The organism is Stenotrophomonas sp. 115C5 (assembly GCF_056861055.1).
The window spans coordinates 67,043-115,177 of record NZ_JBSPUQ010000015.1; the positions used below are offsets into that span (position 1 = coordinate 67,043).

Genomic DNA, 48,135 nt, shown 5'->3' on the forward strand with positions numbered 1-48,135 from the left:
GAATTAATTGGTCGTGGATCTGGGGGTTTTTCGGGGCTGTTTGCTGGGGGGCCGCCCCGCGGCCGCCACTACCGTAAAGCACCTGTAGAGCCGAGCCATGCTCGGCTCAATGCGTCCGGGCCCACGACGCCTGACCCGAAGGCAGCCGAGCATGGGCTCGGCTCTACATGCTTGACCCAATGCCCGTCGCTGACCAACATGCGCCATCACCGCTGACGGATCACCGCGATGTACCGCACCCTGGCTGCTGCATTGCTCTGCACGCTGTTTGCGATCCCACCCGTTTCGGCGCTTGAAACTGCCGGCGATCTTTCCAATCAGCTCGACACCCAGCTGAAGGCCAACCGCGAGCGTTACGGCATTGCCGGCCAGGCAGTGCTGGTCGCACACAACGGCCAGGTGCTGTACCAGGGCGCCAGCGGTGAACGTGATCCCGCTACCCACGCGCCTGCCACCGTCGATTCCATCTTCGCCGCGCAATCGATGGCCAAGCTGCTGACCAGCACGCTGGTGATGCAGCTGGTGGACCAGGGTAAGGTGGATCTGGATGCGCCGGCCAGTCGCTATGTGCAGGACCTGCCCACTGCATGGCAGGCGATCCACGTGCGCGATTTCCTCAACCACAGCTCAGGTATCGGCGAGTACTACGACCGCGTGGACAACCGCTGGGTCAGCAAGGGCTACCCCGGTGTAGCCCCTGATCTTGCCGCTGCACTGAAGGTGGCCGGCGCGGCACCGATGCAGTTCGCCACCGGCAGCCGCGTGCAGTACACCCAGGCAAACTACTTGGTGCTGACCGCCTTGCTGGAAGCGCACTACCGCAAGCCCTACCCGGCCATCGCGCGCGAACGCATCCTGCAGCCATTGAAAATGACCAGCACCTCGTGGGGCATCGCCAGCGTGCCCGCCCAGCGCGCGGCCGTGCCCTACATCGGCAAGGACGGCCACCTGCAACCGGCCAATGAAGATCCCTGGCCGGGCTACGGCTGGGGCCATGCCGATCTGCAGACCACCGTAGGCGACATGAACCGTTTCCTGCAGGCGCTGGCGACCGGCAAGCTGCTGCGCACGGCGACCCTGGAAAAACTCTGGCAGCCGCAGAAACTGGCCGGTGGCGGCAACAATTTCTTCTCCACCGGCTGGGATACCGTGCGCAGCGATGGCTACACCCAGGTCGGTCACGATGGCGGTACCCGCGTGCGTGCGCGGTTGGCCTACAAGGGCACGTTGGCGAATGGCTACTGGGTATTCGTGTACCTGACCAATGGCAGTGCGCGCAATGTGTGGTCGAGCACGCTGGTGGAAAGCACGATGGCGGTGGCCGCACCGAAGGAATTTCCGCATGCGGTGTTGTCCGAACGCTTGATTGCCTATGCGCTGGATGATGATGCAGGCGCTGCACCAGCCCTGCGCACACGGTTGCGTGACAGCAGCGGCATTGCGACCGATGAACTGGAGCGTGCGATCAATGCCGATGGCTATGCCATCCGCCAGAGCCTGGGTGCACGCAGGGCATTGAAGGTGTTCGCGCTCAACGCCGAGTTGTATCCGGATTCGGCCAATGTGTGGGACAGCTTGGCGGAGTGCCATGCAGCGTTGGGTGATGCGGAGACTGCCAAGGCGCTGTACGCGAAGGCCAAGGCGCTGGCGAAGCCTTCGCAGTAAACCCTGCTGTAGAGTCGAGCCCATGCTCGGCTCCGTAAAAAAGCAGCCGAGCATGGGCTCGGCTCTACAGGCGCACCAGCCCCCATACGCCGGTGATGGGTGACGTACCGCTCGCAACCTGTTAACTTGCGCGCCACTTTCGTGGTTTACAGCATTCCCGCATGTCGCTCTCGTCGTACCGCCCCACCCCCTCGCTGCTGTTCCTGGCCGTTTCCCTCGGCCTTTCCTCCACCGCCACTGCAGCCCCGCAGGCCACCACGCTGGATGCCGTGCAGGTCACCGCTGCTGCCGATGCCAGCACGCAGGCACGCGAGGCGCTGAAGCGCGTGCCCGGCGCCAGCAACGTCATCGACGTGTCCAAGGCCAACAGCCGACTGTCCAGCAGTGCCGATGTGCTGGCCTACCAGCCGGGCATCAGCGCGCAATCGCCGGGCAACGAAGGCACCAAGATCTCGATCCGTGGCTCGGGCATCAACCGTGGCCCGGGTGCGCACGCCTCGGGCATCGCCGTGTCGATCGACGGCCTGCCACTGACCGGCCCCGGCGGCACGCCCTACGAGCTGCTGGAACCGCTGTGGCTGTCACGCGTGGAAGTGCTGCGCGGCGCCAACGGCTTCGAGCGCGGCGCGCTGGCGCTGGGCGGTGCCATCGACTACGTCAGCCGCAGCGGTCGTGATTCGGCCGGCGTGCAGCTGCACTACGAAGCCGGCAGCCGTGGCTACCAGAAGCGGGGCATCAGCTGGGGCGGCGTCAGTGGTGATGTCGACTACTTCCTGGCCTACAACGATACCGAATTCGACGGTTACCAGCGCCATGCGCGCGGCGACGGCAAGGGCGCGATGGCCAACATCGGCTGGCAGATCACGCCCGACCTGCAGACGCGTTTCTTCGTGCGCTATCGCGAAACGAATCATGAAACGCCCGGCCGCCTGACCCGCGATCAGATCCGCAACGATCCACGCGCCGCGAATGCGGCCAACCTGGCCATCGATGCGCGCCGCCCGCAGCCGGGCAGCACCTGGGTGGGCAACGTCACCACGCTGCAGATCGATGAGGACTCCTCGCTGCAGGCCGGGCTGGTCTATCACGCGTACCCGATGGACTTGAACGAGAGCCTGTACCGGCAGCAGCTGGACTACGCCAACCTCAACGCCACGCTGGACTACCGCCGCCGCCACCAGCTGTTCGGCCTGGACAGCGAAACCACGGTCGGTCTGCGCATCACCCACGATCTGGACGCCGATGTGCGCGAGTCGCTGCGCTTTGCCAGCAACGGCTATGCCGCCGGTACGCGCACGCGTGACTTCCGCCACCACGGCACCGACAGCACGCTGCACGTCGGCAATACCCTCACCTTCAATGACCGCCTGCGCATGCAGACCGGGCTGGCACTGATCAACACCCGCCGCGATGTGCAGGTGACCTGGCCGAGCAGCGGCGGCCGTCTGCGCGACCACGACTGGGACTATGCGCCGCGACTGGGCTTCACCTGGCAGCACAGCGCCCAGACCCAGTGGTTCGGCAACCTCAGCCGCTCGGTGGAAGCGCCGCATCCGTGGTCGATGATCTGGGGCTCGAACCAGTACTTCGGGCCGGGCAATGGCCCGTCTACCGGCCGCCAGCGCGCGCCGGTGCCGATGCAGAACCAGACCGCCACCACGCTGGAACTGGGTGCGCGCGGCGACGCCGTGCTGGGCCGCTGGGAACTGACCGGCTACTACGCGCACGTCAACCACGAGCTGCTGAGCGTGGAGCTGCAGCCGGTACCGAACCTGTTCATCGCAGAGAACAACGCCAGCCCCACCGTGCACCGTGGCATCGAAGCCGGATTGGACAGCACACTGTGGCAGGCCGCGCCGGGGCGCCTGTCGTTGCGCCAGGCGTACACCTTCAGTGATTTCCGTTATCGCCACGATGCACGCTTCGGCAGCAACCGCCTGCCCGGCCTGCCGCGCCACGGCTACCAGGCCGAGCTGCGCTTCGATCACGCGTCCGGCCTGTACGCGGCGCTGAACACCGAATACGCCTCGCGCATCGCGGTGGACTACGCCAACAGCTACTGGGCCGACAGCCATGTGATCTTCGGCAGCCGCATCGGCTACGACGCACCCGGTGGCCGCTGGCAGGCCTGGGCGGAGATGCGCAACATCGGCAACCGCCACTACGCCGCCACGGTCACGCCGGGCTACGACGACGCCGGCAAGGATGTCGCACGCTCGACTCCGGGCGATGGGCGTGGCGTCTATGCGGGCGTGCGCTGGCGCTTTGACTGATTACCGCAGGCGGCGCCGGATGTGAGTCGGCGCCGTCGTTCCAGGGTCAGCCGATACGCCAGGCCGGCAGGCGCTCGCTGCGCTTCCAGATGGAAGGTGCGAAACCAATCAACACCAGCGCCGCCAGCCACTTCGGTGAGGTGTTGAGCAGTGTCGAGGTGAGCGAGCCATCGACAGGGGCGGCCATTTCCTGCCACGGGTTGTAGCCCAGGTAGACGACGCTGCCAGCCCACCACAGCAACGCCACGCCGACACCCACCAGCAGCAGGGCCAGCGTGCGGCAGGTCCAGCGCTGCGACGTGGTGCCCCACTCGCGGGACACCGCTACCAGCAAGCCCACCACCAGCAGCGACACCAGTGCAACCAGTCCGATATCGATCTTGGGCCCGATACGCTCATAGCTGCAGGCGCGGCATTGGGCCTCTTCCGCGGCAGTGGCGGCTTCGGCGCCATCGGCCTGCCCGGCTGCGGGCTGCGCCAGTGCTGCAAACGGCATCAGTACCGCCAACAGCGTCACCATGATCCAACGAAACAACGTCCTGTTCCTGCGTGCAGCGACATCCATGCGCTCTTCCTCGTCAGTGGTTGTACGTCTAGGGCCGCAGTATGCGGCCGTCCCATACGCCGCCCAGACCCCGTTCCGGGGGTTCGGCCATCCAGCGTCCTTGTTCCCGATGCAGCACGACAAGCTCCCGGTAGACGAAATCGCCGGAACACGAATCCCAGGCGACCGCGATCATAGCCCACTGCCCATCGACGCTGAAAACGGGCCGGGTCAGATAGGCGACGTGGTCGTATGTCCGAGTCGGCCCATGCACCGTTGCCCCGCACCCCTGCTCCCGCAGCACTCGAAGCCCCGCGCTGTCCATCCGCTGCGCACCGGCCAATGCGGCCGCAGGCACTGGCGTGGACCGGCGATTGGCGGGAACCAGGTCCGCCTGCAGCTGCAACCGCAGCGCATGGATGTCCGGCGGCCACCAATCGTCCAGCGGCAGGACCAGATCGTCCACCTCCTGGCAGATGGAGGCACTGCTGCCCGGCCAGCAATAGGGCAAGGTCTGCTCCATCCCGTAGATGTCCTCCCCCACCGGGTCGGTCAACTGCGGCTGCTCCTGCGGGCCCCATCGATCAACGCGCGTGGACGGCGTCTGCGGTGCGGTGGGCACCTCGCTCAGCGACGTTGGCAGAACTGGCGTTGGCTGCGGCAATGCGGGTGGAAGGGGGAATGGCGGCATCTGCCGGATCGCCAGCGCCATCGCCTCAGCCTGCATCTGCGCCGTTCCCAGGTTGATCGGTAGCCGACCGATCTCCTGCTGCCACCTCGGGCGCAGGCTGCAGATCCCGGCCATGAGAGCCAAAGCCGACAGCGCCGCCGCCAGCGATGCAATGCGTCGCCAGGCGATCCGTTGTTGGCAGTCACGGTCTGGCTTGAACGAGGTATCTGTCATCACGACTCCGGCAACGCGGGCCACAGGCCGTGTCCAAAGCTCATATGGCGGACAGGCTCCACTCGAATGCGCTCCCATCCGCCATTCCTGCGGTGCAGAAGGTAGAGGCCGCGCATACCCGTTCCGCCGCTGCACAGATCCGAGGCGATCGATGCCATTGCCCAGTTCCCGTCCAGGCTGAACACAGGACGCTGCAGATAGACAACGCCCAGATCGGTATTGCCCGGACCACCCTTGCATCCCTCGATACCGCGCGCGCGTCGGTCCTGAAGTTCGTCCCACGTCATCCGCTGCGCCCGCACATGCGCAAGCTCAAACGCGAGGTCGGGTACCCGTACAGCCCGGCGGTTCACAACCTGCAGCATCGACTCCAGATGCTGCTGCAGTTGAAAGGACGCTGCACTGTCATCATCACGCCATTCCACGACGCTGTGACGAACCTGGCAGACAGGGGCGGGGTCTCCTTCGCCGCAGGTAGGCGCAGTCCATTCCATCACGGCAAATGGCATGTCGGGCTGCCAGCCGCGCGGCTCGAAGTGTGCTGGCGCGACATCTTCCAGCGGCACTGCCGCGGTCGCGGATCCACTGTTACCGGTCAGCATCGGGGAGAAGATTCCCTTGATTGGAATCGGTGGTTCCGGCGGCTTCCCTGGTGGTGTCGGTCGCAGGTCGATGAGCTCTGCCATCACTTCGGCCTGCATCCGTGCCGTTCCCAGATTGATCGGAGGTGGGCCGACTGCCTGCCGCCATTGCGGGCGCACGCTGGCGATCAGCGCTACGACTGCAACCATCGATAGAACGACCGTTGTGCCCAGGACGCGTTTCCCTGCAATGCGCTGTCGCATGAAGTTCCTGGAAGAAATGAAGCAGGTTGGGATATCGGCCGGGAACGTGGCGCTACAGCGCTTGAATGACCTGCAGCAGATGGGTCGCATCTGGCGCGAGTTCCTGCGCGAGCCAGCCCAGCACCACGAAGAACAGCAGCAGGCCGAGCAGCGGCCAGATCGTGTGCGTCACGCATACCCGCCACCACCCCTGCTCGTGCATGCCCTGCATGCGCCGGTACAGGCCACCGGCGATGGCGGCGTCCACCAACAATTCGGCCATCAGCACCGGCGCAGACCACACCACCCACACGCTCGCCAGCAGGACGGTCGCCACCAGCGCGACGATGCCGAGGATCGCCAGCAACGGCAGGCCCGCTTCGTCTTCGGCTAGGCCGGTCAACGGCAGCTCACCGGCATCGCCGCCGCCGGCCTGCGCCGACTCATTCCACGAAGCTGACGCGCCGCCACCTCCAGAACGGCCACCGACGCCGCTCCACGGTGATTCCACGGCACCTCCGCGAGGCGAAGGGCTGCCACTGCCCACATCCGGCGACAGGCCATCAAGCACGTTGTCCCAGCGCCAGCGGATCCAGATCCACATCAGCAGCAGAAACACGCCATAGGCCAGCAATACGGCCATCGGGTAGCGAAGCAGCATCGCGTCGATACCGGCCAGACGCAGCAGGTGCGAGGCAAGGAAACCGGCCGCACCGGTCAGCGCCACGATCAGCGCCATCTGCAGGCGCGGCCAACCGCGTTCCTGCAGGTGTCGCCGCGCGCGCACAAGCTCACCGGCGCGGTTCACCGGCAACTTCAGCGGGCTCCGCGCAAAGAAACGGGTGCGTTTCATCGGCGCCACCGGGTGCCGCGGATCGTGGAGCATGGAAGCTCAAGAACCTGATACAGCATGCGGACATCCTTGCCGGGCACGCGTGGGTGGTGTTGCGCGGATTCTACCGCGGCCGTGGCCACTGTCCAGACGACGGGCCGAGGCCATTGATCATCAGCTGCGGTCGACGATCCGCACGATGCGACCGTCCTCAAAAGCGAACTCGCTGTGTCCCTGCAGGGCCAGTTCCGTGCCCGCGCAGGGACCATCGGGAATGTCCTGCGCGAACACGCCACGCCAGCCGATGCTGGCCAGCGCCACATCATCCTTGAAGGTCAGCTCGAGCAACCGCTGCTCGCGCTCACGGAACAACGGCGCCGATTGCCGTGCCAGTTCGCCGAAGGCATCGATGCCTTCGGTGACCATCGTGAGCTGGTTACCGCTGTGGTTCTCGAAACGCACGTCATGCGCCAGCACCGCCAGCATGGCGTCGATGTCGAAGCGGTTGTAGGCCTGCAGGTAGTGCTCGATCAGATGGCGGCAGTGCGATTCGTCCATGGCGGCGTCCAGTCAGGGCCTGCGCCGAGTCTCCCGCGACCGTGCCGCCGGATCAAGGAGGCGCGGCGGCCTTCAGCAACTGCGCGGCCACCTGGTCGAACGGGGCGATGTCCTGCAGCGCGCGGCACATCGCCACCGCACCTTCCACGCTGGCAATCACCAGATTGGCCAGCCCACCCGCGGCGGCCGGGTCATGGCCGTCGGCGACGAACGCTGCGGCCAGATGGCCCTGCCAGCGCATGAACACCTCGGCAGCTGCCGCGCGCGGTTGGCTGGGCACCGCGTCAACCGGCTCCTCCACGGCAGCAGCCAGCACCGGGCAGCCGGCGCGGAACCCGGAGCGCAACAGGCGCTCGCGCCACATTGCCAGGAACTGCTGCAGGCCCTGCACTGCGCCGCCCTTCAGCAGCTCCACCAGCAGCGCTTCCACCTTGTCGCCAGCCATGTAAGTGGCACGCGCCAGCAACTCCTGCTTGCCGCCGGGAAAGTGGTGATAGGTGGAACCCAGCGGCGCCTCGGCCAGCTTGGTCACCTCACGGATGCTGGTGGCATTGAGACCCACGCGTGCCAGCATCTGTGCCGCAGCATCAATCACGCGTTGTGGCGCATCAGAGGGGCGCGGGCTCATGGCAGGCTCCTTGCCAGGACAGTCGTCATAGATTAGCGTATCGACGATTCTATAACAGTCGTCATAACCATGAATCTCTGGTTCCGCCTGCTCCACTTGCTGCTGTGCAGTCTGTTCCGGCCGAAGCTGGAGGCCCCGTTCGGGGTCTCGCGCCTGCAGTTCCGTGTACTGCCCAATGATCTGGACAGCAACCTGCACATGACCAACGGCCGCTACTGGAACATCTTCGATCTGGGCCGGCTGGACCTGATCCTGCGCATGGGCCTGGGCCGGGTGGCGCTGCGCGAGAAGTGGGCACCGATCGTCGGTGCCGGCACCATCCAGTTCCGCCGCGAACTCAAGCCGTTCCAGCGCTTCACCCTGGAAACGCGCCTGGTGGGCTGGGCCGGCTCGCGCGGCATCATGGAGCAGCGCGTGCTGATCGGGCCCGAGCAGAAGATCGCCACCCGTGCGCTGCTGGTCACCGGCATCTACGACCGCCGCGCGCGCCAGTTCCTGGGCATGCCGAAGATGATGGAAGCGATCGGCGTGGTCGCCCCGCCGTCGCCGCCGCTCAGTGCAGCCGCCGAGGCGCTGCTGGCGGCCGATGCGGCGTTGAAGCAGGACGACGCCTGAGGCAACTCAGCCTACCTTCGGCATGTTCTTGGTCACGCAATGGATGCCGCCACCGCCACCGGCGATCGCATCGATATCCACCTGTTCGATCACGCGGCCGGGATACATGTCTTCCAGCAGTTCACGGCAGTAGCCATCGGCTGCGTCGTCACCGAACTGCGGCGCGACCACCGCGCCGTTGATCGGCAGGTAGTTGATATAGCCCATCGCCAGATCGTCGTTGTCGCGGGTATGCACGTTGTCGCGCCCGTCCAGCGGCGGCGGCAGCGTATGCACCTGCAGGCGACGGCCATCGGCATCGGTGGCCCCGCGCAGAATGTCCAGGTGCTCGCGGGTCAGATCGTAATCGTAGGACTCCGGATCATTGTCCAGGTTGGCGACCACCACGCCCGGCCGCACGAAGCGCGCATAGAAATCCACATGCGCATCGGTGATGTCTTCGCCGGCAATACCGGGCAGCCAGATCACCTTGCGCAGGCCCAGGTGATGCTTCAGCTCAGCCTCGATATCCGCGCGCGACCAGTCTGGATTGCGGTTGCGGTTCACCCAGCAGCTCTCGGTGAGGATCGCGGTGCCATGGCCATCGACTTCGATGCCGCCGCCCTCGCCCACCAGATCGCTTTCCAGCAGCGTCGCGCCGGTCACCTGCGCCAGCCAGGGCGCCACCGCGCCATCGTTGCGTGCGCTCTGCTTGCCGCCCCAGCCGTTGAAGTTGAAGTCGACCAGCCCCAGTCCGCCCCGGCCATTGGTGACGAAGCAACCGCCGTAATCGCGCACCCAGATGTCATCCAGCGGTACTTCGAGAAACTCGATGTTGTCGCGGCCGCAGCGGTCCTGCGCCTGCTTCCGCTGCGCCGGGCGGCACAGCACGCTGACGGGCTGGTGGCGGGCGATGGTGCGGGCCAGCCGTGCCACGGCGGTGTTCACCGCATCGGCCTGCGCGCCCCACACCCGCGGTTGCGCGGCGAAGGCCAGAAAGACACGTTCCTGCGGCCCATGCTCATCCGGCATGCGCCAGATGCCCGCAGTTGGCCCCGCGGCAGATACGCGCGCCGGCAGCCCCGCCAGGCCGAGGGCGGCCAGGCCGCCAAGACCGGCGGCGCCCGCCAGCTGGGTGAGGAAGTGACGACGGCTGCTCATGACTGGCTCCAGGGCCGGTGTGGGATGGAAGCTATGCTGCGCTTGCCCATCCATAAGAACAAACGATAGATTCAGCTATCAATTGAACAGTTTTACTTACCTGAAATGCTCAAGCATTGGCCACCGCTGAACGCGCTGCGTGGTTTCGAGGCCGCCGCCCGCCTGGGTAGTTTCCACAGGGCCGCCGAGGAACTGCACCTGACCCAGTCGGCCATCAGCCAGCAGATCCGGGGCCTGGAAGCCTCGCTGCAGCAGCCGTTGTTCTTCCGGCAGGGCCGCAGCGTCACCCTCACCGACGCCGGCATCGACCTGCTGGAAACCACCCAGTCCCTGCTGCGGCAGCTGGCCAGCGGCATCCGCCGGCTCGATCAGTACCGCAAGCCGAATCAATTGATCGTCAACACCAGCCCAGCCTTTGCCCGGCATTGGCTGGTGCCGCGCCTGGCCAGCTTCCACCGCCTGCATCCCGACGCCGACCTGTGGCTGCTGACCAGCGAGGACGCGCCGGATATGAGCACGCAGACGCTGGACGTGGCGGTACGCGATGACCTCGACTCACAGGCGCAGTGCCAGCATCGCGTGCTGCTGCAGGATCGCCTCTTTCCGGCCTGCCATCCCGACCTTCTGGCCACGCCCGCGCACGAACGCCTCACCCTGCATGGCGAGCGCGAGATGGACTGGAGCCAGTGGCAGGTACAGGGTGGCGCCGATGTCGGCCAGCGCCGCGAAGGCATGAATTTCTCCGAGCCCGGGCAGCTGCTGGATGCCGCCTGCCAAGGGCTGGGCATCGCGCTGGTCAGTGAGCTGCTGGCGGCCCGCGCCTGCGATCAAGGCCTGCTGCATCCGCTGGATGAGGCACGGGTGCGCGGCCCGCGCTGGAGCTGGCTGGTGCATGAGGACAGCGCGGCCGATCCGCTGGTGATCAGTTTCTGCGAGTGGTTGCTGGCGAGTCTGCCCGCGGGAGCTACTTCTGCTGCAGCGCGCGCTTGACCGCCGCTTCGGCCAACGGCGCCATCACCGCATAGCCCTTCGCCGTGGGATGCACGCCGTCCTCGGCCAGCTGCGGATCCAGTCCACCGGCGGCATTGGCCATCGGCGTGTAGTAGTCCAGATAGACCACATGCTTCGCGTCGGCATAGCGCTTCAATGACGTATTCAATGCGCGCACCTTCGGCGCTGGCGTTGTGCCCGGCAGCCACGGATAGTCGCTGACCGGCAGCACCGACGACAGCACCACGGCGATGCCATGTGCACGGGCCAGGTCCACCATCGCATGCAGGTTGTCTTCAATCATCGCCTGCGTGGACAGGCCGGTGTTTCCGGCAATGTCATTGGTGCCGGCCAGGATCACCACCACCTGTGGCTTCAGTGCCAGCACGTCCTGCGGGAAGCGCACCAGCATCTGCGCCGTGGTCTGGCCGCTGATGCCACGATTGAACCAGCCCTTGCCGGGGAAAAATCCTGCACTGCCTTCCGCACCCCAGCCCTCGGTGATCGAGTCACCGTAGAAGACCACGCGTGGCTGGCCCGGTACCGCCGCAGGCAGTCGCACGTTCGCGTCACGATAGCGTTGCAGCTGCGGCCAATCCGCCAGGCGCTGCTGCATGAAACGAACCTCGTCGGGGCGCAGCTGGTCGATCGGCGTCTGCAGCAACGGATTGACTGCGACGGCTTCTGCAGCGCCCAGCGGAGAAGCCAACGCGAGGCACAGCGTCACGACGGTGGCAGCGGCAAGCTCAACAGATCCACGCATGCGGGTACTCCTGAAATCATCTTCCGCAGTCTAACGCCCCGCCCTGTGCTCAGCGTGCAGCCGTACGCGCCGCCACACCCGTGACTTTTGCCGGCATCCACATGCCCGGCGTCCAGCCGCTGGCGGCCAGGATCGCCTTCGGGTTGTCCTGCTGGATCAGCGCTCGCACCGCATCACGCTTGTCCTTGGCCTGCAGGTAATAGGCCTTGGCGATGCGGTATCCCGCCCAGTACCCCAGGTCGTAAGGTTCCTGCGAGCCGGGCTTGTAGTTGTACAGCCACGGCGACAGATCGGTGCTGTCCAGATCCAGCGCGAACGCGCTTTCGATATGCACTTCCCGGCCACGGGTCCAGGCCGCGTGGCGCCCGTTGCCGACGTTGCCGGAAATCAGTTCGGCGATGAACTCGGCGATGCCCTCCCCCAGCGAAACACGCAGCACCGTCGCATGCGGGTCGCCCGGCTCGAAGTCGGTCAGGCCGGTCTGCTGGATGTGCACGTACTCGTGCGCGATCACGTGCACGAAGCGGTCCTGCACATTGGGATTCATGAAATCGGCTGCGCACAGCGCTTCCAGGCCGATGATCACCCCGCTTTTCGAGGTCAGCCCGACCGGACGGCCACGGCCGACTGCGATGGTCACCGGCGGAAACGCAGCCTGCGGGTAGATGGCCTGCAGGTTGGAAAACACCTGCGTCAGGCGTTGTTTCACCGCCGGCAGTTCGGCCAGGCAGCTTCGTCCCTGCGCATACAGTTCCGGCTGGTTGGCGATGGACTCGGCAATGCGTTCGGGGGTGACCCGGCGCGCCTTCGCCAGCTCGGCCAGGCCCGCCGAACCCTCGGCCATGTATCCACGCAACTGCGCAACGCTGGGTTTGCCACCTGCGTTGTCGTACAGCGCGTAGAAGCGACTGACATCGTCAGTGACAATCTGAGGCCCGGCCGGTACCGCCGCCGTGGCCATGCCAACTGCCCCGGCACAGGCCAGGGCCGACAGGCCGCGCAGGATCATGGACATCGCTCCGTCCTTGGTGGAGTGCAGGCGAAGCGCGCAATCTATCACCCCGGCCCGGCCGCCGCAGCAAGCAGATGCAGGCACCCCGGCGCTGTGCCAGACTCGATTCGGCACCTGCCACGGAAGATGGAGCACCCCGCGATGATGATCGTTCCCGCGTACTGGGCTGAAGCCCGCCTGCAGGCCCGCTTCCGTGGCCGGCCGGTGGTGGTGCGCCGCTTCGGCTGGTCCGACGAAGGCCCTGCAGAGGCGCAGGTGCACGCCGACCGCCGCGCCAACGAAGCCCTCAATGCCATCCTCGCCGGGCAGGCGCTGCCGCGCCGCGAAGTGCGCAGCAACTACGGCGTGGAGGGCGTGCCGATCCGCGAGCAGATCGTGCAGCGCGACGGCGACGTCGTCATCACCCGCAACAGCTATGGCGCACTGTGCCTCAACAGCCCGGACGTGCTGTTCGCCGACATCGACCATGCGCAGCCGCCAGCCGGCTGCGTGATGCCGGCCATCGTTGCGGCGATCGTGCTGCTTGCCGGCGCCGTCACCGGCACGCTGCTGTGGCACTGGCTGGTGGGGCTGGTGCTGGGCGTAGCGGCGGTGGTTCTGGTCAATGCCGCATTGCTGTTGCGCCGCAGGCAGCGTCTGGCGGCCGCAGGGGGTGCCGAAGGGCTTGCGCTGCGGCGCGTGGAAGTCTTCAGCGAACAACACCCCGACTGGCATCTGCGCGCTTACCGCACGCCTGCGGGACTGCGCGTGCTGGCGATGCATGCCACCTTCTCGCCCGAGGACGAGCAGCTGCAGGCGTTCTTCAAGGCACTGGGCACCGATACCCTGTACGCGCGCATGTGCCGACTGCAGCACTGCTTCCGTGCGCGGCTGACACCGAAGCCGTGGCGCGTCGGCCTGCGTTATCGCATCCGCCCGCCGGTGGCCGCGTGGTCAGCCGAACAGGCCAACAATCCGGATCGGCTGGCCTGGATTGCGGAGTACGAAAAGAAGAGCGCCGGCTTCGCGGCCTGCGCTTATCTACGCAGTTTCGGCGATACCACCCGGGTGCATGCCAAGGCAGAACATGTGTGCGACCTGCATGACCGGCTGTCGCACGCGCAGGACCGCCTACCGCTGGCGTGAGGGCGGGTACTCAGTCAGCGCTCTGCACGAACGGCTGCCCTGCCAGGGTAGTGCCCAGCCGCACCGCGATCTGTTGACCGTCCTTTTCGAAGGTCGTCGCACACTGCTTTCCGTCCTTCCGGCATCCGACTTCCGGAAAGCCGTCCAGCGATTCCGGCGCGCCCTGCGCAGGTTTTGCCCGCCAGCCTGCAGCATCCAGCAGGCGCTTGGCCTTGGCGTAGGGCATGCCGGCGATGATCCCCAGCTGCGCCAGCTCGGTGGGCATTGGCTGCGCACCTGCAGCTGAGACCAGGACCAAGGACAACGTTGCAGCAAGGAGAATGGCTTTCATTGCACCGACCTGGAACGAGCTATCAGGTTCAGCCTAGACCATTTGCGCGGCGTGCGAATGTGCCGGTAACACGTCGTTACCGAGTCTCCACAGTTGATTGCAGAGTACTTGCAGCTGTTTACGGGCGAACGGATAGCCGAGCGTGGGCTCGGCTCTACAGCAGGATGCAGGAAGGCCGCCCGAAGGCGGCCTTCTGCAAAGCGGTCGAGCAGGCTCGACGCTACTTGGCGTTCTTCACGTAGGTGTCGAACCAGTTCAACATTTCCGCCACCAGCTGCTCGTTCGACTCCAGCGCGGTGTACCAGTGCGGCTCGTTCGGCAGCATCACCAGGCGGGTGGTGCCGCCGTTGCCGCGGATCGCCTGGTACAGCTTGCGCGACTGGAACGGCTCGGTGCCCGGGTTGGCGTCGTCTTCGCCATGGACCAGCAGCAGCGGCAGCTTGATCTTGTCGGCATAGAAGAACGGCGAGGCCTTCAGGTACACGTCCTGCGCCTGCCAGACCGAGCGGCGTTCGTTCTGGAAGCCGAACGGGGTGAAGGTCTTGTTGTACGAACCACTGGTCGCCACGCCGGCCTTGAACAGGTTGGTGTGCGCAATCAGGTTGGCGGTCATCAGGCCACCATGGCTGTGACCGGTCACACCGATGCGGTTGCGGTCGACCACGCCCATGTCCACGGCCTTGTCCACGGCCGCCTTGGCGTCGGCTTCCAGCTGCTCCAGGTAGGTGTCGTAGGCGTTCTTCGGGTCGCCCACGATCGGGAACGACGCGTTGTCGATGATCGCGTAGCCGGCCAGCAGCATCAGGCGGTACGGCTGCAGGCGGGTGAAGGTCTGCTGCGAACCGGACACCTGGCCGGCCTGCGCGGCGTTGGCGAAGTCGGCCGGGTACGCATACAGGATCGCCGGCACACGCTGGCCTTCCTTGTAGCCCGGCGGCGTGTACAGGGTGAACGACAGGTCCACGCCGTCGGCACGCTTGTAGGTCACCAGCTGCTTCTTGATCTGGCGCACTTCCGGGGTCGGATCGACCAGCCTGGTCAACGCGGTCGTGGTGGAGGCGAACTGTGCCTCGCCAGCCTTCGCATCGGCCACCGCCTCACCCTGCTGGCGGATGAAGGCATTCGGCGGATCGATCACCGACTGGTGCCAGGTCAGGTAGCGCCCCGGCGCGTTGCTGAAACCGAGGAACTGTTCGTAGGCGTCGGCACTGCTCCGGAACAGGCGCTCGCTCTTCAGCGTGCCCAGGTCCAGGCGGTCCAGGAACGGACGGTCGCCCTGCGGCGAGGCGCCACGGCCGCTGAGGAACACATGGTTGCCCTCACGGCGCACGACCTGCGCGCCATTCGGCAGGCGGGTAAAGACCAGGTTGCCGGGGTTGCCGTACAGCTCATCGCTGGACATGTCCCACAGCAGGCGGCCTTCCTTCTTCGGCTGGTCCACATCGACGATGCGGGTCTGCATCCAGTGGCGGTTCTCGTCGTTCTCGAACTGGAACGCCACGGACGGATCGGCGGACCACGCGAAGCCTTCAAAACGCTGCGCGGTACGGGTGACTTCGGTCGGCTTGCCGTTGAACGGCGCCTTCAGCATCAGCACGCGGTCACGATGCGGCACGCTGACCTTCCAGTCGCCCTTGTCCAGTGCCTCGGCATAGACCAGGGTGGCCGGATCGGTGGCACGCCAGTCGAAACCACGCGGGCCTTCCGGCACGCCGTGCACCGGCACGCGATCGGCCAGCGGCAGGCTGGCGATCGGCGTGGACTTGCCGCTGGCGATATCCAGCACGGCCACGTCGTTGGCGAAGCGCTGGTAGGTCACCGCATGCGAATACGGTGCCTTGATGGATTCGGTCAGCACATGCACGCCATCGGGCGCGGCACTGACTTCATTGAACAGCGCCGGTTGCCCGACCGGGCGCACGCTGTTGGCGGCGGTATCGACCACGGCCAGCTGCGAAGCGCCGTAATAGGCGAACAGCTTCTCGTCATGGACGCTGGTCAGCGTGTCGCGGGCTTCGTAGGTGCTGCTCTCGCCACTGCTGCCCAGCGACTCCTGCGCATCCGGACCGGTCGGCACGCCACCGTTGGACGGCGCCGGGCCCTGGTTGGCCGGCACCAGCTTCACCAGCAGGTTCTGGCTGCCACCCAGCCACTGCACGGTGTTGCCGAAGATCGGGTTCAGCTGCACGTTCGGAATCTGCTTCACCTGCCCGGTGGCCGCATCACCCACCCACAGCTGCACGCTGGTATCGACCGCATTCTGGAAGGCGAAGTGGCTGCCATCGGCCGACCACAGCGCGCCGGTCGCGCAGCCCTGCGGCAGGTTGACCTTGGTCTCCTTGCCGCTGGCGATATCGACCAGGGTGAAGTCGGCCACGCAGGCCGGAATGCCGTAGCCACCGGGGGTGTCATGGCGGCTGCGGTTCTTCGGCTCCAGGCGCACACCCGCCAGCTTCAGGTACGGCTGGGCGACGCGGCTGATCGACGGGTAGGTCTGCGCGGTGGTCAGCAGCAGGCGCTGGCCACCCGGGGCCACATTCGGCGCCGGCGGCGGCGGCGCCTTCAGCACCTTGAGCAGGTGTTCCGGCGGCTTCGCGTAATCGGCAAGCGCCGGGCCAGCGGCCAGCAGGCCGACGGTGGCAACGGCAACAGCCGCTGCCAAAGAGGTTCGACGGATCAGCATCCTTATCCCCTGGAGTGTGAATGGGTACCCGGAATCGGGCATGGACCCGAATCTAGCACCGCAGGGGTTGTCGTGAATGGGCCGGAAGGGCTAGTGGCCGGATGGGGCAAAGTGCAGCTCCGGGAGGTGCCGGGGAACTGCCGGCACCTGCCAGGCATGGCCTGGCACTACTGCTGCGCGTGCAAGTCCCAGGTGGCCAGGTAGTCGGGGTCGACCACGATCATGCCACTGGTGTGCATGCGGTACTCCCCGGGCTCGGCTGGCTGGTACTGGTCCAGCATCGGCGGCAGATAGCGCTCGTGGCCATCATTCTCATCGGCCAGCACCACGCCCTCGTCGGCGCTGATGCGCAACACCGTGCCTGCGTACTGCTCCAGCCCCTTTACCTGGCCATCGCCGCCATAGCGGGTCACACCGACCAGCACCAGCTTGCCGATCATTTCCTCAACCTTGGCATCGTCCAGGGGCGGCAGCGTTCCATCGTATTCGTCGCTCATTGGTACACCTCCAAAGCCTGCAGGAACATCATGGAGATGGCGCTCTCCCGCACCTGGAATGCCAGCGGCAACACAGGGGCAATCTGGAGGCGCACATGCCTGGATCGCAGCACCGGCAGGACAGCGCCGGATCTGCGATGCGTGAAGCGTGGCAGGTATTGCGGGTGGGGGCCATCCGTGCCGGCAAGGTGGCCGTATCAGACCGGGTTCAACACCACGCGGTGCAGAGCATGCGGGATGAAACGTGACAGCTGCGCAGTAGCGGCATGACAGCCTCCTGTTGAAGGTCACACCCAGGGTGGATGCTGCTTGGGAACCGATGCTGCCACTACAACGGGAAGGGCGGAGTGAAGACCACGCCTCAAGTGCGCTTAACCTCTGCTTCATCCGGCTGGCCCTAGGGTCAGCCTTCAATTGCAAGGAACGCACATGCCCCGGTACGCATTCATACGACCGTGGACGCTCGCACTTTCAGCGGCCACGCTCTGCGCCTGCGCATATGCCGCCGACCGCACGCCGACTTCTCAAGGAACCGACACCATGGCCCCGGCCGTATCCGACACCACTTCGCCCTCCCCGCTCAATGCCGAGCAGTTGCTGCTGCGCCTGCTGGACCTGATCAAGGCAACGACGTCCACGCGCGAGCTGACCGTCGAACGCCTGTCCGCCGCAATGCAGGCACCGGCGCAGACCTTCGGCCCCGGGCACTTCGGCTATGGCGGCACGCTGACGCCGGAATGGGGCTATGGCCTGGAAGTGCAGCGGGCCGGCACTGCCGACGCGCGGCTGGACCTGAATTTCATCGACACCAGCAGCGATCGCAAGGCCTCGGCTGCGGCGATCTGCCGGGTCGACTTCAACCACTTCGCTTCGGCACTGGATGCCGCCGGATTCAAGCGCGAGACGGTGCGCGGCGAACACGGCCGGGTGATCTACGACCGCTTCGATCGACCGCAGCTGAGCATCAAGGTCGACACCATCCCCGAGAACCCCCACGCCCTCGGCGACGCCACGCATGCCTGCGTGCGTCTTGTCACCGTGCAGTAAGGGGAGCCATCAATGACGACCCTTTCCGCAGAAACGGAACGCCTGCTGGGCGAGTTCGCCGGCAAGACCGACGTCACCAGCGACCAGGTCGACAACCTGCGCAGCGTCATCGCGGGCTCGCCCGTGCTGGCAAAGCAGGTGGACGCAGCGATCGCGGCAGGCTATCTGGAACGCTTCGAACTGTTGCCCGCCACAAGCAATGCGGGTGGCACCTACGAGACCGGCACGAAATCCATCAACCTGCCCGCCAGCAGCTTGTCGACTCCGGCGGCGCCGGACAGGTTCGACGCGGCCGAGGTCACCTTTGTGCTCGGTCACGAGATCCAGCACGGCTTCAACGACGCCGATGTCGAGCGTGCCTACGTGCAGTTCGATGCCGAGGTGGAGCAGATCGCAGGCCGTACCACCAGCCATGATTACACCGAGGCAATCGGCACCCTGCTCGCGGCCAACCGCCGCGATGAGGCCTCCTCGAACATCGCAGGCTGGAATGCGCTGGTCAGCCAGGTACGTGCCAACAACCCGGACGCTACCCTGCGCGACCTGTATGAAGCCAGCACCCGCTCGACAGACGTCATCCAGTCGCGACCCGGCCCGCCGATCACCTATGCACCGCACCCGGAGCTGACCCTCAATGCGGACCTGACCATCTCCCCCACCGCAGCCAACATCGAGGGAATGGCCAGGCACTATTACGACCAGGGCGTCAGCACCGGCCTGGGCCATCATGGGAATTCGGACTACCAGAATTTCTACGGCGTCCAGGCGATCGAACTGGTCAGCGGATACGAGGCCGCGAATCCAGCGCCCGACGGCGTCAGCCGGATGGAAGTGAACATGAAGAAGCTGGGCCTGGACGAGCGCCTGCTGGAGCAGAACGGGCTCAACCTCGGCGAGGGCTCGCCCCCGCGCCAGCCCTATTTCGATACCAGCACCTCGCCGTCGACGCTGCATTACTTCGACCATACCGAAGGTACGCATGCACATGTCCCCATCACCGCACAGCAGGCCTCCGCAGGTGATGCAATGGCGTTGCCGCTTGCGGAAGGCCGTGACCGTTCGCTGCACGAGCAGATCCGCGGCAAGGTGGCGGCGCTGGATGCTGCCAACGGACGCAGTTTCGATGCGTCCAGCGAGCGCCTGAGCGCCAGCCTGCTGGTGCTGGCCCGCGAAAACGGGCTGGACCGGGTCGACCATGTGGTGCTCAGCCGCCAGACCGATGGTGCGGGCGCGGCGCAGAACATCTTCGTGGTGAAGGGGCCGCTGGATGATCCGGCCTCGCTGCGCGCGTCATCGCCCACCGCCGAGGCCGCGCAACGCCCGGTGCAGGACAGCCTGGATATGCTTGGCGTGGTCAACCAGCGACAGGCCGATCAGGCCTCGCAGGAGCAGATCCGCACGCAGGTGCAGGAACAGCAGCGCGGTACGCTGGCTCACTGACGGTGAACGACATGGAGCCGCCGGGGCGCTCCCGGCGCTCCCTTGGCGGCACCCACGCTAGAATGCGCCCATGCGCACCGTACATGCCCTCCGCTATATCACTCCCTTGCGGGAAGGTGGCTCCCTGCCGGCCGTGGTCGAGACTGGCGACGACGGCATGGCCGTGCTGAAGTTCCGTGGCGCCGGCCAGGGCCCGAAGGCGCTGATCGCCGAGCTGATCGCCGGCGAAATGGCGCGCACGCTGGGCCTGCCGATTCCAGAAATCCTGTTCGTGGAGCTGGACCGCGAGTTCGCCCGCACCGAACCGGACCCGGAGATCCAGGAGCTGATCCGCGCCAGCGAGGGCCTGAACCTGGGCCTGGACTATCTGCCCGGCGCGATCAATTACGACCCGGCGGCGATGCCGGTGGATGCCGACCTGGCCTCGCGCATCGTCTGGTTCGATGCGTTCACCAGCAATGTCGATCGCACCACGCGCAATCCCAACCTGATGGTGTGGCATCGAAAGCTGTACCTGATCGACCACGGTGCGGCCATGTACTTCCATCACGATTGGGCCAACGCCGGCGATGCCTGCGAAAAGCCGTTCGTGCTGATCCGCGACCACGTGCTGCTGTCGTTCGCCAGCCGCATCGCCGAGGTGGATGCCGAACTGGCCGCGCGCCTGACCGATGCCGAGATCGAACGCATCGTCGGCCTGGTTCCAGACAGCTGGCTGGTCAACGAGCCGGCATTCGACAGTCCGCAGGCCTATCGCCAAGGCTACATCGACTATCTCAAGCATCGCCTGAAAGTGCGTGCGGTGTTCGTGCAGGAGGCCATCCGTGCCCACGCTGCACACGTATGACTACGCGGTCATCCGCGTGGTACCGCGGGTGGAACGCGAGGAATTCATCAACGTCGGGGTGATCGTCTCCTGTCCTGGCGCGCGTCACCTGGAGGCGGCCATCGAGATCGATCCTGCGCGCCTGCAGGCCTTCGCGCCGGCGCTGGACCAGGAGGCGCTGCAGCCGTGGCTGGATGCGATCGTGGCCATCTGCCGCGGCGACGCCAGCGCCGGACCAATCGCGCAGCTGCCCGCGCGTGCGCGCTTCCACTTCCTCACCGCCAAGCGCAGCTCCGTGGTGCAGATGTCGAGCACGCATGTCGGCCGCACGGCCGATCCGGCGGGCGTGGTGGAACACCTGATGACGAAGATGGTGCGGGTGCCGGAATGAACGGCATGCACCTCGGCTACAGCGGCACCCTGCGTGCGATGTAGTTGACCACGTTGCCGATCGCATCCGGATCGACATTGGCCAGGCCGACGATCACATAGCCCTGCGCGGGCAGCACCACGATGGCGCTGTTCGAGCCGGGCGCACCGCCTTCGTGGCCGTACTGGTGCTCCCTGCCCTCGCCCTGCACTACGAAGCCAAAGCCATACCAGCCCTTGTGGTTCTGCGCCGAGGTAGCCTGCTGCAACAGCGTGGGCGACACCAGCTTGCCAGTACGCAGCGCCTCGGCGAACTTCACCATGTCGCCCACCGTACTGTAGCCACCACCGGCCGACATGCCGCGCCATGGCAATGTGCGGGTTTCACGTACCCACTGCCCGTCCACACGCGTATAGGCGACGGCACGATGGGGAACGGTCACCGACTCGGGCTCGAAACCGGTCGCGACCATGCCCGCCGGGCGCAGAATCCGTGCCTCGACGTAGTCGTAGTAGCTCTGCCCGGAAACCGCCTCGATGATGCGCCCCAGCACGATGAATCCGTAATTGGAGTAGCTGTCCTGGCTGCCCGGCGTGAACTGCGGTGCATCCTTGGCAAAGCGCTGTACATAGTCATCCAGCGTCTTCAACGACGCGGAATACTGTTCGAAATCATCGCCGAAGAAATCGCCCAGGCCACTGGTATGTGACAGCAGATGGCGAACGGTTACGCTGTTGGCAACGGCCTTGTTCGGATAGTCCGGCAGGTACTTGCCTATCGTGTCATCAAGGCTGAGCTTGCCGTCCTGCACCAGCTGCAGGATGGCCACTGCGGTGAACATCTTGTTGGAGGACGCAAGGCGGAACTGTGTATCCACGTCCACTGGAATGCCAGCGGTGCGATCGGCATCGCCACCGCGCCAGTCCAGCAGCACCTTACCGTTCCGCGCCACCTGCAATGCACCCGACAGCGCGTCCTGTGCCCGCAGCGCCTCCAGTTTTGCTGCGGCATCAGCCATCAGCGCAGGCAAAGCAACCCGTTCCGGCTTGTACCTGTCCGGCGTTTCAGTGCCCTCGATCTGGAACTGCTTCACGTGCGACGGGTTGGCCGGGTCCATGACCGCCGTCACCCACATCGCACGTTCGCTCAGCTGGCCCATCACCAGCAGCTTCGCCTGGCCGGGCGCGCGCTCGAGTGTTTCCAGAACGCTCAGCGGACCCGTGCTCTCGCGGAACTCGAGATAGTCCTTGGGCGTGCTGCCCTCCTGCTTCGCATATCTGTCGGCAAATGCCTGCAACCCCTCGAGGCTGCCTGCATTGAACGCCGCAAGCCAGTCATCGATGGCATCCTGCGCACGCGGATGTTCGCGCTCGGAAGGTGCTGCGCCAGCTGCCGGAAACGCCGATGTGGCCACAAGGACCAGACAGGCCAGCGCATTGCAGAGAAACAGGCGTCCAACAGCCTTCATGGCAGCTCCTTTGCGGGTATCCCTGGACGCATCCTAGACGATGGGTCCGCCCGCCGCATCCACGCTAGGGACGCTGCCGCACCACCTCAACGGTGACGTTGAATGCCTCGATGCGATGCCATTCGCCGCGTTCGTACGGCAGCGATTCCACGCCCATGCCGATCTGATACCTCACCGCATCCGGGCCTTCGCGCCAGTAATAGGGTGCGCCGTTGCTCCAACCACAACAGACGTAGCGCAACGCAGGCAGGCCGAATGCCGTGTGCAAATAGGCTTCGACCTGCGCCGCCTGGGCACCTGAAACACGATAGTGGGCCTCCATCGGCTTGATGTAGGACGCGTCATCCTGGCTGCAGCCTACATACTGCAGTCCCGGAGGCTTCCGGCCCATCGCCTGCAGGAAATCCTGGCATTCAATATCGGGTCGCGCCAGGCCGTCCGCACGCCCTTGCACCTCCCACTCAGCCAACGCCTGCACAGGTGTCTGCTGCGCAAGCACGCTGGCGCTGGAAAAGGACGCCAGCAGCAGGACGCGAGCGGCATGCTGCGGCAACGGGAGAGACATCACGGGGCGAGTCCTTCGCATGGGAACACGGGAATGCTGATCGATGCCACGCTATCGCCTTGCCATCGTCTGCTCTGTGAAACGCGCCACGCAGAAGTCCAGGAAGCTGCGCAGCTTGGGCGTCAGCTGGCGGTCGCGCGGATACACCAGGTTGATCCAGGTCGATACCGGCACATGGTCCGGCAGCACTTCCACCAGTTCACCACGCGCCAGCGCAGCGGCAAGCATTTCGTAAGGCTGCAGGATCAACCCCAACCCACCCACGGCTGCGGTCAGCAGCGGCTCGGCCTGATTGACCATGAAGCGGCTGGACACCGGCACGGTCAGCACGCTGCCGTCGGCATCGCGGAAACTCCAGCGCGTGCGGATGATCGAATGCGCGAAGCCCAGGCACTCGTGCCGGCTCAGATCGGACGGATGGGCAATGGCCGGCCGCGAAGCCAGATAATCCGGCGACGCACACAGCACCAGCGGATACGGCCCCAGCCGCCGTGCCACCAGCCCGCTGTCGGCCAGGTCACCGGTACGGAACACCAGGTCGTAGCCGTCTTCGACGATGTCCACCAGGCTGTTGGACAGGTTCAGATCGACCTGCACGTCCGGGTACTGCTGCATGTAGGCCACCACCGCCGGGCCCAGTGCGTGCACGCCGAAGGTGACCGGTGCGCTGATGCGCAGGCGTCCCATCGGCCGCCCACGCGCCACTTCCGCCAATTGCTCGGCGCCCTCCACTTCCTCCAGGATCACCCGTGCCCGTGCCAGATAGGCCTGGCCGAAGTCGGTCAGGCTCTGCTTGCGCGTAGTGCGGTTGAGCAGGCGTACGCCGAGGTGCTGCTCCAGCGCCTGGATGTGCTTGCCGACCAGCTGCGGCGACAGATCCAATGCCTCGGCAGCGGCGGCGAAGGAGCCGACCTCGGCCACCTTGGCGAAGGTCCGCAGGGGAACGATCAGGTCCATTGCAAACAATTGTTTTTCAATGAAACGCCAGATTACCCCTTATTCTGGTTGCAGACTACGCGCACAGTAGCGCTCACCCTTCCGCCGGCGCCCTCGTCGGCCCTTCCTCGGAGTCCCCCATGAGCCAGGTTGTCCGCATCCACGAATATGGCACCGCCGATGTGCTGCGCATCGACGATATCGACGTTCCCGCCCCCGCCGCCGACGAAGTCCAGATCCGGGTGAGGGCGATCGGCCTGAACCGCGCCGAGGTGATGTTCCGCAACGGCGCCTATCTGCAGGAAGCGCAATTCCCCAGCCGGCTGGGCTATGAAGCGGCGGGCGTTGTCGAAGCGGTCGGCAGTGCGGTGAGCGGCTTCACTGCTGGCGATGCGGTCAGCGTGATACCGCCGCTGGACATCGCGCGCTGGGGCACCTATGGCGAGCTGGCCAACGTGCCGGCACGACTGGTGGTCAAGCACCCGCAGGCGTTGGACTTTGAAACGGCGGCCGCGGTGTGGATGCAGTACGTCACCGCCTGGGGCGCGCTGCTGGAACAGGCTCATCTGGCCGCCGGGGATTTCGTCATCATCACCGCCGCCAGCAGCAGCGTCGGCCTGGCCGCCATCCAGATCGCCAATGCAGTAGGCGCCACGCCGATCGCGGTCACCCGTGGCCCGGGCAAGCGCCAGGCCCTGCTCGATGCCGGTGCCGCCCACGTCATCGCCACCCAGGAGCAGGATCTGGTGACCGAAGTGGCGCGCATCACCGGCGGTGCCGGTGCCCGTGTGGTGTTCGATCCGATCGGTGGCCCGCAGTTCGTGCCGCTGACCGAAGCGATGGCCCGTGGCGGCATCCTGCTGGAATACGGCGCGCTGAGCAGCGAACCCACGCCGTTCCCGTTGTTCAACGTGCTGGGCAAGTCGCTGACGCTGAAGGGCTATCTGTACTCGGAAATCGTCTCCGACGATGCCGCGCTGGCGCGTGCCAAGGCCTTCATTGTCGACGGACTGGACAAGGGCACGCTCGCACCGAAGATTGCCAAGGTATTCCCGTTTGCGCAGATCCAGGAGGCACACCGTTACCTGGAATCAAACGAGCAGATCGGCAAGGTGGTGGTGACGGTGTAATCCAGTGTCGTGCAATGGGGTCGGCCCGCCGCCCCCATTGCGGTTACCTCGGCAACGCAAACGCCATCACGTAATCGCCGTTCGGGGTTTCCATGAAATGGTGGCCGCCAGCCATGATCACCACGTACTGGCGCCCGCCCTGCTCGTACACCATCGGATTGGCCTGGCCGCCCGCGGGCAGCTTGGCATGCCACAGTTCCTTGCCGGTCTTCAGATCGATGGCACGCAGCAGGTCATCGGTGGCGGCGGCGATGAAGATCAGGCCGCTGGCGGTGACTACCGAACCGCCATTGTTCGGCGTGCCGATCTCGATCGGCAGGCCGGAGCGGATGCCGAACGGTCCGTTGCCGCGCGCACTGCCGAATGGACGGTCCCACAGCAGCTTGCCGGTGCGCAGGTCGATGGCACGGATACCGCCATAGGGCGGCTGCTTGCACAGCAGGCCGGTGAACGGCAGCCGCCAACCAGCGTTGACCTGGATGCCGTACGGCGTGCCCACCTGCGGGTCGCCCGCGCCTTCTGCACCGCCCTTGTCGAACCGGATCTTCTCGCGCGGCAGCCAGCCCAGCCGGTCGGCCTCGGCGCGTGGCACCAGCCGGTTGTAGTTGGGCATGTCGTTGTAGTTGGCCACGATCACGCCGCGGCGTGTATCGATGGACACGCTGCCCCAGTCCGAGCCGCCGTTGTAGCCGGGGTACTCGATGGAATGGCGCTCGCTGCTCGGCGGCGTATAGAAACCCTCGTAGTACGCCTTGCGGAACTGGATGCGGCAGACCAGCTGGTCGATCGGGGTGATGCCCCACATGTCACGCTCGGTCAGGTCATGTTCGCGGCGCAGCGTGTGGTACAGCGAAAACAGCTGGGTGGGAGAACGCTGCTCGGGTTCGACGCCGCCGACCGGCACTTTGCGCTCTTCGGCGGCGGTCAGGAGCTGGCCGTTGCGGCGATCGAGGATGTACATGTCACCCTGTTTGGTCGGCAGCAGGATCGCCGGCACCTTGCCCGCCGCCGTCGGGTAGTCGATCAGGCTGGCCTGCGAACCCAGGTCGTAGTCCCACACATCCTTGCGCACCGCCTGGAAATGCCAGACCGGCTTGCCGGTGGCCACGTCGATCGCCACCAGCGAGGTCGCATAGCGGTTCTGGTTCTCCGTGCGCGAGCCACTCCAGTAGTCGCCCGCGGAATTGCCCAGCGGCAGGTAGACCAGGCCCAGTGCTTCATCACCGGTGGCGGTGGTCCACATGTTGGGCGTGCCGCGCGTATAGGTCTGCTCGCGCGGCGGCAAGCCGCTGCGCTCGGGCTGGTCCATGTCCCATGCCCAGCGCAGCTTGCCGGTGATGGCATCGTAGGCCTGGATCACGCCCGAGGGCGCATCGCGGCGCTGCCCGTCCAGCACCTGATGACCGGTCACGATCACGCCGCGCACGATGGCCGGCGGCGAGTTGATCGACACGTAACCCGGTGGCACCTCGCCCATGCCCAGGGTGATGTCGACCTGGCCGTTGTTGCCGAAATTCGCGCAGGGACGGCCGCTGTCCGCGTCCACCGCGATGATGCGACCGTCCAGCGTGCCTTCGATGATGCGCGCCCAGCATGCCGGACGACTGCCCGGTGCAACACTGCGGGTGATGCTGGGCGGCGGTTCCGGCAGCGCCAGATCAGCGGCGACATCGGCCAATGCCGCATCAGCAACGGTCGGCGTGCTGGGCTGCTCGTAATAGCTCACACCGCGACAGGCAGCGGTATAGGGAATCGAAGCATCCTTCACCCTTGGATCGAACCGCCACAGCTCCTTGCCGCTGGCGGCGTCGAGTGCGATCAGGCGGTTGCGCGCGGTGCACAGGTAAAGGCGATCGCCAATCTTCAGCGGCGTGGTTTCCGCGCCCCAGCGCTTCTTCGGCATATCGCCGGTACGGAACTGCCAGGCCGGCTGCAGCGTGGCCACATTGGCCGGGGTGATCTGCTGCAACGGCGAATAGCGGGTGCCCGCATTGCTGCGGCCCCACGCCGGCCAGTCGCCCTCGGCGGGCTGGTCAGCCGGCTGCAGGCCCGTGGTATCGCGCGTAGGTTCCAGTCCGGCGCTGACTGCGCCTTCCGGGAACGGCAGGTGCCCGTCCACTTCACCATGCGGCGCAAAGGCCAGGCCGAAGGCGGCCACGAACACCAGCATCAGCACGCCCGCCACGCTGCGCGACAGGCGTTTTGAAACCGGCTCGCGCAGCGTCGGCGCCAGCAGCGCCAGCACGATGCCGAGCACCGTCACCAGCCCGAGCCGCGGTACCCAGCGCCAGTAATCGCTGCCCGATTCCCACCAGGTCCACAGCAGCGTTCCGATGAACACCAGCGCATACAGCAGCGCGCCGCTGCGGCGGTTGCCGAACAACAGGAGGCCACTGGCCAGCAGGCCGAGGCCGGCGATGGCGTAGTACGCCGAACCTCCCAAGCTGAGCAGCCACGCACCGAGCCCGCCGATGACCAGGCCGAGCACGACCAGCAGCAGCGACAGCACGGTGACAAGGGGATGCCGGGAGGCGCGTACGGAGGCAGGAGCGGACTGCGGCGTGGCGGACATCGTCGATCTCCGGGGGCAGCATGCGCCGTTATCCCACCGCCGACGTGAAGCGCGCGCGTATGTGCGGCATCCGGATACGACGACGCCGGCCCAGGGCCGGCGTCGTCGGGTACCTCAGGCTCGCGGCAGGATCACTCCTGCGCGGCGTCCTCGCTGCTGGCTGCAGCCGGTGCGCCGTCGGTCGTGGCCGGGGCGGCGGCCGCCACCTCGTCCTCGTCCTCGTCGATCGAGGCATCCATGCGCTCCACCGCCTGCAGCTTCTCGTCCTTGGACAGGCGGATCAGGGTCACGCCCTGGGTGTTGCGGCCGACGCGGCTGATTTCCGAGCCACGCGTACGCACCAGGGTGCCACCGTCGGAGATCAGCAGGACTTCGTCGCTGGAGCCCATCAGCACCGCGGCGACCAGCTTGCCGTTGCGCTCGGTGGTCTGGATGCCAATCACGCCCTGCGTACCACGGCCCTTGCGCGGGTAGTCCGGCAGCGGGGTGCGCTTGCCGTAGCCGTTCTCGGTGGCGGTGAGGATGTACTGCACGCTGGCGTCGTCGGCGCCGTCGATCACCGCATCGCCCGTGGCGGCGGTTTCCTCGACACCGTTGTCGTCCTCGTTCTCGTCCTCGATGCCACCGGCACTTTCGGCCACGATCAGGCTGACCACTTCCTCGCCGGCCGGCATCTTGATGCCACGCACGCCGGTCGCGGTACGGCCCATCGAGCGGACCTTGTCCTCGCCGAAGCGCACGGTCTTGCCGTTGGAGGCGAACAGCAGGATGTCGCGCTCGCCGTCGGTCAGGCCGACGCCAACCAGCGCGTCGCCCTCGTCGAGGTTGATCGCGATCTTGCCGCGGGCCAGACGGAAGGCGAACTCGCCCAGCGGGGTCTTCTTGACCGTACCGTTCTTCGTGGCGAAGAACACAAACTGGCCATCGGCGTACTCGCGTACCGGCAGCACGGCCTGCACGCGCTCGCCGGGTTCCAGCGGGATCCAGTTGATGATCGGACGGCCACGAGCGTTGGAACCGGCTTCGGGCAGCTGGTAGACCGGCAGCCAGAACACCTTGCCCGAACTGGTGAAGGTCAGCAGCGTGTCATGCGTGTTGACCAGCCACAGCTGTTCGATGAAATCCTCTTCCTTGGTCGCCGCCGCACTGCGGCCACGGCCGCCACGGCGCTGCGCGCGGTACACGCTCACCGGCTGGCGCTTCACGTAACCGGCGTGCGACACGGTGACCACCACGTCTTCCGGCGCGATCAGGTCGAGGATGTCCAGGTCTTCTTCGCTGTGGCGGATCTCGGTACGACGCTCGTCGCCGAACTCGGCCTTGACGCTGACCAGCTCTTCGCGGATCACCTGCAGCAGGCGGTCGGGGTCTTCCAGGATGTGGATCAGCCCAGCGATCACTTCCAGCAGCTGCTTGTACTCGTCGGTCAGGCGGTCCTGCTCCAGCCCGGTCAGGCGGTGCAGGCGCATTTCCAGGATCTGGGTGGCCTGGATCTCGGTCAGCTGGTAGCCGCCCTCGATCAGGCCCACGCCCTTGGGCAGGTCTTCCGGACGCGAGGCTTCGGCACCGGCGGCGCCCAGCATCGCACCGACCAGGCCCGGCTCCCACACGCGCGCCAGCATGCGCTCGCGTGCTTCGTTCGGGTTCGGCGAGGTCTTGATCAGTTCGATCATCTCGTCGATGTTGGCCAGCGCGACGGTCAAGCCTTCCAGCACGTGGGCACGGGCACGCGCCTTGCGCAGCTCGAACACGGTGCGGCGGGTGACCACTTCGCGACGGTGGCGGACGAACGCCTCCAGCATCTGCTTGAGGTTCATCAACTGCGGGCGGCCATCGACCAGCGCCACCATGTTGATGCCGAACACCGATTCCATCTGCGTCTGCTGGTACAGGTTGTTCAGCACAACCTCGGCAGATTCACCGCGCTTGATCTCGATGTAGATGCGCATGCCGTCCTTGTCGGACTCATCGCGCAGCTCGCTGATGCCTTCGATCTTCTTTTCCTTGACCAGCTCGGCGATCTTCTCGATCAGACGCGCCTTGTTCACCTGGTAAGGAATCTCGGTGACGATGATCGATTCGCGGCCGTTGTCGGCCACTTCGATATCGGCCTTGGCACGGATGCGCACGCGGCCACGGCCGGTGCGGTAGCCGGCGACGATGCCGGCGGTGCCATTGATGATGCCGGCGGTCGGGAAATCCGGACCCGGGATGTATTCCATCAGGCCGTCGACGTCGATTTCCGGGTTGTCGATCAGCGCGATGCAGGCGTTGATCGATTCGCTCAGATTGTGCGGCGGGATGTTGGTCGCCATGCCCACCGCGATACCGGCCGAACCATTGACCAGCAGGTTCGGGAACCGGGTCGGCATGACCGTCGGCTCCAGTTCCTTTTCGTCGTAGTTGGGCTGGAAATCGACGGTTTCCTTGTCGATGTCGGCCATCAGCTCATGCGCGAGGCGCGACATGCGCGCTTCGGTGTATCGCATCGCTGCGGCGGAGTCGCCGTCGATGGAGCCGAAGTTACCCTGGCCATCGACCAGCATGTAGCGCAGCGAGAACGGCTGTGCCAGGCGCACCAGCGTGTCGTACACCGACTGATCGCCATGCGGGTGGTACTTACCGATGACGTCACCGACGATACGCGCCGACTTGAAGTAGGGCTTGTTGCTGTGCGCGTTCAGTTCATTCATCGCGAACAGCACGCGGCGATGCACCGGCTTGAGGCCGTCGCGCGCATCCGGGAGCGCGCGGCCCACGATCACGCTCATGGCGTAATCGAGGTAGCTCTTGCGCATCTCGTCTTCCAGGTTGACCTGGATGATTTCCTTGGCGGTTTCTGCCATTCGGGTTCCGTTGTCTGGTAGCGGTCCAGTCCGGCGCAGCCCTCTGCGGGAGGGGGTCGTGCCGGAACCTCGATTCAACCTGTGGATACTACCACAACAGGCCGTTTTCCGCCTCCCTTTACGGGGATTTTACCGGCACAAATCAGGAACTTAGGGCCCCATACCGCCCCTGTAGAGCCGAGCCCATGCTCGGCTGCGGCGGATTCGCTGGCTGAGCCGAGCGTGGGCTCGGCTCTACAGACATCCGCGACCCTGCCCGCCTCAACCGCCGAAGGCGGCGCGCATGTTCTCGGTGGTCGGGTTCAGGATCACCCCGCGCTCGGTCACGATGGCGTCGATCAGCTCGCCCGGGGTGACGTCGAACACCGGGTTCCAGGCGGCAATGCCTTCGGCCACGGTGCGGGTCCCGCCCACGCCATACAGCTCGCCCGGGTCACGCTGCTCGATCTCGATCTGGCTGCCGTCCACGGTTTCCATGTCCACGGTCGAGGACGGCGCCACCACCATGAACTTGACCCCGTGATGGCGGGCGGCAATAGCCAGCTGGTAGGTACCGATCTTGTTGGCGGTATCGCCGTTGGCGCAGATGCGGTCCGCACCCACGATCACCCACTGCACGGCACCGGTCTTCATCAGGTGCGAGGCGGCCGAATCGGCAATCAGGGTGGCGTCGATGCCATCCTGCTGCAGCTCCCACACGGTCAGACGTGCGCCCTGCAGCCACGGCCGGGTCTCGCCGGCAAATACCCGGGCGATGCGGTGCTGGGCCATGCCGGCACGGATCACGCCCAACGCGGTACCGAAGCCGGCGGTGGCCAGCGAGCCGGTGTTGCAATGGGTCAGCACGCCGCTACCGGCCTCGATCAGGCCGGCGCCCAGCGCGCCCATGTGGCGGTTGGCCGCCAGGTCTTCCTCGGCGATGGCCTGCGCCTCCGCTTCCAGCGCGGCCTTCCAGTCGGCACCGGCGGCATTCAGGCAGCGGCGCATGCGCGCCAGCGCCCAGGCCAGGTTGACAGCGGTCGGGCGCGACGCGTTCAGGCGCTGCAGCGCCGGCTCCAGCTGCTGCAGCGCATGCGCGCCATCAGCGGCCTGCACGTCACGTGCGGCCAGCACCACGCCCCAGGCCGCGGCAATGCCGATGGCCGGCGCGCCACGCACGGTCAGCGCGTGGATGGCGGCGGCAACCTCGTCACTGTCATGGCAGACCACGTGCTCGACCACGAACGGCAGCTTGCGCTGGTCCAGCAGTTGCAGGGCATCGCCGGTCCAGAGGATCGGGCGGATGTGGTCGTAACGGGCGTAGTCGATGTCGGAGGCAGTGTTCATGGCCCCATTGTAGGGCCACGCCCCGCGCGGTTGGAGCCTGCCCCGGCTCAATTCACCGAGAATTCGGCGCGGCAGCCGCCGTCCACCCAGATCCCGTTGCGGTTCCAGCCCCAGGTGTTGCCTTCCTCGCACGGGGTGCTGGACAACTGTTCGGTGACGACGGCGCCGACCGAAATGCTCGCGCCACAGAAGCGGCGCTTCTTCGACTTCGACTCGCAGGTCAGGCGGCGCGGCACGTCGACAAAACGGCCGTCCTCGTCAGCCACTTCGAAATCGCCCTGGCAACCACGGCTGGTCCAGACTTCATTGCGCTTGTAGCCCCAGCCCTGCCCTTCGCGGCACGGCAGCACCGAGAGCTGGCGCAGCAGGCGCACCGGCGCCCCGTCCAGGCGCACCGGGCAACTCTGCGGGCGGCCATTGGATTCGCAGCGCACCACACGGCGGACCAGGCGCTTGCCTTCCGTTGCCGCAGGCGCTGCACCTTGCGCTCGACGCGCACGGAACTCGGCCCGGCAGCCCAGGGTGACCCACACGCCACTGCGGTCGGTGCCCCACTCGCTGCCACGGATGCAGCTGTTGCTGGACAGCTGGCGCACAAGGTCGATGCCATTGCTGACGTCGATATCGCAATGCACCCAGCCCATGTCGCGCGATTCGCAGGTCACCACTTCGCCGTCATAGCCCGCCTGCTGGGCCGACGCCGATGACGGCAGCCAGGCACCCCAGAGCGCGATGGAGTACACCGGTGCAGCGACAACCGCAAACCACTTGACCAAAGCCTTCCCCAGCAGGAATGGATGAACTGCGTGCCAGTGTCCGGCATCTGCCGTGATAAGAGCATCATCCTACTTACCGAAGCAAGCGCAGAAACGCGGAATTCCGTTCAGTCTTCGATGTTCAGGAACGTGCGCACCGCGCTCACGCGTGGGCGAAGTCGTAGGCCAGCACATCGGCGATACGCGGCGTGCGGTTCATCGCCATCAACAACCGATCGACACCCACCGCCACGCCGGCGCAGGCAGGCATCGAGGGCAATGCGGCCAGCAAAGCTTCGTCCAGTGCCGGCTGCACCTGGCCGCGCTCATGGCGGCGCTGCAGGTCGCGCTGGAATCGCACACGCTGTTCGTGCGCGTCGTTCAGTTCATGATAGCCGTTGGCCAGTTCCACTGCACCCAGGTACAGCTCGAAACGCTCCGCCAGCGGCGGCGTGCCGGCACGGATGCGCGCAAGCGCCGCCTGGCTCGCGGGCCAGTCATGCACCACGGTCATCACCCCGTCATCGAAGTGCGGCTGGATATGGTGGGTCATTAGCAGATCCAGCCAATCGTCACGGGTCAGCCCGACCGGGTCGATGTGCACCTCGCCCAGCGCGGCACGCAGCGCGGCCTCATCAGCATCCAACGGATCCACGCCCACATGTTGCTGGAACAGCTCGCGGTAGCTGAGCACACGCAGCGTCGCACTGCGCCCGACCAGGGCCAGCGCCTGGCCAACCAGCTCGGCGGTTTCCTGCACCAGGCGATGGTGGTCCCAACCGACCCGGTACCACTCCAGCATGGTGAACTCCGGATTGTGGCGGCCGCCCGCCTCGCCATTGCGGAACACCCGGCCCAGTTCGTAACAGTCACCCACACCCGCCGCCAGCAGGCGCTTGAGCGGATACTCCGGCGAGGTGCGCAGCCAGCGGCGGCGTCCGCCGGCATCGACATGGCCGGTGAAATCGGTATGGAAGCTGTCGATGTTCGGCTCGGTGTTGCCGGCCACCGACAGGATCGGCGTCTCCACCTCCAGCACATCGCGCTCGGCGAAGAAGCGGCGCACCAGCGCATTGAGCGCGGCGCGCTGCTGCAGCACGCGCAGCAGGGCCTCGCTCACAGGATGCCCTCCGGGCGCGGGTGATCCAGCGGCAGGGTCAGCAGATCGCGGGTGTCATCGATGTAGCCGCTGGCCAGGTACAGGCGCCGGGCCAGTTCGTTGTGGTGGTTCACTTCCAGGCGCAGGCGGCTGACGCCACGCCCGCGAGCGCGCTGTTCGCAGATGGCCAGCGCCTGCTTGCCGCGGCCACGACCGCGCGCGCGATGGCTCAGGTACAGCTCGTCCAGCAGCATGAAGTGGCCGCCCTGCTCCAGGCTGAAGCCCATCGCGATCACTGCGTAGCCGACCACCTCGCCCGCCTCGTCCAGCCACAGCAGCACTTCGCCATTGCGCGGGTCAGCCAGCAGCGCATCCACACCGCGACGCACGCGCGCGTCATCGAAGTCGATCCTGTCTTCGGCGTAGAACTCGCGCATCAACGCGATCAACTGCTCCTCGTCAGCTCGGGTGGCCAGGCGGAAATCCAGCGGGGCGGTCTGCATCGGTGTTCCTTTGTCTTTCATGCCGGGCGCGAGGCCCCGGCGGGGTCATCATTCGTGTTCGGCAAGGTAGGCCAGCAGGCGGTCTTCGTCCCACACCGGCACGCCCAGCGATTGCGCCTTGTCCAGCTTGGAACCGGCTTCGGTACCGGCCACCACGAAGCTGGTCTTCTTCGACACGCTGCCTGAGACCTTCGCGCCGAGGGCCTCCAGGCGCTCCTTGGCGGCATCGCGGGTAAGCTGGGCCAGGGTGCCGGTCAGCACCACGGTCTGCCCGTCCAATGGGCCGGCCACAATCTCGGCCAGCGCCGGCGCCTTGGCCAGGATCTGCTGCATCGCCTTCTCGGCCGCCAGCAGCATCGCGCCATGGCCTTCGGCATCCAGCCACTCTGCCAAACCACGCGCAGTGTCGTCCGGTAGGCCGGCGTTGACGAACTGGCCATGCTCGGCGTCGAGCACGGCCTGCGCGCCAGGCAACGCAGCCACCAGCTTCTCCGCACGCAGGCGGGTGATGCCGGGGATTTCCGACTCGACCAGCAGCTGCGCCAGATCCAGACCCTCGCGCAGCTTGGCGCTGGGCGCATGCACGTCGCTGATGCGCACCTGGCCAACCAGCAACAGGTCATCGATGGCCTGCTGGTTGCCCTGCTGCTCGAAGAAATGGCCGAGCGAGCGCGCCACTTCGCCACCGATGTCCGGCACACGCTTGAACAACGGCCACGGCAGATGGCGGATCAGCTCCAGGTCACCAAACCACTGCGCCAGCGCCTTGGCCGTGCTTTCGCCCACATGCTCGATGCCGAGCGCGAACAGTAGGCGCTCCAGCGTGGCAGCACGGCTGGCGTCGATCGCCGCGATCAGGTTGTCGGCCCACTTGGTGGCGATCTTCTTCGTGTTCCATTCGAAGCTGGCCGGCTGCACCAGCGCCTGCGCGCGCCAGCCCGGATCGTTGCCATCCAGCTTGAGCACCGCATTGAGCACCGCACCACTGCCCTCGGCGGGCAGATGCAGCTTCAGCGCAGCGGCCAGTGCTGACGGATCCTCGGCGTCCAGTACCAGTTTCAGGTGCAGCAGCTGGTCACGGTTGAGCCGGTACAGGTCGGCCACGCTCTTGACGATGCCGGCGTCGACCAGGGTTTCGATGTACTTGTCACCCAGGCCATCGATGTCCATCGCGCGACGCGAGGCGAAATGGGCAATGGCCTCCTTGCGCTGCGCAGGGCAGGACAGCTCACCCGAACAGCGCCACGCGGCGGCACCTTCCTCGCGCACGATTTCCGAGCCGCACACCGGGCAGCGCGTCGGCATCTGCCACGGCGTAGTGCCCTGCGGGCGGCGGTCGAGAATGACGCTGACCACTTCCGGAATCACATCGCCGGCGCGGCGCACGATCACGCTGTCGCCCACCCGCACATCCAGGCGTGCGATCTGGTCGGCGTTGTGCAGCGTGGCGTTGGACACGATCACGCCGGCCACCGCCACCGGCGCCAGGCGCGCGACCGGGGTGGCGGCACCGGTGCGGCCGATCTGGATCTCGATCGCCTCCACCGTGGTGCTCTGTTCCTGCGCCGGGAACTTGTGCGCGATGGCCCAGCGCGGCGCGCGCGAAACGAAGCCCATCGCCTGCTGGCCCGCACGGTCATCGAGCTTGTAGACCACGCCATCGATATCGAACGGCAGGCCATCACGGCGCTCACCGATGTCGCGGTAGTAGCCGAGCAGGCCGTCGGTGCCTTCCACCACCTTGCACAGCTCACTGACCGGAAAGCCCCAGGTACCGAGCTGGGCCAGGGTGCCAGAATGGGTGTCCGGCAGTTCACCGCCCTGCACTTCGCCGGTGCCGTAGGCGAAGAAACTCAGCCTGCGCTGCGCACTGATCTTCGGATCGAGCTGGCGCAGCGAGCCGGCCGCGGCGTTGCGCGGATTGGCCAGCACCTTGCCACCGTGCTGGCGGGCACGTTCGTTGTAGGCCTCGAAATCGGCACGCGCCATGTAGACCTCGCCGCGTACCTCCAGCACATCCGGCCAGTCCTTGCCGTGCAGCCGCTTGGGAATGTCACCGATCTCGCGCAGGTTGGCGGTCACGTCCTCGCCGGTACTGCCATCGCCACGGGTCGCGCCGAGCACGAAATGACCCTCCTCGTAGCGCAGGCTGATTGCCAGGCCGTCCATCTTCGGCTCGGCCGAGAACCGCAGGCTGCGACGACCCAGGCGCTCATCGATGCGGCGCACGAAATCGGCCACTTCTTCATCGCTGAAGGCATTGGACAGCGACAACATCGGTACCGCGTGGCGCACTTCCGGGAAACGGCCGGAGGGCCGCGCACCGACCTGCTGGGTCGGGCTGTCGGCACGGGCCAGTTCCGGGTGCTCGCGCTCCAGCGCTTCCAGCTCGCGCACCATCCGGTCGTAGTCGACGTCAGGGATCTCCGGCGCGTCCAGCTCGTGGTAGGCGCGGTTGGCCTGGGCGATCTGCCGGCGGAGGTCTTCGGCGCGTTCGGCGGGGCTGGGGCTCATCGGGATCCGGTGGTTCTGGGATGGCCGGGGATTCTACCGCGCCCGGCCGTCAGGCCCGGTAACGGCCCCGCCTTTGTAGCGTTGAGCTTGCTCGACTGGCGCTGCCTCGCTCCGGCAGGTGCCACCCGTCTCCCTCGTTCCGGTAGGTCCCAACCGTCTCCCTCGTTCCGGTAGGTGCCAACCGTCTCCCTCGTTCCGGTAGGTGCCAACCTTGGTTGGCACGTCTGTAGTCGAGCACGGCTCGACGCTACAAATGCAGCTTGCCGCCCACCCTCACCGGCGCTAGCGTGCGACGGTCTGCCCTTCGGAATCCTGCCCGTGCCCCTGCCCGCTTCCCGTCGACGCTTCCTGCAACTGGCCGGTGCTGGCCTCACCGTGGCCGGCAGCGGACTGCCGCGGCTCGGCCATGCCCAACCCGCGACAGCCGCCGCCCCCGCCCCCGCCGAAGGTGCGGTGCTGCTGAATTTCAACGAATGCCCCTACGGCCCCTCGCCCGCTGCCCAGCAGGCCGCGCGCGACAGCATCGCCGGTTGCGGCCGCTACCGTTTCGCACTGGCCGGACAGGTGCGCGACGCCTTCATCGAACAGGCGCGTATTCCCGCCGATCACGTGCGACTCTATCCGGGTTCCAGCGAACCGCTGAACCGTGCCGCCGTGCTATGGACCGGCCCGCAGGCAGGACTGGTGGTGGCAGACCCGACCTTCGAGACGCTGGGCGAGGTCGCCGCCGCACACAGTGCGGACGTGCAGAAAGTGCCGCTGCGCGACGACGGCGCACATGACCTGCGTGCAATGGTCGCCGCCGCGCATGCACGGCCGACCGGGCTGCTGTATGTGTGCAACCCGAACAACCCGACCGGCTCGATCAGCCCACCGGATGAGCTTGCCTGGCTGCTGGCCCACAAGCCCGCCTCCACCCGCGTGCTGCTGGACGAGGCCTACCTGCAGTACAGCGAGCAGCCGAGCCTGATCGCGCAGGTGGCGCAGCGCGATGACCTGATCGTGTTGCGCACGTTCTCCAAGCTTTATGGCATGGCCGGCCTGCGCCTGGGCGTGGCGGCCGCGCATCCCGACCGCCTGCGCGAACTGGCCAGCCTGGGCGACAACCCGCTGCCCGTGCCGGCACTGGCCGCTGCACTGGCCAGCCTGCGCGACCCGCAGCTGATCCCACAGCGGCGCCAGCAGAATGCCAAGGTCCGGCAGGCCACCATCGCGTGGCTGGGCAAGCGTGGTTTCAGCTGCGTGCCGTCGGAAGCGAACTGCTTCGTGGTGGATGTGCAGCGCGACGGCGCTGCCTTTGCCAAGGCGATGGCAGACAACGGCGTGGTCATCGGGCGCAGCTGGCCGATCTGGCCACAGCGCGTGCGCGTGACCGTGGGTTCCGAGGAAGAAATGGCGGCATTCCGCCGCGCGTTCGCCAAGGTGGCCGGCGTACCGGCGTAGACCACATCCACGCACGGCGTGGATCTACCGGAGGTTGCCGACGGTGGGTGCCGACCGTTGGTCGGCACACCGAAAAAATGCATTTACCAGCGCGGAGTCTTGGTCAGCGGCGGCGCCTGATGCTGACGGTCGTAGGCGCGCAGCTCGTCACGGATGTGCGCGATGCGCTGGCGGCCCAGGGCGTTGCGGCTGTCATCCAGCACCACGCCATCGAGCAGCTCGGCCATGCGCTGCACGGTCGGCAGCATCTTCTCCCAGGCGTCCAGCGCGGTCAGCGGCGCCGGCAGGGTCAGGAAGAAGGCGATGGCCGGGGTCTCCATGGCACGGATGTTGGCCATGTCGAAGCTGCCCGGCTTCATGATGCTGGCCATCGAGAAGATCGGGCCGCGCTCGGGGTGGCCTTCCACCAGGCGGTGGAACACGTTCATGTGGCCGAACACCAGGCCGGTCTTTTCGGCCGCCACCACGATGTCTTCGCCACGCAGCTGTTCGCCGGCGCGGGCGGCCACGAACAGCGAGACGATCTTGTCGAAATCCTGGGTGGCGCGCTTGCCAAGGTCGCTGGCGCCCGGGTCGGTTTCGCCCAGGCCGAGTTCGGCCTGCTCGCCTTCCGTGCCCATGCCCGGTTCGACGCGGCCATCGGCCACGGTGACGCCATCTTCGCCCAGCACCGGCTCGCGGCGCTCGCCGCTGTTCGGTTCCGCGCCTTCCACGCGGCGGCCCTGGGGCTTCTTTTTCGGACGGCCAAACAGGAAGATCGCGGCGATCAACAGCAGGCCGGCGGCCAGGATGCCGATGCGCAACAGTGCCGTGTCGGACATTCGATAGGTTCTCCGGCTAGTTCATTCAGGTAACTAGGATGGCACGTCAGGCCGCGCCCGCCAATCGCGCGGCTTCTTCCAGGTCCACGCTGACCAGGCGGCTGACGCCCGGCTCGCGCATGGTCACGCCCGACAACTGGTGCGCGGCCTCCATCGTCGCCTTGTTATGGCTGACGAACAGGAACTGCACCTTTTCGCTCATTTCCTTGACCATGTTGGCCAGGCGGCCGACGTTGGCTTCGTCCAGCGGCGCGTCCACCTCGTCCAGCAGGCAGAACGGCGCGGGATTCAGCTGGAAGATGGCGAACACCAGCGCCACCGCGGTCATTGCCTTTTCGCCGCCGGACAGCAGCGAGATGCTGGACACGCGCTTGCCCGGCGGACGCGCCATGATGGTCACACCGGTGTCGAGCAGGTCTTCACCGGTCAGTTCCAGGTAGGCGTGGCCGCCACCGAACAGGCGCGGGTACAGTGCCTGCACGCCAGCGTTGACACGATCGAAGGTGTCCTTGAAACGACCGCGGGTCTCGCGGTCGATCTTGCGGATCGCATCTTCCAGGGTTTCCAGCGCGGTGGTCAGGTCGGTGTGCTGCGAATCCAGGTAGTCTGAGCGCTGCGAGGCCTCGCCGTACTCGTGGATGGCGGCCAGGTTGACCGGCTCCAGCCGGCGCATGCGGCCATCGATCTGGTGCACGGCCTGCTCCCAGTCGCCCAGGCGGGCGTCCTCGGGCAGTGCGTTGAGCACGTCCTGCAGCACGAACCCGGCCTTCTCCACCGCCCCCTGCAGGGTCTCCGCGCTGAGCACCAGCGCCTGCTGGTCCAGCTTGCGCTGCGAGATGCGCTCACGCTGGGCCAATGCCTGTTCGTCGCGCTGGTGGCGGGTCTGTTCGTAATTGCGCAGCTCGGCGTCGATGCCGTCCAGCAGCGTGCGCGCCTCGGTCAGCACGCGATCGGCCCGCACGCGCTCTTCCAGCGCGTTCTGGTGCTCAGCCTGCAGCGATTCCACCGGCGAATCACCTTCGTCAAGCTGCGAATGCAGTTCGCCCAGGCGCGAATCCAGCTGCCCGCGTTGGGTACCCATGCGCTCCAGCGCCTGGCTCAGTGAAGCAAGCTGCGCCCGCTGTGATTCCAGGGTCAGGGCCAGCGAGTGCGACCGCTCGCGCACCGCGCGTGCAGCGTCGCGGGCCAGGTCACGGGCCTCGGTCAGCTGGCGGCGCTCGCCCTCCAGCCGCTGTCGGGTCGATTCCAGGTCCCCCATGCTGCTGACCGCGTTCTCCAATCGCGAACGCGCTTCACGCGCCTGTTCGTTGTTGGCCTCCAGCGTATCCTGCAGCTGCTTCAGCTCGCCTTCGATGCGGTCGATGCGCGTGCGTGCGGCCTCCACCTTGCCCTGCTGGCCCTGCAGCTGGCCTGCCAGTTCGGATACCGCACGATGGGCCTGGTACAGCGCACGCTGCGCGTCTTCGCGCTGCTGTTCGGCGGCCTGCAACTGCTCGCGGAAGCCTGCCAGCTGTTCCTCCAGCTCGGCCTCGCGGTCCTGCAGCTGCTCGATCTGCTCACGCAGTTCGTTGATCTCACGTTCGCGCAGCAGCGCGCCCTGCTGGGCCGCACCGGAACGCGAGACGCGCAGCCAGCCCTCGCCCAAGCGCTCACCGCCCTGGGTGATGATCGAATCGCCTTCCGGCAGGCCGACCTGAAGCGCCTTGGCTTCGGCCAGATCCTTGGCACCGTGCAGGTGCGCTAGCAGGCGACGGATCGCTGCCGGGCCACGCACGCGGGCGGCCAGCGAGGTCGGTGCAACCTTGACGTCGCCCCCCCCGTTGGCGACCAGCGCAATGTGGCCCTCGCCCAGTTCGCCCAGCACGTCGACCAGGCTGGCCGGATCATCAACCAGCACGCCTTCGATCAACTGGCCGAGCGCGCTTTCCACCGCGTTTTCCCAGCCGGCATCGACATCCAGGCGTTCACCGACGCGCGCCGCCGAATCCAGCCCACGCGCCTTCAGCCAGGCCACGGCCGCGCCCTGCTCCTGGCCCAGCGCGGCCTGCTGCAGGGTTTCCAGCGAGGCCAGGCGGCCACGCAGGCCGTTGACCTGCTTGCGCAGTTCGGCCAGTTCGTTCTGGCCATTGCGCTGCTGCTCCTGCACGGCGGTCACGCCCTGCTTGCGCAGCTCGACGTCTTCGCTCAATTCATCCAGCGCGGTCTTCTGCGTGTCGTGCTGCAGGTGCAGCTGCTCGAAGGCTTCTTCCAGCGCATCCACGTCCAGGCCGGCGCGTTCGGCGGCCAGCGCCTCGCGACGCCGGTCGGCGTCGAGGATCTGCTTGTCCAGGTAATCCACGCGCGTGCGCTCGACGTCGCCGGCGCGCGACGCCTCCGAACTCTGCGAGGTGTGCTGTTCCCAGCGCTGCTGCCAGCTGGCCAGCCGGTCTTCGGCCTCGCGCAGGCTTTCCTGCTTGATCTCGTTCTCTTCCTGCAGCTCTTCCAGCTGCGGGGTGGCGGCCTCCACCGCCTCGCGCAGCACCATCAGCTTGGCCTCGTCGCCGCTGATGTGCTGGCCCAGTTCGGCCAACGCCTGGCGGGTCTCGTCGCGCGCCTTGTGCAGGCGCTGCGACAGCTCGCGCTGGTGCTGGATCTGCTGCTCCAGGCGCGCCAGCGTGCTGCCGACCTGGTAGACCGCGGCCTGCGCGGTGTTGAGCGCGTCGGCGGCCTCTTCGCGTCGAACGCGCGAGGTCTCGATGCGGGCCTCGGCGTCACGCTGGTCGGCGATCAGCTGCTGCAGCTTGGTCTCTTCCTGCGACAGCCCTTCGCGCAGCTTGGACAGGCGACCGTCCAACCCGCGGAACTCCAGGGCCTTCCACTCGGCATCCTTGACCCGGCGCTCTTCCTGCAGCGCCTGGTACTGCTCGGCCTGCTTGGCCTGGCGCTTGAGGTGTTCGAGCTGCTTGCTGATCTCGTCGCGCAGGTCACCCAGCCGGTCCAGGTTCTCGCGGGTGTGGCGGATGCGGGTCTCGGTCTCCTTGCGGCGCTCCTTGTATTTGGAGATGCCGGCCGCCTCTTCCAGGTACACGCGCAGGTCTTCCGGGCGCGCCTCGATGATCTGGCTGATCATGCCCTGCTCGATGATCGAGTAGCTGCGCGGGCCCAGGCCGGTGCCGAGGAACAGATCGGTGATGTCGCGGCGGCGGCACTTGGTGCCGTTGAGGTAATAGTTGCTGGTGCCGTCGCGGCTGACCGTGCGTTTGACCGAGATTTCGTTGAACGAGGCGTACTCGCCGGAAATCGTGTGGTCGGAGTTGTCGAAGATCAGCTCGACGGTGGCCTGCGAGACCGGCTTGCGCGCATTGGACCCGGAGAAGATCACGTCGGTCAGCGAGTCGCCGCGCAGGCGACTGGCCGAACTCTCGCCCATGACCCAGCGCACGGCGTCGATGATGTTCGACTTGCCACAGCCATTAGGGCCCACCACGCCGGTCATGTTGGTCGGCAGGTGCAGAGTGGTCGGATCGACGAACGACTTGAAGCCGGACAGCTTGATCGTGGAAAGACGCATAGGGGTTCCGGACTGGGGCCGGCAAGCGGCCTGCGTTTACCCTCCAAGTCATTGATCCTGCTGGGATCGATGCCCGTGGAACGGGTGTGACGCCCTGAGTATACCGATGTGGCCGTGTTCTACGAATGGGCGTGGAATATTGTCCAGCCCCACCCCGTCGGCCGGACGTGGCCCGACGCCACGAAACGGAGCCATAAAACAAAACGGGCACCCTTGCGGGCGCCCGTTCTGCGGTGATGCCAGGCCTTGCGGCGTGGGATCAGGCTTCGGCGACGACGACGACCTTGACGGTGGTCTCGACGTCGGCGTGCAGGTGGACCAGCACGTCGTATTCGCCGATGTTGCGGAAGGCGCCTTCGCCCAGGATGACTTCGCTCTTGCTGACCGGCAGGCCGGCAGCGGTGAAGGCATCGGCGATTTCGCGGGCGCCGACCGAGCCGTACAGCTTGCCTTCGGTCGAAGCGTTGGCCGGGATGGTCACGCTCGCACCTTCCAGCTTGGCCTTGCGGGCGTCAGCGTCGGCGTGGATGGCCTGGGCCTTGGCTTCGTATTCGGCGCGCTTGGCTTCGAACTCGGCCTTGTTGCTCTCGGTGGCCGGAACGGCCTTGCCCTGCGGCACGAGGAAGTTACGGCCGTAGCCCGGCTTCACGTCGACCAGGTCGCCCAGGTTGCCGAGGTTGGTGACTTTCTGCAGGAGGATCAGCTGCATGGTATTGCTCCAGATGAGTTATTCGTTAGCGAGGCGATGCCCCGCAACAAAGGCTGTCCGAATAGCTGGCACAGCGGGGGCGGCACCGGGCCGCCCCGCCGGGCATCAGACGTCGTGGTTGTCGGTGTACGGGATCAGGGCCAGGAAGCGAGCGCGCTTGACGGCGGTCGCCAGCTGGCGCTGGTACTTCGACTTGGTACCGGTGACGCGGCTCGGCACGATCTTGCCGTTCTCGGTCAGGTACTGGCGCAGGGTGTTGAGATCCTTGTAGTCGATCTCCTTCACACCTTCAGCCGTGAACTTGCAGAACTTGCGGCGACGGAAGAACTTGGACATGGGAAGGCTCCTTAGGCGGCGGAAGCGGCGTCGTCGCCGGCTTCGTTGTCAGCGGTGGTGGTGGACTCGCCTTCTTCGTCGTCACGACGACGGCGCTCACCGCGCTCCGGCTTGTCACCCTTCTCGTCCTTGCTCTTCATGATCAGCGACTGCTCGGTGTCAGCCTCGTCACGCTTGATGACCAGGTTGCGCAGCACGGCGTCGTTGAAGCGGAAGCTCTCGGTCAGTTCGTTCAGAACGGCCTGGTCGGCTTCGATGTTCATCAGCACGTAGTGGGCCTTCACCAGGTTCTGGATCGGGTACGCCAGCTGGCGGCGGCCCCAGTCTTCCAGACGGTGGATGGTGCCGTTACCGTTCTCGACCAGCGACTTGTAGCGCTCGATCATGGCCGGGACCTGCTCGCTCTGGTCCGGGTGGACCATGAACACGATTTCGTAATGACGACTCATGTTTTTTTCTACCTTTCGGATGTGGCCTTGCGGCCGGACAGCCCCCCGCCGTTGAGACCGCGGTGGGGCAAGGGCTCCCTGCCGGGGAGGCAGGAAGCCGCGCATTATGGCGCAGATGGGGTGGCCGGGCAACCAGCGAACCACGGGGCAACCTGAACCGGGGGGAGCACCCCGTGCCAACCAAGGTTGGCTGCTACCGGGCCCCGGGCGATCCATGACTCCGCCGGGAGCTATCCCAGGTCGACGTGAAGGCGATGCTGGCCGCATTCCAGGCACTGGAACAGGCAGCCGACCATCATCCCGTCCCGGCTCAGGTGCGCCAGCACCCAGTCGGCGTCGCGTGGATTGACCGCCGCCACATCGGGCCGGACCTGGTCCAGGAGCGGCAGCAGGTCTTCGCTGGCGGCAAAACCGAGGAAGGCGCAGGGCCGTTCGCAATGGCTCAACCAGACCGATTGCTGCCAGGACGAGTAGCCCGGGGTGCGCTCGCAGATCTCCAGCAGCAGCTCACGGGCGATGGTCGGCGGCGGGTCGGCCGGATCCGGCGAAACCCCTTCAATATCGCTCCAGCCGGTGAATTCACCCTCGTAACTGGCCGCCGCCCTGCCATCGGCAATACACCACGGGCACAGATACTCCGGCCGCAGATGCGTATAGAACGGCCCCCGGTAACGAAGCGTCCGCGCCTGACCGCAGCAGTCACAGATTCCGTCGACCTCTTCGAAGGAGAGGGCGTAGGCGTTGGGGTGATAGGTGAAAAGCGGTCGTTCCATCCGTGGGGTCCCTGCCGAGCCCAGCGTGCCGGCCAAGGTCGGCACCTACCAGAGCACGCCTTGGCAGCGCAGGGCCATGCCCGGCGGCGGGCCGTCAGGCCTTGTCGGCGTCGGTGGTGAAGCTCTCGCCGCAGCCACACTCGGCGGTGGCATTGGGGTTGCTGAACGTGAACGTCTCGCTCAGGCCGTGCTTGCCGAAGTCGATCACGGTGCCGTCCACCAGCGCCAGGCTCTTGGCGTCGACGTAGATCTTCACGCCGTCCTGGTCGAACACGGTATCGCCCTCGCGCTCGTCGCGGGCCAGATCGGTGATGTGACCCCAGCCGGAGCAACCGGTCTTGGTCACGCCGAAACGCAGGCCCAGCGCGCCGGGGGTCTGGGCGACAAAGCGCTGCACGCGCTCGAAGGCAATGGGGGTCAGGCTGACGGCCATGGGGCTACTCCAGAGGTACGGGGACATTATAAGGAGCCGTTGCCGCGAAAAATGCCTCGCAAGCAGAACGCTGCAACCGGTAAACTCCCGTGTTCACAGATCGAGTCGATCAGCAGAGGATTCAAGTCATGACGGTGGTCAGCGTTGAACATGCGCTTGCCGGGAAGATCCCGGAAGGCGGCGAAGTCACGGTACGCGGATGGGTGCGCACGGTGCGCGGTTCAGCGAATCTGGCCTTCGTGAATGTGAGCGACGGCTCCTGCTTCGCCCCGATCCAGGTCGTGGCCAACGACACCCTGGCCAACTTCGACGAGATCAAGCGCCTGACCAGCGGCTGCTCGGTCATCGCCACCGGCACCCTGGTGAAGTCGCAGGGCAAGGGCCAGTCGTTCGAGATCCAGGCCAGCGCACTGGAAGTGGTCGGCTGGGTCGAAGACCCGCTCACCTACCCGATCCAGCCCAAGCCGATGTCGCCGGAGTTCCTGCGCGAAGTGGCGCACCTGCGCCCGCGCACCAACCTGTTCGGTGCGGTCACCCGCATCCGCAACTGCCTGGCCCAGGCCGTGCACCGCTTCTTCCACGAGAACGGCTTCAACTGGATCAGCACCCCGATCATCACCACCTCCGACGCCGAAGGCGCAGGCCAGATGTTCCGCGTGTCCACCCTGGACATGGTGAACCTGCCGCGTGACGAGAAGGGCGCGATCGATTTCAGCCGCGACTTCTTCGGCAAGGAAACCTTCCTGACCGTGTCCGGCCAGCTGAACGTCGAGGCCTACTGCCTGGCGCTGAGCAAGGTCTACACCTTCGGCCCGACCTTCCGCGCCGAGAACAGCCACACCACCCGCCACCTGGCGGAGTTCTGGATGATCGAGCCGGAAATCGCCTTCGCCGACCTGGCCGAAGACGCACGCCTGGCCGAAGAGTTCCTGAAGTACCTGTTCCGCGCGGTGCTGAACGAGCGCAGCGACGACCTGGCCTTCATCGCCGAGCGCGTGGACAAGAACGCGATCACCAAGCTGGAAGACTTCATCAACGCACCGTTCGAGCGCATCGACTACACCGATGCGGTCAGCCTGCTGCAGAAATCCGGCAGGAAGTTCGACTTCCCGGTCGAATGGGGCCTGGACCTGCAGACCGAGCACGAGCGCTGGCTGACCGAGGAACACGTCGGCCGCCCGGTGGTGGTGACCAACTATCCGGAGCACATCAAGGCCTTCTACATGCGCCTGAACGACGACGGCAAGACCGTTGCCGCGATGGACGTGCTGGCCCCGGGCATCGGCGAGATCATCGGCGGCAGCCAGCGCGAAGAGCGCCTGGACGTGCTGGATGCGCGCATGGCCCAGTTCGGCCTGGATCGCGAGCACTACAGCTGGTACCGCGATTTCCGCCGCTATGGTTCGGTGCCGCACGCCGGCTTCGGCCTGGGCTTCGAGCGCCTGGTGGTCTACGTCTGCGGGCTGTCCAACATCCGCGATGCGATCCCCTACCCGCGCGCCCCGGGCAGCGCGGACTTCTAAGCCCCACACGACCACGGAGGTACTGCCCCATGACCCTGTTCTTCGCCCTCTGTTTCGTCGGCGTTGCAGTGGCCGGGTTCAGTGCCTTCGTGATCTTCTGGCCGCTGACCCTGGTGCATGTGCGCGACCGCCATCCGGCGCTCGCCGAGCGCTTCGGCAGCGGTGCCTTCCTCAAGCCCGATGCCCTGGCCTGGCTGCTGCGCCGCGACTATCGCCAGCAGCCGGACCGCTCGCTGTCCGGGCTGGCGACGCCGGCCTGGGTATCGCTGCTGACCCTGCTGGCCGGACTGGGCATGGCCGCCCTGCTCTGGCTGGCCTCGCTCTGGTAACACATCCATGAATGACATCACCGCCTCGCGCGACAGCTGGTGGCTGGCCAGCCTCGGCAAGACCCTGATCTGGGCGCGCCTGCGCGTGCGCCCGGCCGGCACCGCCGAAGTGCTCGACAGCGATGGCAACACGCTGAGCTATGACAGCGAAGACACCGCCCGTTCGCAGCTGTTCGACGCCGAGTTCGTCGAGTACGACGGCCTGGACGAAGAAGACGCGCTGGTGCGCGGCTTCAGCCTGCACGAAGTGCAGCCGCCGCAGGCCGACAGCGACGAGGGCCTGCGGGGCCGCATGATCCAGTCGCTGGGCGGGCGCGCCTGACCCCAGCATGTTCACCCCGCGCGCCTTCGCCGAGACCGACCTGCTCTGGCTGGACCGCCTGCTGGCGCGCGACCCGTTCGTTACCGTGCTCACGCCCGGTAGCGATGGCCTGCCGGAGCTGACCCGGATGCCGGTGCTGTACCGGCGTGACGGCGAACAGATCGAACTACGCGGCCACTGGGCCCGCGCCAACCCGCAGTCGCGCCACAACGGTGCGGCCAAGGTGCTGGTCGACGGCCCGCACGGCTATGTCTCGGCCAGCTGGTATCCGGACAAGGAGCCCGCCGCGCGGGTGCCGACCTGGAACTACGCCGCCGCCGAACTGCGTGGCAAGCTGCAGACCTTCGACGACACTGATGCGCTGGCCGAACTGGTCGGTACGATCAGCGACCGTTTCGAGGCCAGTGTCGGCCAGGCCTGGCAGTTCGATGCCACGCGTGCCGAACACGGCCCGGAGCTGCGCGCCATCGTCGGCTTCCGTTTCCAGGTCGAGCAGGTGCAGCTGAAGCTCAAGCTGAGCCAGAACCATCCCGATGCCAACCAGCGCGCCGTGATCGCCGAACTGGAACAGCTGGGCACTCCCTCTTCCTCCGAGTTGGCGCAGTGGATGCGCTGGCACCGCGAACAGGCCGCCCGCAGCGACTGAGCGCCCCAGATCCCCGCGAC

44 protein-coding genes are annotated in these 48,135 nt (G+C 66.4%); 15 read left to right on the forward strand and 29 right to left on the reverse strand.

Annotation, left to right across the window (positions count from 1 at the left end; genetic code table 11):
- Positions 1-228: 228 nt before the first annotated feature.
- Entirely contained in the window at positions 229-1,665 is a 1,437-nt protein-coding gene (locus AC13FN_RS16345) for a serine hydrolase domain-containing protein (protein WP_049436711.1), read from the forward strand.
- A 161-nt stretch (positions 1,666-1,826) separates the two neighbouring features.
- Positions 1,827-3,938 carry a TonB-dependent receptor family protein gene (locus tag AC13FN_RS16350; protein ID WP_482984978.1) on the forward strand — a complete coding sequence of 704 codons (2,112 nt, stop codon included), beginning with the start codon at positions 1,827-1,829 and terminating at the stop codon, positions 3,936-3,938.
- Between the two features lie 46 nt (positions 3,939-3,984).
- Here AC13FN_RS16350 and AC13FN_RS16355 read toward each other — a convergent pair whose 3' ends face one another.
- From AC13FN_RS16355 to AC13FN_RS16380, 6 genes are all read right to left on the reverse strand, one after another.
- A complete protein-coding gene (locus tag AC13FN_RS16355; RefSeq protein ID WP_049436713.1) occupies positions 3,985-4,503 on the reverse strand; it encodes a hypothetical protein in 519 nt (172 codons plus the stop codon).
- A 28-nt stretch (positions 4,504-4,531) separates the two neighbouring features.
- Positions 4,532-5,386 carry a hypothetical protein gene (locus AC13FN_RS16360; RefSeq protein WP_482984977.1) on the reverse strand — a complete coding sequence of 285 codons (855 nt, stop codon included), beginning with the start codon at positions 5,384-5,386 and terminating at the stop codon, positions 4,532-4,534.
- Positions 5,386-6,231 carry a hypothetical protein gene (locus AC13FN_RS16365; RefSeq protein WP_049436715.1) on the reverse strand — a complete coding sequence of 282 codons (846 nt, stop codon included), beginning with the start codon at positions 6,229-6,231 and terminating at the stop codon, positions 5,386-5,388. The genes AC13FN_RS16360 and AC13FN_RS16365 overlap by 1 nt, the downstream gene beginning before the upstream one ends.
- 52 nt (positions 6,232-6,283) lie before the next feature.
- The gene (locus tag AC13FN_RS16370; protein WP_049436779.1) at positions 6,284-7,063 is read right to left on the reverse strand and encodes a hypothetical protein; all 780 of its coding nucleotides are present in this window, start codon (positions 7,061-7,063) and stop codon (positions 6,284-6,286) included.
- A gap of 153 nt (positions 7,064-7,216) precedes the next feature.
- On the reverse strand, positions 7,217-7,600 hold the full coding sequence (locus AC13FN_RS16375) for a nuclear transport factor 2 family protein (protein ID WP_049436716.1): 384 nt from the start codon (positions 7,598-7,600) through the stop codon (positions 7,217-7,219).
- A gap of 52 nt (positions 7,601-7,652) precedes the next feature.
- The gene (locus AC13FN_RS16380; RefSeq protein WP_049436717.1) at positions 7,653-8,228 is read right to left on the reverse strand and encodes a TetR/AcrR family transcriptional regulator; all 576 of its coding nucleotides are present in this window, start codon (positions 8,226-8,228) and stop codon (positions 7,653-7,655) included.
- Between the two features lie 69 nt (positions 8,229-8,297).
- Here AC13FN_RS16380 and AC13FN_RS16385 point away from each other — a divergent pair, with 69 nt between their 5' ends.
- Positions 8,298-8,843, forward strand: a complete 546-nt coding sequence (locus tag AC13FN_RS16385; protein ID WP_049436718.1) for a thioesterase family protein — start codon at positions 8,298-8,300, stop codon at positions 8,841-8,843.
- A 6-nt stretch (positions 8,844-8,849) separates the two neighbouring features.
- Here the strand turns inward: AC13FN_RS16385 and AC13FN_RS16390 are convergent, their stop codons facing one another.
- A complete protein-coding gene (locus AC13FN_RS16390; RefSeq protein WP_049436719.1) occupies positions 8,850-9,983 on the reverse strand; it encodes an agmatine deiminase family protein in 1,134 nt (377 codons plus the stop codon).
- A 105-nt stretch (positions 9,984-10,088) separates the two neighbouring features.
- On the opposite strand from AC13FN_RS16390, the gene AC13FN_RS16395 reads away from it, so the two are divergent.
- Positions 10,089-10,973: a LysR family transcriptional regulator gene (locus tag AC13FN_RS16395; protein ID WP_482984976.1), complete on the forward strand. Its 885-nt coding sequence runs from the start codon at positions 10,089-10,091 to the stop codon at positions 10,971-10,973.
- On the opposite strand, the gene AC13FN_RS16400 is transcribed toward AC13FN_RS16395, so the two are convergent.
- Together AC13FN_RS16400 and AC13FN_RS16405 are read right to left on the reverse strand one after the other, a co-directional pair.
- The gene (locus AC13FN_RS16400) at positions 10,948-11,736 is read right to left on the reverse strand and encodes an SGNH/GDSL hydrolase family protein (RefSeq protein ID WP_054172102.1); all 789 of its coding nucleotides are present in this window, start codon (positions 11,734-11,736) and stop codon (positions 10,948-10,950) included. The genes AC13FN_RS16395 and AC13FN_RS16400 overlap by 26 nt on opposite strands.
- Before the next feature lie 49 nt (positions 11,737-11,785).
- Positions 11,786-12,751: a DUF2268 domain-containing putative Zn-dependent protease gene (locus AC13FN_RS16405; protein WP_054172103.1), complete on the reverse strand. Its 966-nt coding sequence runs from the start codon at positions 12,749-12,751 to the stop codon at positions 11,786-11,788.
- Positions 12,752-12,889: 138 nt separating this feature from the next.
- Here AC13FN_RS16405 and AC13FN_RS16410 point away from each other — a divergent pair, with 138 nt between their 5' ends.
- Positions 12,890-13,873, forward strand: coding sequence for a hypothetical protein (locus AC13FN_RS16410; RefSeq protein WP_482984975.1), 984 nt, complete (start codon positions 12,890-12,892; stop codon positions 13,871-13,873).
- A gap of 10 nt (positions 13,874-13,883) precedes the next feature.
- Here the strand turns inward: AC13FN_RS16410 and AC13FN_RS16415 are convergent, their stop codons facing one another.
- The 3 genes from AC13FN_RS16415 to AC13FN_RS16425 all read right to left on the reverse strand — a co-directional run bounded on the left by AC13FN_RS16415 (position 13,884) and on the right by AC13FN_RS16425 (position 17,384).
- On the reverse strand, positions 13,884-14,138 hold the full coding sequence (locus tag AC13FN_RS16415; protein ID WP_239682920.1) for a hypothetical protein: 255 nt from the start codon (positions 14,136-14,138) through the stop codon (positions 13,884-13,886).
- A 286-nt stretch (positions 14,139-14,424) separates the two neighbouring features.
- Entirely contained in the window at positions 14,425-16,887 is a 2,463-nt protein-coding gene (locus tag AC13FN_RS16420; protein WP_054172106.1) for a S9 family peptidase, read from the reverse strand.
- A gap of 167 nt (positions 16,888-17,054) precedes the next feature.
- Positions 17,055-17,384 carry a hypothetical protein gene (locus AC13FN_RS16425; RefSeq protein ID WP_049436727.1) on the reverse strand — a complete coding sequence of 110 codons (330 nt, stop codon included), beginning with the start codon at positions 17,382-17,384 and terminating at the stop codon, positions 17,055-17,057.
- Between the two features lie 540 nt (positions 17,385-17,924).
- On the opposite strand from AC13FN_RS16425, the gene AC13FN_RS16430 reads away from it, so the two are divergent.
- From AC13FN_RS16430 to AC13FN_RS16445, 4 genes are all read left to right on the forward strand, one after another.
- The gene (locus tag AC13FN_RS16430) at positions 17,925-18,431 is read left to right on the forward strand and encodes a hypothetical protein (RefSeq protein WP_482984974.1); all 507 of its coding nucleotides are present in this window, start codon (positions 17,925-17,927) and stop codon (positions 18,429-18,431) included.
- A gap of 12 nt (positions 18,432-18,443) precedes the next feature.
- The gene (locus AC13FN_RS16435) at positions 18,444-19,871 is read left to right on the forward strand and encodes an XVIPCD domain-containing protein (protein WP_482984973.1); all 1,428 of its coding nucleotides are present in this window, start codon (positions 18,444-18,446) and stop codon (positions 19,869-19,871) included.
- A 70-nt stretch (positions 19,872-19,941) separates the two neighbouring features.
- Positions 19,942-20,718 (forward strand): HipA family kinase, encoded by a 777-nt coding sequence (locus AC13FN_RS16440; protein WP_482984972.1) that lies wholly within the window; start codon positions 19,942-19,944, stop codon positions 20,716-20,718.
- Positions 20,696-21,088: a DUF3037 domain-containing protein gene (locus AC13FN_RS16445; protein ID WP_049445598.1), complete on the forward strand. Its 393-nt coding sequence runs from the start codon at positions 20,696-20,698 to the stop codon at positions 21,086-21,088. Before AC13FN_RS16440 ends, AC13FN_RS16445 begins: the two co-directional genes overlap by 23 nt.
- A gap of 16 nt (positions 21,089-21,104) precedes the next feature.
- Here the strand turns inward: AC13FN_RS16445 and AC13FN_RS16450 are convergent, their stop codons facing one another.
- The 3 genes from AC13FN_RS16450 to AC13FN_RS16460 all read right to left on the reverse strand — a co-directional run bounded on the left by AC13FN_RS16450 (position 21,105) and on the right by AC13FN_RS16460 (position 24,057).
- Entirely contained in the window at positions 21,105-22,535 is a 1,431-nt protein-coding gene (locus AC13FN_RS16450; RefSeq protein WP_482984971.1) for a serine hydrolase domain-containing protein, read from the reverse strand.
- A 64-nt stretch (positions 22,536-22,599) separates the two neighbouring features.
- Positions 22,600-23,100: a DUF4952 domain-containing protein gene (locus tag AC13FN_RS16455; RefSeq protein WP_054172110.1), complete on the reverse strand. Its 501-nt coding sequence runs from the start codon at positions 23,098-23,100 to the stop codon at positions 22,600-22,602.
- 51 nt (positions 23,101-23,151) lie between these two features.
- The gene (locus tag AC13FN_RS16460) at positions 23,152-24,057 is read right to left on the reverse strand and encodes a LysR family transcriptional regulator (RefSeq protein WP_054172111.1); all 906 of its coding nucleotides are present in this window, start codon (positions 24,055-24,057) and stop codon (positions 23,152-23,154) included.
- Between the two features lie 119 nt (positions 24,058-24,176).
- Between AC13FN_RS16460 and AC13FN_RS16465 the strand changes: the two genes are divergently transcribed.
- Positions 24,177-25,166 (forward strand): zinc-dependent alcohol dehydrogenase family protein, encoded by a 990-nt coding sequence (locus AC13FN_RS16465; protein ID WP_049436734.1) that lies wholly within the window; start codon positions 24,177-24,179, stop codon positions 25,164-25,166.
- Positions 25,167-25,209: 43 nt separating this feature from the next.
- Here AC13FN_RS16465 and AC13FN_RS16470 read toward each other — a convergent pair whose 3' ends face one another.
- From AC13FN_RS16470 to ligA, 7 genes are all read right to left on the reverse strand, one after another.
- Complete coding sequence (locus AC13FN_RS16470; protein ID WP_054172115.1) at positions 25,210-27,738, reverse strand: membrane-bound PQQ-dependent dehydrogenase, glucose/quinate/shikimate family; 2,529 nt, start codon at positions 27,736-27,738, stop codon at positions 25,210-25,212.
- 131 nt (positions 27,739-27,869) lie between these two features.
- On the reverse strand, positions 27,870-30,584 hold the full coding sequence (gene gyrA, locus AC13FN_RS16475) for a DNA gyrase subunit A (RefSeq protein ID WP_054172116.1): 2,715 nt from the start codon (positions 30,582-30,584) through the stop codon (positions 27,870-27,872).
- Between the two features lie 261 nt (positions 30,585-30,845).
- Positions 30,846-31,910 carry an S-methyl-5-thioribose-1-phosphate isomerase gene (mtnA, locus tag AC13FN_RS16480; protein ID WP_054172117.1) on the reverse strand — a complete coding sequence of 355 codons (1,065 nt, stop codon included), beginning with the start codon at positions 31,908-31,910 and terminating at the stop codon, positions 30,846-30,848.
- Between the two features lie 47 nt (positions 31,911-31,957).
- Positions 31,958-32,686, reverse strand: coding sequence for a DUF3011 domain-containing protein (locus AC13FN_RS16485; protein WP_010480486.1), 729 nt, complete (start codon positions 32,684-32,686; stop codon positions 31,958-31,960).
- A gap of 142 nt (positions 32,687-32,828) precedes the next feature.
- Positions 32,829-33,785 carry an EF-P lysine aminoacylase EpmA gene (gene epmA / locus AC13FN_RS16490; RefSeq protein ID WP_482984970.1) on the reverse strand — a complete coding sequence of 319 codons (957 nt, stop codon included), beginning with the start codon at positions 33,783-33,785 and terminating at the stop codon, positions 32,829-32,831.
- Positions 33,782-34,267, reverse strand: coding sequence for a GNAT family N-acetyltransferase (locus AC13FN_RS16495; RefSeq protein ID WP_049436739.1), 486 nt, complete (start codon positions 34,265-34,267; stop codon positions 33,782-33,784). The genes epmA and AC13FN_RS16495 overlap by 4 nt, the downstream gene beginning before the upstream one ends.
- Before the next feature lie 48 nt (positions 34,268-34,315).
- Positions 34,316-36,787 carry an NAD-dependent DNA ligase LigA gene (ligA, locus tag AC13FN_RS16500; protein WP_231298836.1) on the reverse strand — a complete coding sequence of 824 codons (2,472 nt, stop codon included), beginning with the start codon at positions 36,785-36,787 and terminating at the stop codon, positions 34,316-34,318.
- Between the two features lie 312 nt (positions 36,788-37,099).
- On the opposite strand from ligA, the gene AC13FN_RS16505 reads away from it, so the two are divergent.
- Positions 37,100-38,224 carry a pyridoxal phosphate-dependent aminotransferase gene (locus AC13FN_RS16505; RefSeq protein WP_049436741.1) on the forward strand — a complete coding sequence of 375 codons (1,125 nt, stop codon included), beginning with the start codon at positions 37,100-37,102 and terminating at the stop codon, positions 38,222-38,224.
- A gap of 83 nt (positions 38,225-38,307) precedes the next feature.
- On the opposite strand, the gene zipA is transcribed toward AC13FN_RS16505, so the two are convergent.
- The 7 genes from zipA to AC13FN_RS16540 form a co-directional block, all read right to left on the reverse strand.
- Positions 38,308-39,045, reverse strand: coding sequence for a cell division protein ZipA (gene zipA / locus AC13FN_RS16510; RefSeq protein WP_049436742.1), 738 nt, complete (start codon positions 39,043-39,045; stop codon positions 38,308-38,310).
- Positions 39,046-39,091: 46 nt separating this feature from the next.
- Complete coding sequence (smc, locus tag AC13FN_RS16515) at positions 39,092-42,595, reverse strand: chromosome segregation protein SMC (RefSeq protein ID WP_049436743.1); 3,504 nt, start codon at positions 42,593-42,595, stop codon at positions 39,092-39,094.
- Positions 42,596-42,854: 259 nt separating this feature from the next.
- Positions 42,855-43,304 (reverse strand): 50S ribosomal protein L9, encoded by a 450-nt coding sequence (gene rplI, locus AC13FN_RS16520; RefSeq protein ID WP_014037734.1) that lies wholly within the window; start codon positions 43,302-43,304, stop codon positions 42,855-42,857.
- A gap of 105 nt (positions 43,305-43,409) precedes the next feature.
- Positions 43,410-43,640 carry a 30S ribosomal protein S18 gene (rpsR, locus tag AC13FN_RS16525; RefSeq protein WP_002804494.1) on the reverse strand — a complete coding sequence of 77 codons (231 nt, stop codon included), beginning with the start codon at positions 43,638-43,640 and terminating at the stop codon, positions 43,410-43,412.
- Between the two features lie 11 nt (positions 43,641-43,651).
- Entirely contained in the window at positions 43,652-44,089 is a 438-nt protein-coding gene (gene rpsF, locus AC13FN_RS16530; RefSeq protein ID WP_006452997.1) for a 30S ribosomal protein S6, read from the reverse strand.
- A gap of 230 nt (positions 44,090-44,319) precedes the next feature.
- Complete coding sequence (locus tag AC13FN_RS16535; RefSeq protein WP_482984969.1) at positions 44,320-44,862, reverse strand: CbrC family protein; 543 nt, start codon at positions 44,860-44,862, stop codon at positions 44,320-44,322.
- Between the two features lie 94 nt (positions 44,863-44,956).
- Positions 44,957-45,295: a HesB/IscA family protein gene (locus AC13FN_RS16540; protein ID WP_006376495.1), complete on the reverse strand. Its 339-nt coding sequence runs from the start codon at positions 45,293-45,295 to the stop codon at positions 44,957-44,959.
- 128 nt (positions 45,296-45,423) lie between these two features.
- On the opposite strand from AC13FN_RS16540, the gene asnS reads away from it, so the two are divergent.
- The 4 genes from asnS to AC13FN_RS16560 are packed head-to-tail and all read left to right on the forward strand — an operon-like array spanning position 45,424 to position 48,115.
- A complete protein-coding gene (asnS, locus tag AC13FN_RS16545) occupies positions 45,424-46,818 on the forward strand; it encodes an asparagine--tRNA ligase (RefSeq protein ID WP_049436745.1) in 1,395 nt (464 codons plus the stop codon).
- 29 nt (positions 46,819-46,847) lie between these two features.
- Positions 46,848-47,147, forward strand: a complete 300-nt coding sequence (locus AC13FN_RS16550) for a hypothetical protein (protein ID WP_005417403.1) — start codon at positions 46,848-46,850, stop codon at positions 47,145-47,147.
- A gap of 7 nt (positions 47,148-47,154) precedes the next feature.
- The gene (locus AC13FN_RS16555) at positions 47,155-47,469 is read left to right on the forward strand and encodes a hypothetical protein (protein ID WP_482984968.1); all 315 of its coding nucleotides are present in this window, start codon (positions 47,155-47,157) and stop codon (positions 47,467-47,469) included.
- A gap of 7 nt (positions 47,470-47,476) precedes the next feature.
- Positions 47,477-48,115 (forward strand): FMN-binding negative transcriptional regulator, encoded by a 639-nt coding sequence (locus AC13FN_RS16560; RefSeq protein WP_312391002.1) that lies wholly within the window; start codon positions 47,477-47,479, stop codon positions 48,113-48,115.
- Positions 48,116-48,135: the final 20 nt, after the last annotated feature.

Coding starts and splice junctions, on each gene's coding strand:
- AC13FN_RS16360 (WP_482984977.1), bottom strand. CDS start 5,386: ATGACAGATACCTCGTTCAAGCCAGACCGTGACTGCCAACAACGGATC.
- AC13FN_RS16555 (WP_482984968.1), top strand. CDS start 47,155: ATGAATGACATCACCGCCTCGCGCGACAGCTGGTGGCTGGCCAGCCTC.
- AC13FN_RS16370 (WP_049436779.1), bottom strand. CDS start 7,063: ATGAAACGCACCCGTTTCTTTGCGCGGAGCCCGCTGAAGTTGCCGGTG.
- AC13FN_RS16420 (WP_054172106.1), bottom strand. CDS start 16,887: ATGCTGATCCGTCGAACCTCTTTGGCAGCGGCTGTTGCCGTTGCCACC.
- AC13FN_RS16460 (WP_054172111.1), bottom strand. CDS start 24,057: ATGGACCTGATCGTTCCCCTGCGGACCTTCGCCAAGGTGGCCGAGGTC.
- AC13FN_RS16390 (WP_049436719.1), bottom strand. CDS start 9,983: ATGAGCAGCCGTCGTCACTTCCTCACCCAGCTGGCGGGCGCCGCCGGT.
- AC13FN_RS16435 (WP_482984973.1), top strand. CDS start 18,444: ATGACGACCCTTTCCGCAGAAACGGAACGCCTGCTGGGCGAGTTCGCC.
- AC13FN_RS16430 (WP_482984974.1), top strand. CDS start 17,925: ATGGCCCCGGCCGTATCCGACACCACTTCGCCCTCCCCGCTCAATGCC.
- AC13FN_RS16410 (WP_482984975.1), top strand. CDS start 12,890: ATGATGATCGTTCCCGCGTACTGGGCTGAAGCCCGCCTGCAGGCCCGC.
- AC13FN_RS16465 (WP_049436734.1), top strand. CDS start 24,177: ATGAGCCAGGTTGTCCGCATCCACGAATATGGCACCGCCGATGTGCTG.
- AC13FN_RS16415 (WP_239682920.1), bottom strand. CDS start 14,138: ATGCCCACCGAGCTGGCGCAGCTGGGGATCATCGCCGGCATGCCCTAC.
- AC13FN_RS16395 (WP_482984976.1), top strand. CDS start 10,089: ATGCTCAAGCATTGGCCACCGCTGAACGCGCTGCGTGGTTTCGAGGCC.
- AC13FN_RS16535 (WP_482984969.1), bottom strand. CDS start 44,862: ATGGAACGACCGCTTTTCACCTATCACCCCAACGCCTACGCCCTCTCC.
- AC13FN_RS16355 (WP_049436713.1), bottom strand. CDS start 4,503: ATGGATGTCGCTGCACGCAGGAACAGGACGTTGTTTCGTTGGATCATG.
- AC13FN_RS16550 (WP_005417403.1), top strand. CDS start 46,848: ATGACCCTGTTCTTCGCCCTCTGTTTCGTCGGCGTTGCAGTGGCCGGG.
- AC13FN_RS16385 (WP_049436718.1), top strand. CDS start 8,298: ATGAATCTCTGGTTCCGCCTGCTCCACTTGCTGCTGTGCAGTCTGTTC.
- AC13FN_RS16450 (WP_482984971.1), bottom strand. CDS start 22,535: ATGAAGGCTGTTGGACGCCTGTTTCTCTGCAATGCGCTGGCCTGTCTG.
- AC13FN_RS16350 (WP_482984978.1), top strand. CDS start 1,827: ATGTCGCTCTCGTCGTACCGCCCCACCCCCTCGCTGCTGTTCCTGGCC.
- AC13FN_RS16495 (WP_049436739.1), bottom strand. CDS start 34,267: ATGCAGACCGCCCCGCTGGATTTCCGCCTGGCCACCCGAGCTGACGAG.
- AC13FN_RS16375 (WP_049436716.1), bottom strand. CDS start 7,600: ATGGACGAATCGCACTGCCGCCATCTGATCGAGCACTACCTGCAGGCC.
- AC13FN_RS16455 (WP_054172110.1), bottom strand. CDS start 23,100: ATGTCTCTCCCGTTGCCGCAGCATGCCGCTCGCGTCCTGCTGCTGGCG.
- AC13FN_RS16470 (WP_054172115.1), bottom strand. CDS start 27,738: ATGTCCGCCACGCCGCAGTCCGCTCCTGCCTCCGTACGCGCCTCCCGG.
- AC13FN_RS16400 (WP_054172102.1), bottom strand. CDS start 11,736: ATGCGTGGATCTGTTGAGCTTGCCGCTGCCACCGTCGTGACGCTGTGC.
- AC13FN_RS16365 (WP_049436715.1), bottom strand. CDS start 6,231: ATGCGACAGCGCATTGCAGGGAAACGCGTCCTGGGCACAACGGTCGTT.
- AC13FN_RS16540 (WP_006376495.1), bottom strand. CDS start 45,295: ATGGCCGTCAGCCTGACCCCCATTGCCTTCGAGCGCGTGCAGCGCTTT.
- AC13FN_RS16560 (WP_312391002.1), top strand. CDS start 47,477: ATGTTCACCCCGCGCGCCTTCGCCGAGACCGACCTGCTCTGGCTGGAC.
- asnS (WP_049436745.1), top strand. CDS start 45,424: ATGACGGTGGTCAGCGTTGAACATGCGCTTGCCGGGAAGATCCCGGAA.
- smc (WP_049436743.1), bottom strand. CDS start 42,595: ATGCGTCTTTCCACGATCAAGCTGTCCGGCTTCAAGTCGTTCGTCGAT.
- rplI (WP_014037734.1), bottom strand. CDS start 43,304: ATGCAGCTGATCCTCCTGCAGAAAGTCACCAACCTCGGCAACCTGGGC.
- AC13FN_RS16405 (WP_054172103.1), bottom strand. CDS start 12,751: ATGTCCATGATCCTGCGCGGCCTGTCGGCCCTGGCCTGTGCCGGGGCA.
- rpsR (WP_002804494.1), bottom strand. CDS start 43,640: ATGTCCAAGTTCTTCCGTCGCCGCAAGTTCTGCAAGTTCACGGCTGAA.
- mtnA (WP_054172117.1), bottom strand. CDS start 31,910: ATGAACACTGCCTCCGACATCGACTACGCCCGTTACGACCACATCCGC.
- gyrA (WP_054172116.1), bottom strand. CDS start 30,584: ATGGCAGAAACCGCCAAGGAAATCATCCAGGTCAACCTGGAAGACGAG.
- AC13FN_RS16345 (WP_049436711.1), top strand. CDS start 229: ATGTACCGCACCCTGGCTGCTGCATTGCTCTGCACGCTGTTTGCGATC.
- rpsF (WP_006452997.1), bottom strand. CDS start 44,089: ATGAGTCGTCATTACGAAATCGTGTTCATGGTCCACCCGGACCAGAGC.
- AC13FN_RS16425 (WP_049436727.1), bottom strand. CDS start 17,384: ATGAGCGACGAATACGATGGAACGCTGCCGCCCCTGGACGATGCCAAG.
- AC13FN_RS16380 (WP_049436717.1), bottom strand. CDS start 8,228: ATGAGCCCGCGCCCCTCTGATGCGCCACAACGCGTGATTGATGCTGCG.
- zipA (WP_049436742.1), bottom strand. CDS start 39,045: ATGTCCGACACGGCACTGTTGCGCATCGGCATCCTGGCCGCCGGCCTG.
- AC13FN_RS16440 (WP_482984972.1), top strand. CDS start 19,942: ATGCGCACCGTACATGCCCTCCGCTATATCACTCCCTTGCGGGAAGGT.